A 56438-nucleotide genomic window follows, 5' to 3' on the forward strand; every position below is an offset into this window, starting at 1 on the left:
CGCGTCGTCGAGGAGAAGGAGGGGCCGTTCACCGACCTCACGCGCACCGGCCCGGACAGTACGCTCGACTTCGAACGGATGTTCAAGGAAGGCCTCAAGCGTAAACTCGCGATGGACTTCGACGAGGACTTCCTTCGCGAACTCTGCAAGGTCGAGGGCATTACGCCGCGAGAGGTCTTCGAGTGGGCTCGCGGCGAGAATCTGTCGGTGTCGATGGCCTGGATCGAAGAGGCCTACGCCGACATTCCCGAGGACGAACGGGGTACGTGGCGGTCGATCGCCGAAGTCGAGGCCAACGTCGAACGCGAGAGCGTCCAGCAGCAGATCCGCCGCGAAGGGGTCAAGCACGTCCCCTTCCGCCGCGAGGACGAACGCTACCGCTACCCCGAGATCATCGAGGAGAAAGAGAAGAACGTCGTCGTCGTCAACATCCGCGACGTCTCCGGGTCGATGCGCGAGAAGAAACGCGAACTCGTCGAGCGCACCTTCACGCCGCTGGACTGGTACCTCCAGGGCAAGTACGACAACGCCGAGTTCGTCTACATCGCCCACGACGCCGAGGCCTGGGAGGTCGAGCGCGACGACTTCTTCGGCATCCGCAGCGGCGGCGGCACGAAAATCTCGAGCGCGTACGAACTCGCCGCCGAACTACTGGAGGAATACCCCTGGAGCGACTGGAACCGCTACGTCTTCGCGGCGGGCGACTCCGAGAACTCCTCGAACGACACCGAGGAACGGGTGATACCGATGATGGACCAGATTCCCGCCAACCTCCACGCCTACGTGGAAACTCAGCCGAGCGGGAACGCGATCAACGCCACCCACGCCGAAGAACTCGAGCGCCACTTCGGCACGGACGCCGACGACGTGGCGATCGCATACGTCAACGACGCCAACGACGTGACCGACGCGATTTACGAGATCCTCAGCACGGAGAGTGAGACCGATGAGTAAGCGAAACACCAACGCCGACAGATTCCGCAAACAGGCGATCGCGACCGACCTCGAGGAACCGGTCACGGAGGCCCGGAACCTGGCCGAGAAACTGGGGCTCGAGCCCTACCCAGTCAACTACTGGATCATCGACTACGACGAGATGAACGAACTCATCGCCTACGGCGGCTTCCAGTCGCGCTACCCGCACTGGCGGTGGGGCATGCAGTACGACAAACAGCAAAAGCAGGGCCAGTACGGCGGCGGCAAAGCCTTCGAGATCGTCAACAACGACAACCCGGCCCACGCGTTCCTCCAGGAATCGAACACCGTCGCCGACCAGAAGGCCGTCATCACCCACGTCGAGGCCCACTCCGACTTCTTCGCGAACAACGAGTGGTTCGGCCTCTTCACCAGCGGCCGCGCCGACGAGAAACAGGTCAACGCCGCGGCCATGCTCGAACGGCACGCGCGGGCGATCGACGACTACATGTCCGATCCCGATATCGACCGCGCCGAGGTCGAAAAGTGGATCGACCACTGCCTCAGCCTCGAAGACAACATCGACCAACACCAGGTGTTCGAGCGCCGACTCGACGTCGACGGCCCGGCGGCAACTGCTGAACTCGACGAAGACTTAGCCGAGAAGTTGGACGAACTCGAACTGTCCGAGGAGATCAAAGGCGAGGTGTTCGACGAGGAGTGGCTCGAACGCTTAGAGGGCGAGGACGGCGGCGTCACCTTCCCCGAGGAGCCACAGAAGGACCTCCTCGCGTTCGTCCGCGAGCACGGCAAACGGTACGATTCGGAGGCCGAACGCGCCGTCGAGATGGACGAGTGGCAACGCGACGTCCTCGACATGATGCGCGCCGAGGCGTACTACTTCGCCGCCCAGAAGATGACGAAAGTGATGAACGAGGGCTGGGCCGCCTACTGGGAGTCGACCATGATGACCGACGAAGGCTTCGCCGGCGCAGACGAGTTCATGAACTACGCCGACCACATGGCGAAGGTGCTCGCCTCGGGCGGACTCAACCCCTACAGTCTGGGCATGGAACTGTGGGAGTACGTCGAGAACACGACGAACCGTCGCGAGGTCTTAGAGCATCTGCTTCGGGTCGAGGGCATCACCTGGCGGAATCTCTCGGATGTCGTCGACTTCGACGAGGTGCGCGAGCACCTCGAACCGCCCGCGGCGATCGATACGATCACGCCGGCGACGCTCGACGAACTCGCGAGCGCAGGCGTGCCCGACGAGTGGATCGATCTCGAGGCGATAGAACGGGCCCACAACGGCGAGATCGACGTTGAGCGGTACCCCTGGAAGGTCCTGACCTACGAGGGACTCGCCCGACGACACTACTCGCTCGTCAAGCGCCAGAATCGCGGGTTCCTCTCGCGGGTCACCCAGAACGAACTCGAGCAGATCGGCCGCTACTTGTTCGACGATACCCGCTACGACAGCATCGAGGAGGCGCTCTCGAACGTCGAGTTCACCGCAGGCTGGGATCGGCTCTTTGACGTGCGTGAGAGTCACAACGACGTGACGTTCTTGGACGAGTTCCTCACGCAGGAGTTCATCACGGAGAACAACTACTTCACCTACGAGCACTCGAAGGCGACGGGACAGTTCCACGTCGCAAGCGACGCCGCCGAGGACGTCAAGAAGAAGCTCCTGTTGCAGTTTACCAATTTCGGCAAGCCGACGATCGCGGTCTACGACGGCAACTACAACAACGCGAACGAACTCCTGTTGGGCCATCAGTACAACGGCGTGATGCTCGATCTCGGCAAGGCGAAGGAGACGATCAAGCGGATCTTCGAGCTGTGGGGCCGGCCGGTGAATCTGCTGACCATCGTCAAGGAGATCGACGAGCACGATATCGAGGTGGCAAAGCGCCGGAATCGGGAGCCCGAAGCCGAAGAGCGGGGCAAACTGCTGCGGTACGACGGCGAGGAGGTGACGGTCGAGGATCGCCGCTGGGAGGAGGTCGAGCATCTCGCGGCCGACGATGTTGACTACGATACGAAGCCGGAGGAGTGGCTCGCCTGACTCACTCCAACCCGACACACGGCACGCGAATCGGTCGATCCGCAGACGCACAGTCGACGCCACGGAATCCGAGCAGCGCCGCCGTAAGCCGTCGCTTGATCGGCCACGCGTGTATTTCGAGATCGACCACCTTCGCTCGCGGAACGAGTCGCGTCGTCAGACAGCGCCAGTAGCTCGCACCGAGCACGTCGCAGTCGAGTTCGACCGCGGTCGTCACGGGCGTCTCGAGCCGACGGCTGACGAGGAGTCCGATGGGTTGACTCGGCTCGAGTTCGCGGATCTCTCGCAGTTCCGAGGGGAGAAACGAGGTCAGGAGAACGGGGTTGTCGATGCCGTCGATCGCATCGAGCACATCCGCCGCGAGGCCGCGTTCCTTGAGTTCGAGGTGGAGTTCGAGACCCGGCGGAAGCGCCTCGAGTAGTTCCGCAAGCGTCGGAATCCGCTCGCCGGAATCGAGGACGGTGTGTGTTTTGAGTTCTGAGAGGGGGGTCGTTGCGACGGTGGCGGTGTCGGGAGTCGGTGTCGTCGTATCGACAGCACCACCGATAATCCGCTCGACTGTCGCATCGTGGATGACGACGAGTTCACCCGATTGACAGCGGCGGACATCGACCTCGACGGCGTCCGCGTGGTCGGCAGCGGATTGGACGGCGGCGATGGTGTTCTCGGGAGCCGTCGACGCGAAGCCGCGGTGGGCGATCAGTCGCATTCGACCCACGTGATGTGACTGGTGGACTTTAGCGTTCTGTTCTCCGCGCTATCGGTGCCCTGCGAGCTACCGGTTCCGGTGACGGGGGTCCAATGGCACGGCGGATACGTATACTGTGTGAACACTCTTCTGTTCGTGCCAGTTATTCGACCAAATCAATTAGCATCCACGTTTAAACAGATGCCATGAGAACAGGGCGGTACGTGTCCCCTGCATGTATCGTTGTGGAGTTTCAACGTTGCACCTTCCGTGGTGGCTGAACGATGAGTGATCGACGATCGGAACCGTTCGAAATCCTCCTCGTCGGAGACGATCTGAGCGACAATCAACCCATCCGCGATGCCTTCGAAAACCTTCCAATCGATAGTTGCGTCACCGTTACCGACGATGCAATGGCCGGCCTCGCCGAACTCGAGCGCCGCCAAACGGACGAGACGGCCCCGTTTCCGGCACTCGTCCTGCTCGATATCGACCAGCCGTCCGTCGACGGCTACGAATTCCTCAAAGCGGTCAAAGCGGACCCGGTACTCGTCCGGCTCCCCGTGATCGTACTCACGGCGGCAGACGATCCGGCGACCGTTCGCGAGAGCTACGAACTCGCGGCGAACGCCTCGCTCTCGAAGCCGTCGAGCCCCGACGAGTTCGACTCGCTGGCCGAGACAGTGGCGTCCTTCTGGTTCGAGCAGGTGCTCTTGCCGCCCATCGACACGTCCTGAGCGGCCCGTCGCGTGCAGCTTGCAGGCACCCGGATGTCACGCGCTTCGGACGGTCACCCCCGGTATTGATCGTTACCGACGTTGGAGGGACAGCCATGGCACCACAATCAGCCTTCGAGGTCGATTTCACGGATACCGTCGCCGTCGTCACCGGTGCAAGCGGCGCACTCGGCAGTGCCGCGGTCGACCGGTTCCGTGCGGCAGGTGCGACCGTCTGTGCCGTCGATGTCGTCGCCCCCGACGACGAGGACAGCCTGCTCGACCGTGATCCCGCCGACGAGGACGCCCTCGCGTTTTACGAGGCCGACCTGACCGACGAAGCCGACGTCACTGAACTCGTCTCCCGGATCGTCGACGACCACGGCCGAATCGACCACCTGCTGAACATCGCCGGGACCTGGCGTGGCGGTGACCACATCGAGGAGACATCCCTCGACGAAGTCGAACTCTTGCTCGATGTCAACCTGAAGACGGCGTTTCTCGCGTCGAAACACGCCCTGCCACACCTTCAGGAGACCGAGGGATCGATCGTCAGCATCAGCGCACGCTCGTCACTCGAGGGCGGCGAGGGCGACGGTCCGTACCGCATCACGAAGGCCGGAATCCGCCTGCTCACGGAGACGCTGGCCGAGGAGAACCGCGGCACTGTCCGGGCCAACTGCGTGATGCCGAGCGTGATCGACACGCCGATGAACCGCGAGATGATGTCGGATGCGGATCACGACTCGTGGGTCGATCCGAGCGACATCGCGGACGTGATGGCCTTTCTCTGTAGCGACGGCGCGACGGTCACGAGCGGCGCTGCGGTACCGGTCTACGGCGAGGCTTAAGCCGCTCACTCGGCCGGGAGCCGCTCGGTCTCGGACCTGATCTCGTCGTCCTCCCGCCACTGGTAGTACCGGTAGGTCTCGCCGGCGATCTCGACCAGCGAGACGTTCGCACGCGCTGGAACGCCGGCGGGGAACTCGTCGGAATCGAGCGCTGCATCAGTACGCTGGTCGGCGGCATCCGCGTGCGCATCTCCCTCCGTAGCTGACTCCGAGTTCACCGCAACATCGTGGCCACCCGCCGCATCGTCGTCTTCTTTGGTCGGGGTCCGCGGTTCGGCAGTCGAGTCTTTCCAGTCGGCGAGTGCGATTGCATGCTCCGCGACGGCGCGGAGCGTCTCACCGTCTCTGTCCTCGAGTGCCCCAGCCAGTTCGGCGTCGAGTTCGTCCGGTGGTCGTGGGCGGTCGCGTTCGCGCATTGCACGCGGTTGTGCGTCCGTCCCGAAATCTCATCCGGTCTCCGCTCACTCGCCGGTTCGGCGCGCGCTAACCGCCGGCGAGCATCGATATGGTGGGACCTTGCGGTCGCGACGAGAGTCGAAGCCCGATACCGAGTCGAAAATCGAAAGACGAGACGCGAGGTGACAGATGATCCGTGGGCCGAAAACCGCAAGTGAACTCGCGGGGTGAACACCAGCGAGTGGCGGTTAGAACGTTTCGAGGTACCGATCGAGTTCCCACTGCGAGACATCGATCAGGTACTCCTCGAACTCCTGGTTCTTGGCCTCAACGAACTTCGGAGCGACGTGGTCGCCGAGCGCGTCGTAGATGACGTCGTCCGCTTCCAAGGCGTCGACGGCTCCGCCGAGGTTCGACGGCAGCGTTTCGATACCGTACTCTTCGCGTTTCTGTTCGTCGAACTCGTAGATGTTCTCGCGAACCGGGTCCGGACAGTCGAGATCGTTCTCGATGCCGTCGAGACCGGCGTGGATGAGCGCGGCGAACGCGAGGTACGGGTTACAGGACGGGTCGGGGAAGCGGGCTTCGACTCGCGAGGCCACGGACGTACGGGCTGCAGGCTTGCGGATCAGCGCCGAGCGGTTACGGTCGGACCAGGCGACGTAGACCGGAGCCTCGTAGCCCGGCACCAGCCGCTTGTAGCTGTTGACCGTCGGATTCGAGACCGCCGTGATCGCCGGCGCGTGCTCGAGGATCCCAGCCAGGAACGAGTGAGCCGTCTCCGACAGATCGAACTCGTCGTCCGCATCGTGGAAGGCGTTCTCGCCGTCCTCGGTAAAGAGCGAGAGGTGGGTGTGCATCCCCGAGCCGTTGATCTTCGGGATCGGCTTGGGCATGAACGTCGCGTGGTAGTCGTGCTGGGCGGCGATCGCCCGGACGACAGTGCGGAAGGTGGCGACGTTATCCGCCGTCGTCAGCGCGTCGTCGTACTCGAAGTTGATCTCGTGTTGCCCTTCGGCGACTTCGTGGTGACTGGCCTCGACCTCGAAGCCCATACTCTCAAGGCCGTAAATGATGTCCCGGCGCACGTCGCTCGCGAGGTCCTTCGGCGCGAGGTCGAAGTAGCCGCCCGCGTCGTTGGTCGTCGTCGTNAGGCCGTAAATGATGTCCCGGCGCACGTCGCTCGCGAGGTCCTTCGGCGCGAGGTCGAAGTAGCCGCCCGCGTCGTTGGTCGTCGTCGTCGCGTATCCGTCTTCGTCCTCCTCGAACAGGAAGAACTCCGGTTCCGGCGCGGCGTTGACCGTATATCCCATCTCCTTGGCACGGTCGAGGGCGCGCTTGAGCACGTAGCGCGGATCGCCCTCGAACGGCTCGCCCGTCGAGGTGTCGTAGACGTCGCAGATCATCCGGGCCGCCGCGCTGTTCTCGTCGTTGCGCCACGGCAAGATTGCGAACGTCTCCGGATCCGGCTTCAGCCGCATGTCCGATTCCTGGATCCGGACGAAACCCTCGATCGAGGAGCCGTCGAAGTAGATGCCCTCGGTAAACGCCTTCTCGGCCTGACGTGCCGGCACAGAGACGTTCTTGACGGTTCCGAGGATATCCGTAAACTGCAATCGGAGGAAATCGACGTCCTCCGTCTCGATTTTGTCTAACACGTTCTGTTCTGCCGTAGTCAGGTTCCCGTCTGTCATCTTTTGTTCGGCTCAACCCACGGTACCCACTACTAAAACTCTACTGTTGTGGGCGAATATCCTTCTTCACATGGATTCGTGGATGTTTGTCCACAACAATTCGAGTTCAGCCGAGAGAGGCACATCCCATGGCAAACGTTGCGCCACAGGTTGACGAATGGTTGTGATACCGCGTCCGGCACGGATTTCCCTGCGGAGCCCCGTCACCGACTATGAACGAGTTCACAACCACACCGGTTCAACTCGACACTGAAGCCGAACTCGATGCGTTCATCGAGCGCCACGAGTGCAGTCTCGTGGAGTTTTACACGGAGGGCTGTCCGCTGTGTCAGGCGATGGAACCAGTGCTCGGCAACGTTGCGCGGTCGACAGCCGTCGCCATTGGGCTGGTGAATCCGCGGGACGATCTCGAACTCGTCGATCGGTTCGAGATTCAGTCGGTACCGACGCTGGTGTTTTTTCGAGCGGGCGAACCGATCGCAACGCGCGCTGATGGATTTCTCGGCGGTGACGAGGTGGTCGCGTTTCTCGAAGCGAACGCCCCTGCGGCTGTGGCGGCTGGCGATTGATCGGGGCGAGGTCTGGCTATTTTGCTGTCGTCTCGTCGGTGTCGTCGGTGTCGTCGGTGTCGTTGGTCTCGTCGTTTTCCCCTTCGTCGGTGCCGTCGTCTCCCGTCTCCGATTCCCCCTCTTCGGGTTCCGATATCTCGGTCGGGTCCACCTCACCCGCGAGCACCTGTTCACCGAGTTCAGTGATGTCGTACATTCCCGGTGCGTGTTTCGTCAGTAGATCCCGCTTCGTGAGTTCTCGACACCGGTAGGCGGCGTGCGGGCTCCGACAGATCTTTTCGGATTCGATCTGGTCCGGCATGAAGAACTCGTCTTGGCTCAGGAGTTCGAGAATCGGCTCGTCGGCGGGGTCCATCCAGTCGGCGGGCACTTCGGTATCCGGTTCGGTATCTGGTTCGGCGTCCGATTCGGTGTCGGAGTCGGCGTCCGCTGTCATAGCGCGTTGTACGCACTCTGTGGGCAAGAAAGAACTGATCGGGAACGAGTTCGGTCGAGGCGAGCGCCTCTGGACTTGACTCCGAGACGATTTATGTGGGGTGTTGGTGCTGGATGCGCTCGGCGATCGTACTGGGGACGCGCGTGCCACAGTCGGCGCAGTTCCAGTTTCGGGAGACGGTTCCGGACTCTTTCTCGAGGTCGTGATTGTACTGGATGACGGCACCGCAGTGACAGGTGTAGGTCGTACGGGACATGCGTATGGGGGTTGTAGTCACGCGGTGCAGAAGTCTCTGTCACGTACCGGACGGTGTGAGATGATCGCATTGGTTTCGGTTGCAAGGTGGGTGCGCAACGATGAGTCGCTGTGGATCGGAACCGAACGGTTCTCGAGTGCGACCTCGATGCTCACTCCGTTTCGTCGAGCAAGCCGAGTTCAGTCGCGACCAGATCGGCGATTCGGTCCGCGATGTCCGGATCAACCTCTGCGACGGCCTCGCCGTCGTGGAGTTGGGTGTTATGTCGCTCGACCGCGTCGGCGACAGCCGAGAGCGGGACGCGAGAAGTCGTCTCGCAGGCGTCACAGACGATCGGGACGCGCGGGGAATCGGCATCCGTATCCGTGTCGTCGCTCGTCATTGGCGGGTCTCTCGTGGCAATCAGCAAAGAAACATCGATTTTACGGGTTCGCTTCTATCCGCGTCGACGGACCGCGACAGCGGCGAGCAGCGCACCCAGCGCAGCGAGAACGCCGAAGCCGGGAACCGTGTCAGTGTCGTTCGTATCGGTGCTGCTATCGCCGTCGTTGTCGCCAGTATCGGTGTCGGAATCGGAGCCGGTTCCAGTTCCATCGTCGGCATCACCGTCCGTCTCGTTGACGGGGATGTCCGCGTCGCCATCGAGTTGCAACACGGCGACTAGGTCGCCGTGCGAGCCGTCGGGCGTGTACGTCCAGCTACCGCCGGCTTCTTCGTAGGGTTCGGCTGCTTCGAGCGGATCGATGTTCGACTTCCAGTCCTGGTTGGCTTGCTGAATGTAGCCGACGAGTTCGATCTGGTCCGCGTGGGGGCCCCCAATTTCGACTTCGCCGTATTCGACGGTCTCGTTCTCCGGCAGACCGTGCCATTCGACACAGTGAGAGTCGAGGTACCCGTCACCCTGTGGGAGTTCGCTCGTGCCGAACTGATCCCCGTCCATCGGGCGGTTATAGTTGTCCGTCAGCGGGTACTCGACGGTGAACGGATCGGCTCCCTGGTGCCAGGAGAGCGACTCGCCGGTGGGAATCGTCACGGTCGTGTCCGGCACCGATTCGCCGGAGACGGGTTGACCCGCCTCGTTGACCAACGTGACGCACATCTTCCCGGAACCCTCGCCGAGGTAGGGCATGCGGTAGTCGTCGCGCGGGTTCGTGTAACTGATCCAGCTTCCGTCATCGGCCGCCGCCTCGAAGTACGGGTCACCTTGCTCCGGAACGGCCTCGACGTACTCCTCTTCGGAGACGTACTGCTGGGTTACCGCGGACACCGGGTCGGAACCGGTTCCGGCCGCGGCGGCACCGGCAGGGCCGAGAGCGGCGACCGTTCCGAGAAGGGCACAGATACCGACGACGAGAACCGCACGGCGTCCGGACGGGGAATCGCGCGCCCCGCTCATAGTGATCGCCCCCGCGGCGAGTGCGGTATCGTGGGCGTCGGCGACGCGTTCGCTCGCCCGGATGAGTTCGCCGATTCGGGACCTGCTTCCGTCAACGGGTGTCGATTAGTACGGGTCTGTGACAGTCGTCTGCGTGGAGCTGTCATCTCGTCGGCATACCGAATAGACCGTTGTAGGTATGTGCCGATTACCGACGTCTAGGCACTCCATACCGTCACCTGAGCGTGAATCGCAGTCGAGAACGTGGCTCTTATGCATCGCTCGCTCGTATACCGGTTCGATGACCGAGGGGGACGTTGCGGCTTTCTCACGTCTCGGCGCGACAGTCCGCGGAGCGCTCTCCGAACGCGGGTTCTCGACGCCGACGGCACCACAGCGACTCGCGATTCCGCCGCTTGCCGCCGGCCAGAACACGCTCGTGATCGCACCCACCGGGAGTGGCAAGACCGAGACGGCCATGCTCCCCGTCTTCGACGATCTCGTCGACGCCCAACCGGAGGGGTTCGGCGTGCTCTACGTGACGCCGCTACGGGCGCTCAACCGCGACATGTTAGACCGTCTCGAGTGGTGGGGCGAGTTCCTCGACCTCGAAGTCGACGTTCGCCACGGCGACACGACCGACTACCAGCGCAGCAAGCAAGCCGAGGACCCGCCAGACGTACTGATTACGACGCCCGAAACCGTCCAGGCGATGCTCACCGGCGACCGCCTTCGGGACGCGCTCGCGGACCTCTCCCACGTCGTAATCGACGAAGTCCACGAACTCGCGGCCTCCAAACGCGGCGCACAGCTGGCGATCGGGCTCGAGCGCCTCCGCGACATCGCCGGCCAGTTCCAGCGGATCGGCCTCTCGGCGACCGTCGGCGACCCCGAAGAGGTCGGCCAGTTCCTCACCGGCGGCCGGCCCTGCGAGATCCGCGAAATCGATGTCGGCAGCAACGTCGGCGTGACTGTCCGCGAACCCGAGATCACCGACGAGGACGAGCAACTCGCCGGGCAACTGATGACCGAACCCGACACGGCGAGTCACGTTCGCCTGATCCGCAACCTCGTCGACGAACACGAGTCCACGCTCGTCTTCGTCAACACACGCCAGACTGCCGAGGCACTGGGCTCGCGCTTCAAAGAACTCGATCTGCCGATCGGTGTCCACCACGGCTCGCTCTCGAAGGAGGCCCGGATCGACGTCGAAGATCGATTCAAAGCGGGCGACCTCGACGGCCTGCTCTGTACCTCCTCGATGGAACTCGGAATCGACGTGGGCCGCGTCGATCACGTGATCCAGTACAAGAGCCCCCGGCAGGTCGCCCGCCTGCTCCAGCGGGTCGGCCGCGCCGGGCACCGACGCGACGAGGTCTCGAGCGGCACGATCGTCACCACCCGACCCGACGACACCTTCGAAGCACTCGCTATCGCCCGCCGCGCCCGCGACGGCGAGGTCGAACCGGCGCGGATCCACGAGGGCAGCCTCGACGTGGTCGCGAACCAGATTCCGGGATTCGTCCAGAGCCGCGGCTCGGTGCACATCCGCGACGCCTACGAGACGGTCAGCCGAGCGTATCCGTTTCGCGACCTCGCGCCGGAGACGTTCCGCGAAATCCTCGGCGAACTCCACCGCAACCGGATCGTCTGGTTCGACGAGGGCGAGGACCGCCTCGAGACGACGGGCGGCACCTGGCAGTACGTCTACGCCAACCTCTCGATGATCCCCGACGAGGAGACCTACGAGGTCCACGACATCGCCTCGAGTTCACAGATCGGGACCTTGGACGAGCGGTTCGTCGTCAATTTCGCCCAGCCGGGCGAGGTGTTCGTCCAGCGAGGCGAGATGTGGCGCATCGCCGAGATCGACGACGACGAGGCGCGGGTGAAGGTGAGCCCGATCGAGGACCCTGCCGGCGAGGTGCCCTCTTGGATCGGGCAGGAGATTCCGGTCCCCGCGGCGGTCGCACAGGAGGTCGGCGAGATTCGCGGCGTCGCCGAACCGCAGTTCGAAGCGGGCGCAGACGCCCGCGCCGTCGGTCGCGAACTCGCCGGCCGGTATCCCGCGGACGAGTTCACGTTGACCGAGGCCTGTACGCAACTCGAGCGGCAGGTCGACGCTGGTTCGGGATCCGGTTTGCGGTCGGGAACTGAGTCGGAATCGGACGGGGCCGCACCAATTCCCACCGCGGATCGGATCGTCCTCGAACGCCAGGGTCGGACCATCGTCATCAACGCCTGTTACGGCCACACGGCGAACGAAACGCTCGGACGGCTCCTCTCGTCGCTGCTCGGTCAGCAGGCCGGTTCCTCGGTCGGCCTCGAAACCGATCCGTACCGGATCGAACTCGAGGTGCCCACGTCGGTCGCGACGAGCGATATTGTCGCGGTGTTAGAAGAGACCGACCCCGAGCACGTCGCGACCATCGTCGAACTCGGGCTCAAGAACTCGGACGCGCTCGCGTTCCGGCTGGCGCAGGTCTCCGCCAAGTTCGGCGCGCTCAAGCGCTGGCAGGGACAGGGCTCGGGCCGACTTTCGAACGACCGCCTGCTCGCTGCACTCGAGGACACTCCGATGTACGACGAGTCGATCCGCGAGGTATTCCACGAGGATCTGGACATCGAGCGGGCGGCGGCGGTTCTCGACGGCGTTCAGTCCGGTGCTATTGAACTCGTCACCCACCGCGGGCGGACGCCGGTCGGGCAGGGCGGCCGTTCCTCCGGCGGGAAGGAACTTCTCGCGCCCGAGAACGCCGACGCGGGGGTCATCGACACCGTCAAGGAGCGCCTGCAGGACGACCGGGTTATCCTGTTGTGTACGCACTGTACCGACTGGAAGGTTACAACGAAGGTCAAACGCGTTCGCGACCAGCCAAAATGTCCCGAATGCGGGTCGACCCGGATCGCCTCGCTGAACCCGTGGGCCGACGAGGTCGTGCAGGCGGTACGCGCCGAAGAGAAAGACGAAGAGCAGGAGGAGATGACCGAGCGCGCGTTTCGGGCTGCGAGCCTCGTTCAGAGCCACGGCAAACGAGCCGTCGTCGCAATGGCGGCCCGCGGCGTCGGCCCGCACAACGCCGCCCAGATCATCAACAAACTGCGGGAGAACGAGGACGAGTTCTATCGTGACATCCTCTCGAAGGAACGCGAGTACGCGCGGACGCAGTCGTTCTGGGACTGACCGGGGCCGTTCGTTTCAGTTCACTCGTCTCCCGGCGGAACGATCCGAATCTGCAAGAAGAACTATTAGATAAACCTGTGTCACTGCCACCATACATGCCATCTCACAGCGTTCTTCTCGTCGAAGACAGCGAGTTCCTCACGGAACACGTCAGCAAGACGTTACGAGAGGAACACAGCTTCGAGGTCGACGCGGTGGCGACGGCGGCCGCAACGCGGACGGCGCTCGCGGAGGGGACGTTCGACTGCGTCGTCTCGAGTTACGAACTGCCCGACGAGACCGGCATCGAACTCGCAGGCTCGCTCTCCGAGGAGGGGGTTCCGTTCGTGCTCTTTACCGGGAATTCGCTCGAACCGCTCGTCGACGAGGCGCTCGCGGCCGGCGTTTCCGCGTTCATCAGCAAGAGCACCCACGCGACGGGCGAGATGAACGTCTTTGCGAACCGGATCCGACTCGCGATTCGGGCGGGCACGTAGCGTGATCCACACCTGTATCACGACACGAGCACCCCATCCGTAACGACCATACAACTCGCTCACCTTCTCTCGCTATGGACCTCGCACCGGGTGCCTGGAAGTACGCGCTCGTGCCGCTGCTCGCCGCGCCCTTCGCGTTCGTCTTCAGCGTGACGGCGAGCGCCGTCGCGCTCGCGCTCGGCGTCGGAACGCTCGCCTTCTTCCGCGATCCGGAGCGCACGCCGCCGCCGACCGGCGTCGTCGCCCCCGCCGACGGCAGCGTGTCCGTCCTGCGCGAGGAGGGCGACCGCGTCCGTCTCGGTACCTTCATGAACGTCTGGCACGTCCACGTCGTCCGCGCTCCCTTCGCCGGAACGGTCACCAACGTCGAACACATCCCCGGCGCGAACAAACCCGCCTTCTCCAAGGACTCCGACCGAAACGAGCGCGTCCACGTGCGGTTCGAAACTGACCCAGACTCCGCCACGAACCGGCTGCCGACCGACAGCGAGGCGACTGTCACCTTCATCGCCGGCGCGTTCGCTCGTCGAATCCACCCCTATCGCGAGGCCGACGATGAACTCGAGCGCGGCGACCGCCTCGGCCACATCGCCTTCGGGAGCCGCGTCGACGTGCTCTTCCCACCCGCGGTCGACATCGACGACATCGCCGTCGATCCCGGCGACTCGATGACCGCCGGGGAGACCGTGATCCTCGACGATGGCCCGCTTGAGGAATTCGACGTCCCCGGTGCGTAATCCGCGCCGCCTCCGTATCCCCACTCCCGGCGCTCAACTCGCAGTTCAACTTCGGAGACGCGCAACTTGCAACTCCCAGAGGCGCTCCACTCGCGGATCACGGTGCGAACCACGACCGGTCGACAGGCACTCGACAGCACGCCACAGAAACCGACCCACTACGACGCATCGACGTTCTCCCGCGCCGCCTCGAGATGCCGACGCTCAACGACAACCTCGTCGGCCCGCTCGTTCGCTTCGCCCGGACTGAACTCGTCTGCAACCTCGCGGATCGCCTTCATCGAGGCGTCCCTGACGAGCGCTTCGAGGTCCGCGCCGGTGTAGCCCTCGAGTTCAGCGGCCAGTTCGTCGAGGGCCACGTCGTCGCCGAGGGGCTTGCCGCGGGTGTGGACTGTGAGGATCTTCTCGCGGGCCTTGCGGTCGGGGTCGCCGACGTAGACGTGGGTGTCGAGGCGGCCGGGGCGGAGGAGGGCGGGGTCGATCTGGTCCTTGCGGTTGGTTGCCGCGAGGACGACCAGGTTCGGGTTCTCGCGCATCCCGTCGAGTTCGGTCAGCAGTTGCGAGACGACGCGTTCCGTGACTTCGTGGCCTTCGCCGCGAGCGGCGGTGATGGCGTCGATTTCGTCGAAGAAGACGATGGAAGGTGCGGCCTGGCGGGCGCGTTCGAACACCTTGCGGATGGCCTTCTCGCTCTCACCGACGTAGCGGTCGACGATTTCTGGACCGTCGACGCGGACGAAGTTCACGTCGGTTTCGCCGGCCAGCGCGCGGGCGAGCAGCGTCTTGCCGGTGCCCGGTGGGCCGTAGAGCAGGACGCCTGAGGGTGGTTGGGTGTTCGTCGCCTCGAAGAGGCGGTCGTAGGTCAGCGGCCACTCGACAGATTCCCGAAGCGTCTGCTTTGCGTCCTCGAGCCCGCCGACGTTGGTGAAATTCGTGTCGGGCGACTCGGCGACGTACTCGCGCATCGCCGAGGGCTCGACGGAGGCGAGCGCCTCGTCGAAGTGGCGCTTTTGTACCGTCGGATTCCGATTCCACGCCTCGCGGTCGTCCGTCTCGGCCGGCCGATCCCGGATCGCCGCCATCGCGGCCTCGCTTGCGACGCCGTCCAGGTCCGCGCCGACGAAGCCGTGCGTCCGACGGGCGAGGGCATCCACGTCGACATCGTCCGCGAGCGGCATCCCGCGAGTGTGGACCTCGAGAATCTCCCGGCGTCCCGTCTCGTCGGGAACGCCGATCTGGATTTCGCGGTCGAACCGGCCGCCGCGACGGAGTGCGGGATCGATGCTGTCGACGCGGTTCGTCGCACCGATGACAATCACTTCGCCGCGTGCGTCGAGGCCGTCCATCAGCGTCAGCAACTGACCGACGATCCGATTTTCGGCGTCGCCGTCGTCGTCTCTCGTCCCCGCAATCGAGTCGATTTCGTCGAAGAAGATGATCGTCGGAGCGTCCTCACGCGCCTGCTCGAATGTCTGGCGCAGCTGCTCTTCGGATTCACCCTTGTACTTCGACATGATCTCCGGCCCCGAAATCGTCACGAAATGGGCGTCGACCTCGTTTGCGACCGCCCGGGCGATCAGCGTCTTCCCGGTCCCGGGCGGGCCGTAGAGCAACACGCCGGAGGGCGGTTCGACCCCGAGCCGCTGGAACAGCTCCGGCTCCGACAGCGGGAGTTCGATCATCTCCCGCACGAGTTCGAGTTCGTCGTCCAAGCCGCCGATATCCTCGTAGGTGACGCCGGAACTGGCTGTGCCGTCTGCCGGCTGCTCGCCAGTGGCTGACGGCGACGAGCCGCCACCAGCCGTGGCTGTGCCAGTGCTCTCGCCGTCACTCTCGGGGGTGGTGGCTGTACTCGAGCCGGTACTGCTACTGGTACCGGAGCCCGCCCCACCACCCGCCGAGCCCGTGACGCGGACCGTCGTTGAACTCGTGATTCGAACGTCACCGCCGGGGGTCGTGTCAACGACGGAAAACGGTTCCTGGCCGACGCCTTCGATTCTGATCTGTTCTCCGGCACGCACCGGTCGGTTTCGCAGCGTCTTGGCCGCCTCGTGTTCTGCGACTTGCTGCTGGCTGGAAGACAGCGTCGGCGGCGGCGTTAGTGTCACGCGCTCAGCGTCGCGGATCGAGGACGTGTCCTTCGTCCGGATGGTAACCGTATCGCCGACGTGAACGCCGGCATTGGCACGGGTGTCGCCATCGATCTGAATCGCGTGCTCCGGAATCGACGCGTCCGCGGGCCACATCTTTGCGACGGTCGTCTTCCCCCCGTCGCCCTCGCCTTCGATGACGATCGTATCGCCACTGAGAACGCCCAACTGCCGGCGAGCAAGCTCAGGTATTCGGGCGACACCTCGGCCCGCGTCGCGCTTCTCGGCTGCTTGGACCGACAGCGAGATGCCATCGGAATCCGACCCACTCATACCCGGTTCTTTCGGCCACGTCGCCTTGAGAATTACCCACGTCACTCCCACCTTGCGAGACGTCCCCGCTGGGAGGAGATCGTCTTCCCTGACCTACCCGACGACACGTCTCAGTGTGCCGGAGCAATGCCTTTGGGTATTCGTGGCCAACTCTCGATATGGTGGTCCAGACCGAGCGGGACGACGCCACCTGGTACGAGTGTGAAACCTGCGGGCTGCTCTTCGATGAGGAGTCCGATGCAACAGCGCACGAAAAACGGTGTGACGGAGCTGATCCGAGCTACATTCAATAACGTCCTGCACTCGCGACGGTCTCGATGAGTCAGCAGCCGATCAACCCGCAGGTGGCCTACTCGAGCCGTTCACGATGAGACGCAGCGAGTTCACCTGCGCGATCGAGCGTGTGTGTCTCGGTCCAGCGGATGCGGTCGCCGTCGCCGTAGGCAAGCGCCGTCTTCAGTTCGTCGCGCAAGACACCGTGGCCGACCGACAGCACCGTGCCGGACTCGTCGCCGAGTTCGTAGACGCCGGGTCGATCCGGTGCACTTGCGACTGCCTCCCGGTCGAGCGTCGTCCAGGCTTTTTGCAGCGGCATGTTACGCGGTGGAGTCCTCACGATGCTGTTCAGGAGTGTCGTCCGACTCGCCGCTCGTGAACTCGTCGGTAGCGGACTCGTCAGTAGCGGGGACGAGTTCGTAGGCGTGTTCGCTCAGTTCGTCCTCGGCGAAGACGAATACCCGCCCGTCGACCAGTGAGAGGTCGGCCTCGACGCGGATCGAGTAGGCGTCTGTCGAGACGGTCACGCCGGGATACAGCACTTCTTCGTCGTCACCGCTGAGTATCACGCGACCGACGCCAGTCGTCTCCAGAATATCGTCGTGGGTGTCCCGGTCGTTGACGTAGGTCATGACGCCCTCGACGCCGTCGGGGTCGGTGACGAGGACGTGGACGTCCTTCCCCGGCGAGGTCTTGATCGACTCCGTGACGGGTTCGGGTGGTCCGTGGTAGAAGACCTCCCGGCCGTCGAGGTACTGGACGACAACCCCGCCCTCGACGAGGTTGACGGTGATCGTACTCGGAGCGACGTTATTGCGTGCGCTCATTGTTCGCCCGTTCGGGCGGAGTTGGGAAAAGCGGTGCGTTCTCGCCGATTGTACGCCGGTCGCGATACCGAAACGCCCGGCGGGAAGCCCCGAACGGCACCGCGAGCAGCGAGTATCGGCTTCACTCCGAGCGCGGATCGAACGGAACGAACCAGCTTGCAAAGCCGCTCGGATCTGGGTCGTTCTCCGCCCGGAATCGAGACCACTCGACAACGAGCTTTCCTAGAACGACTCCCGTGGCAAAGAAGAATTCGAGCGTCCCGCGCGTCGGAACGACGCCGAATACTTCTCTGACGGTTCCCATGATCAGGAAGAGTGAGAACCCGCCGACAAGCGTGGCGAGCGCAAGAAAAACGATCGCGAAGAAGATGACTCGACAGGGAATCTCGAGGACCATGTGTGCAGACAGGTCCTCGTACCGTTTCGTCGCAAAGAACTCGCGACGCAACTCGACGAGATGGGAACCGATCGTGGCGAGCACCGCCGCGATGAGAGAGGGAGACACGATCGATTCGACAACCGGGTATAGGCCGAAGCTACCGAGCGGGAGTAGCAGGAATCCAAGCCCCCAGACAACGGACATAACGATAATTCTGATGTTTCGTGGGTAAATCGGCGGAATCGATCCTCCGAGATTGATGGTGGTTGGATTATCGCCCCATTTCGACTCGGACAACTCTTTTCCCCGGTTCACTCCCGGCAAGAAGAGATTCCGCCCCTCGAGCACGATCCGTCGTTCGGCGAAAAGCGCCGCCCCGCTGTACGCCAAAAGCATGACCGCGACTTCGATCCAATAAATCGCCAGCACCTCGCCGATGCGCCAGTCGAACCAGAGAACGCCTCCGAGGGGGAGCAGATTCGAGAGCAGAGTCGGAGCAAACGCAGTGACAGTGGGGCGGTTTCGCGTTCGCCGATCGAACTCCATCGAGCTGACAAATTGCGTAGCAGTCACTAAGTACTGTCTCTTCTCGAGGCGAGTTCCTGCCGCGCCGGCCGGAAAGTACGGAGTCGCATATGACGACCAGACTGTGGGTACTCAGCGACCGGTTTCGATCCCGTGCTCTCCTTGCCACCGGGAGAAGACTTGTCAGAACCGCCAGCCGTAAGTACGCACTCTGTGAGTCTTCTCGTATGGACGGCCGCGCCGTCGCACCCGCAGCCGGAACGGTCCTCAACGCCCTTGCAACAGGAACCGGTTCGGCCTTCGCGATCGACCTCGAGACGACCGCGACGGTCGAACTCACCGACAGTGGCGAAACCGTCGGCCGGGTCGACGGCCACCCGGACGCGGACACGACGCTCATCGAACGCTGCGTCGACCTGACCCTCGACGAGTTCGCCGCGTCGGCCGGCCTCGATCGGTCCACCGTCGGCGCTCGCGTTCGCACCGAAAGCGAGGTTCCGATGGCCGGCGGGTTGAAGAGTTCGAGCGCGGCGGCCAACGCCACCGTTCTCGCGACGCTCGATGCACTGGCAGTCAGCGACGCCGTCGATCGCATCGACGCCTGTCGACTCGGCGTCCGCGCCGCTCGCGAGGCCGGTGTCACCGCGACCGGCGCGTTCGACGACGCCAGCGCGAGCATGCTCGGCGGCGTGACGATCACCGACAACACGAGCGACGAGCTGCTCGCCCGCGACGAACCCGACTGGCACGCGGCGGTCTACACGCCGCCGACGCAAGCCTACAGCGCTGACGCCGACACCGCCGCCTGTGAGCGCATCGCGCCGATGGCTGAACTCGTCGAAGAACTCGCACTCGATGGGCGCTACGGCGAGGCGATGACGGTTAATGGCTTCGCGTTCTGTGGCGCGCTCGAGTTCTCGACGGGGCCGATGCTCGACGCACTGCCGGACGTAACCGGGGTGTCGCTGTCTGGGACGGGACCCAGCTACGTCGCCGTCGGCGACCGCGACACGCTGGCCGGCGTTCGAGAGCGGTGGGACGAGCGCGAGGGAACGACACGATTACTGCAGACCCGAACAGACGGGACACGTATTCAAACACCATGACGCCAGATTCAGCTTCGAACGGAGACGAGATCGCAAGCGAGAACCGAACACCGGACGAGATGGATCTCAAAGAACTCCGCGAGGAGATTGAGACGATCGACCAGGAGATCGTCGAACTGATCGCCCAGCGAACCTACGTCGCGGATACGATCGCAGCGGTCAAAGACGAGAATGACCTGCCGACGACCGACGAGAAGCAAGAGGAACAGGTAATGGTGCGAGCGGGGCAGAACGCAGAGCAGTTCGATGTCGACGCGAATCTGGTGAAGGCAATCTTTCGGTTGTTGATCGAACTGAACAAGGTCGAGCAAAGAAGCAATAGATGATTAAAAATTGAGCGAATGATTGGACAAACATCCAGTATTTAATGTCCGGGTTGCCATATATGGTTCACTATTTCAGCGGCTGCTTGTATACGTAGCTGGCCCGCTCCATTCCGGCCCGCTCTTCATAGAAGCGATGTGCATCCTCGCGCTGGAGTCCAGAAGAGAGTGCGACGAGTTCACAGTTGTTCACCTCGGCCCAGTCTTCGACGAACGAGAGGAGTTTCGATCCGTGTCCCGCCGATCGGTGGTCGGCATCCGTTACTAATTCGTAGACCCACACGTGCCGACCATAGTACATGTTCACCTGAACTCCGACGCCAGCGAGCGAAACGATTTCGTCGTCTACCGAGACGGCGAAGAACCGGTATCCCTCGGCGGTCATCTCGCGGAGGTAGTCGAGATAAGATTCCTCGTCTAGATGAGTTCGCAATTGGTTCAACACCGGAAACGCAGCCACCCATTCTTCTTCCGTCTCCAATTCGTGAACTCGTGTCTCAGTCATCTCTTGGAGAGATGAGCGAGTACGTGTTAGTAGTCCATCAAATTTAACGTCTACTGAACTGGACTGGGAGGTTGTCGGTGCGATCGAGTGAGTATGGACAAAACCGTGTCATCCAGATGGCCTTGAGCCGTCACTCGACAATCTCGTCGAGCCGTTCCAGGTGAAACTCTATTGCACCCAACTGAACAAAATCCTAAAACACCTACCGAAGGCAAGTTGTTCGTTGTACATATCCTTTTCTGCCCATGCGGGAAGCTCTAGTATTCGTAGGCTGGCTCCAATATGTTACAAAAGAGCGACACCAGGTGTAGTCGATCCACTCAGACGACTCGAGTATTGTGCCCATGAGCTTACAGATACCGTTCTCTCAACCGACGAAGCGTCCGTGCGATCGGTGGAGCCACTGTATTCGATTGCGCCGTCACCTACCTCCCCAAGTTCGAGCATCCAGTGACATTGCTCCAAGCCCGTTCGGTGCTGCTTACCATATCATATGTGAGTTCAGAACACAACCAGCTAATCAGATGAGAAATGCTGGAGAATGATAGCAGTGAGGGTGATTAACACGCCTCCCCAAACCAGGAGGTATACTGGCCCCTCAGGAGTGGAGCCAATTTCCCGGAGAATCAGATCGATTGCAGCAACTACCGAAATTTGAAAGCCGAGTATCGCAAGTAAGTTCTCATCCATAGCTGAGTTGATATAATTCTACCATTAAAACCGTTGCTGTTATATTCGGCTAGTCACCTGCATAGAATGCTATGAGTCCACTTGTTGAGGTTTTCGCCCCTGTCGTTCATGGATAACTCAGATTGATGTGGGAAGGTATCATAGAAGAATTGGATCTCATAACACGGATGTTGTGAGTATGTTATACGTGCTGTTTTCGGCAGGTAGAGCAGTAATAGCGTATTCTCAAGTAGCGTAGCCCGATACGAAATTGGCTTCATAACACGGCTGCATCCGTCTTTAGTTAGGAGACGAATCGCGTGACAGCGGCGGCTTATCGAGGTATGTTTGCGGAAGGAACGAGGAGGCGACAAGTGTGCAAAAGACGTCTCCTCATTTCGAATTATGCCTCGGCTCACTACACTGTTTCCCTCCGAGTTCCTCGAAGAGCACGCCAAGGAACTCGGCGTGGTCGAACGCGACCGCAAGCTCCGGATTCCTGCCTTCGTCTGGGCATTCGTGTTCGGCTTCGCCGCAGGCGAGAGCCGAACACTCACTGGGTTCAGACGGAGCTACAACGCTACAGCGGATGAAACGATCTCTCCTGGCGGATTCTATCAGCGTCTGACTCCCTCGCTCGCGGAGTATCTCCGCGACCTCGTTGAGCGAAACCTCGACGAGGTCGCTGTCCCGGATACAGTTGATACAGATTTCGACCGGTTCCATGACGTGATGGTCGCTGACGGGACAATCCTGCGGTTACATCGATTCCTCGCTGATGCGTACGAACCATGGAAAGGGGAGCAGGGTGGAGCGCGGCTCCACCTGCTCCACAACGTCACTGATCAGACGATAGACCGGTTCAGCGTCACTGACGAAAAAGCACACGATAGCACAGAGTTTGACACAGGTCCGTGGCTCAAAGACCGGTTAGTACTGTTCGATCAAGCGTACTTCAAGTACCGCCGTTTCGCACTAATCGACGAGAATGACGGCTACTTCGTGAGTCGGCTCAAATCAAACGTGAACCCGGAGATAACCGGAGAATCGCGGGAATGGCGTGGCGACGCCATTCCCTTGGAGGGTGAGAAGATCCACGACGTGGTTGATGACCTCTATCGGTAGTATATCGATGTTGAGATCGAAGCAGAATTCCAGCGGAGAGAGTATGCAGGGACGCAGTCGTGGGACACGAAGACGTTCCGCGTCGTCGGCGTCCTCGTTGCGGACGCCGACGACTATCATCTATATATTACGAATCTCCTGCGAGAAGAGTTCTTACCGGCAGATCTAGCGACGATCTACCGCTGCAGATGGGAGGTTGAGTTGTTATTCCGCGAATTCAAGACGCAATACTCGTTGGACGAGTTTTCCACAAGCAGAGGGTGTCATAGAACGCTTCTTCCACCGTGATGATCGTGCTTCCCGGATTGTCTCCGCGTTCGTAGTTGGTGATAGCGACGACGAGACGAAGGCACAGGGCAATGAAACACCTGCGCTCTTGCGTGGACGCGGCCTCGGGCGTGCGTTCGCCCGAGGCCGCAGTCCTTCACTGATTCGTTGGTTCGTTCGACTCCAGTAGGTCGGTTGTACGTCTCATCTACCGTTGATTGCTTCAGCTGGACGTCCTCGCTGTGTTTTTCGATGCGGTCTTCGACCCTGTACTCGATGTCTTTCGGGTCATCAGCGTTCCGTGCGTTGTACGAGCAACTGGCACGACCACCTGCTGGCCGCAGGGGTCATGCCAGTCAAGCGTGTCATAGGTACTGTCACCAACCATCCAGATTGGTTGCTTGACGGCGAACGCGTCACGTATGACGCGCATCGCCGTCTCTTCTGGCGCTTGTTTGCTCTCGGTGAACTCGACAGCTATTGGGATCTTTTGGCCGGTCGAGACGATCGTACAGCCGTAGCCGTAGTAGTATTCATCATCGGTTGGATCGTAGCATTTTGATGCGTCTTGATCGGCAGGCATCGTCCTCACATTTGACGAATCGATGCAGTAGGTCAAGTCGAGCAGGCCGCGGCAGGCGGCCTGCTTGACGAGGTGGTCGAACACCTCGTCAACGATGTGTTCGAGATCGGTGAGGAAGCGATCGACCGCGTCTCTCGACGGCGGTCGATCGAACCCACAGCTCAGCCAGACAACCGTGTTCTGAAGCTCCCGCTCAACGGGGCGAATGCCGTAGATGTCCTTGTAGTAGCAATGGAGAAAGCCGCGCATCAGCTCAGGTGGTTCATGCTCTCGTGTTCGCCCCGTCTCCGCCGGGGCGAACACGTCGAACTCTTCAAGAAACTCGAAGGAGAGGTGCTCAAACAACGCTAACGTCTCTGTCTCCGCGACATTGAAGAACGAGTCTACCGAAGGATGATCTTGCAGGGTCGCTGGGCTCATACCACCTCAGCGTTCACCCTGCTCTTTGGTGTGCTAATCGTTCTATGATACCCTCTATCACACGCTACCTGTAGCGCCGTTATTGTTTCTTCGTCGGAGTGTTCGATGGCCATAGTGCAGTCCCCGCGAGAGGCTACGCCGTGAACTCGCATGTAGGCACCGAGTGGGCGGCATGCACCCCCTGACTCGCGTGCAGTTGCTGCAACCGTCTATCGCTACGAGCCGTCACACGTCACTCGCTTACCGATCCGAGCGTGAGCGGTCGCGACTCGCGTCGGTAGCGCTCGAACGCCGATTCCGCCCATTCGCACGTCGTCGGCACATCGGTATCGAGTAGCAGTTGCACCGCGCCGCTCCGTCGGTCGGCGCAGCTAACGGCGACGCGGTCGTCGAAGAGACTGATGCCGTAGGGCGGCAGGTCGTCGTGCGCGCGGACCGTGAGATTCCCGCTTTCGAGCGGCCCGGCGCAGTGCTCCCCGTAGGTCGCGAGAATGGAGCGGGCGACGCTCGGCGGGTCGATGATCTCCGTCCGCATCCCGTCGAGAACTCGCTCTCGAAGCTCGTCCTTACAGGGTTCGAGCAGGGCGATATCGAACCCGACGAACCGAAATCGGTCGGTCTCTTCGAACAAGGATGCGAACCGGTTTACCGGACGGTACGGCGCATCGACCTCCGCAACTGTCACGACCGCGTCGGTCGCCATTTCGATGGTGAACCCGCTCCCCTCACTCGGGAGCCACTGCCAGGTGTCACGAAGCTTTCGCTCGGTTTCGAGCCGGTCGATCAACTCCCGCAGCCCCGCCGCGACGAACGCGCCCAACTGCGTCGTTTCGTACCGCTTGCCGGTCCGCCTGATCCAGTTGCGCTCTTCGAACGCCCGCAGCGTCCGCCCGACCGTGGACGACGACGCCCCCGTCTCCCTCCGAAGCGCAACTCGACTCCGAGGCCGGTCGGCCAGCGCATCGAGCACGGCCACGCGATGTTCCGACCGCGCGAGGAACTCGATGTCGTCGAGCGGCGTGCTCGTGGCTCTCGACATCATGGTACTAATACGCACACGCTCGACATAGCTGTTCGGATCGCCAAGCGCACTTCGAACACGCCGTCTCGCTGCCGGCGACTCAGGCTGCTCATCGTCTCCCGTCATCGACGAGCGACTGAACTCGTGTGAAAACGAACGATAGTCCCGTCCGGCAGGTTAGAGATACCCTTCCTCGGCGAGCCGTTCGATACCCTCCTCGAGTCGCTCTTCGCTCGCCGCGTAGGAGATGCGGGCGTAGCCGGGCGTCCCGAACGCGCTGCCGGGAACCGTTGCGACGTGGGCGTCCTCGAGCGCTCCCTCGCACCAGGCCTGATCGTCGTCGGCGACGGGAAGCATCATGTAGAACGCGCCGTCCGGAACCGCAACGTCGACATCGTGTTCGTCGAGCAAGTCGATGACGAGTTCACGTCGCTGGCCGAAGGCGTCGACCATCTGGGTGACGGCGTCGTCGGTGTGTTCGAGGGCTTCGACGCCGGCGTGTTGGACGAAGTTGACGGCCGACGACACGGAGTGGCTGTGGAGTTTGCCGGCCTGATCGATCAGGTCCTCGGGGCCGGCGAAGTAGCCGAGCCGCCAGCCGGTCATGGAGTAGGCCTTCGAGAAGCCGTTGACGGTGATGGTGCGATCGGCCATGCCGTCGAACGTTCCCAGACTGGTGGGTTCGACGCCGTAGGTAATCTCCTTGTAGATTTCGTCGGAGATGACGGTGATGTCGTGCTCGACGGCGAGGTCGCGGACGCCCTCGAGTGCGGCGTCCGTGTAGACGGCACCGGTCGGGTTCGACGGCGAGTTCACGATGAGCAGCTCGGTTTCGTCGGAGACGGCGGCCGCCAGGTCGTCGAGGGCGGGTTCGAGCTGGAAGTCGGAGTCGGAGAGGTCGACGCGGGTGAGGTCGCCGCCGGCCATCTTGACCATGGCCTCGTAGGAGACCCAGGCGGGGTCAAGCAGTGCGACCTCGTCGCCGTCCTGAATCAGGGCCTGGACGATCTCGTAGAGCGCCTGCTTCGCGCCGGGGGTGACGATGATCTCATCGGGGCCGTGGTCGAGGCCGTCAGCGGCGAGTTTGTCCGCGATGGCCTCGCGGAGTTCGAGGATGCCGGCGGAGGTCGTGTAGCCGGTGTGGCCGGCGTCCATTGCGTCCTGGCCGGCGTCGACGATGTTCTGTGGCGTCGGGAAGTCGGGTTCGCCGACGGACAGATCGACGACGTCTGCGCCCTCTTGCTCGAGTTCGGTGGCGAGCGCGGAGATGGCGAGGGTTGCGGACGGTTCGACTCGGGTCAGGCGGTCGGTGAATTCCATGGTCATTGCTGGAACTGAGTTCGATTTCGGGATGCGTCGTGGTCGTTTTAGTCGGTGGTACGCGACGGTGACTCGGGATCGGGTAGTTCGTCGACGAGATCGAGCGCGCTGTCGACTGCTTTCGCAGCGTTTTCGATGCGCTCGCGGGACTCGGCCGCGGACATGCCGGGGCCGGTGACGCCGAGTGTGACGGGAGTATCACGCTCGAGGCTCACGTCTGCGAGCCGCTGGGCGGTCGCGTCGGAGATAACCTGATCGTGGTCGGTGTCGCCGGTGATGACGGTCCCGATGACGGCCACGGCGTCGACGGCCTCGAGTCGCGCGAGGCGGTCGGCGGCCAGCGGGGCGTCGTACACCCCGGGGACGTGGACGATGTCGTGTACCTCGGCTCCCGCAGCCTGGGCTGCCTCCGCGGCTTCGTGCTCCATCTGCTCGGTGATCGGTCGATTGAACTCCGCGACCACCAGTCCGAGCGTGGTCATACGCGAGCCGAGGTGAGCGGGCGTAAAAGAGGTACCGTTCTCGCCGAATGTATCCTCAAGTCGGAACCCGACGGTGTCGGCTGGCTTGCCGGGAAAGCGGACCGGCTCCATTATCGCCGGTAACGGACTCATATCTAGTGTTTCTGTACTGTTCAGTAAATGCCGCACAAGGGTTTAGGAGTACATATCGAGTAGATCCTGCTAGCGGTACTACCCACTACCATGAGTGCAAGTCCACACCAGAATCTGGCCATTATCGGCCACGTCGACCACGGAAAGAGTACGCTCGTCGGGCGACTCCTCTACGAGACGGGGAGCATCCCTGAGCACGTCATCGAACAGCACCGCGAGGAGGCCGAAGAGAAGGGCAAGGGCGGCTTCGAGTTCGCCTACGTGATGGACAATCTCGCCGAGGAGCGCGAACGCGGCGTCACCATCGACATCGCCCACCAGGAGTTCTCGACGGACGAGTACGACTTTACCATCGTCGACACGCCGGGCCACCGCGACTTCGTCAAGAACATGATCACGGGCGCGTCCCAGGCGGACCACGCCGTTCTCGTCGTCGCCGCCGACGACGGCGTCGCGCCCCAGACCCAGGAACACGTTTTCCTTGCACGAACGCTCGGCATCGACGAACTCATCGTCGCCGTCAACAAGATGGACGTCGTCGACTACGAGGAATCCACCTACGACGAGGTCGTCGAGGAGGTTACCCAACTGCTCAATCAGGTGCAGTTCAACACCGAAGACGCCTCGTTCATTCCCGTCTCGGCGTTCGAAGGTGACAACGTCGCGGACGTCTCCGATAACACGCCGTGGTACGAGGGTGAAACCATTCTCGAGGCCCTCAACACGCTGCCGGAGCCGGAGCCGCCGACGGATGCACCGCTTCGCCTGCCGATCCAGGACGTGTACACGATCTCGGGTATCGGTACCGTCCCGGTCGGCCGCATCGAAACCGGCGTCATGAACACCGGCGACACCGTTTCCTTCCAGCCCAGCGACGTGGGCGGCGAAGTAAAGACGATCGAGATGCACCACGAGGAAGTGCCGAAGGCCGAACCCGGCGATAACGTCGGGTTCAACGTCCGCGGCATCGGCAAGGACGACATCCGCCGCGGCGATGTCTGCGGTCCGGCCGACGATCCGCCGAGCGTCGCCGAGACCTTCCAGGCCCAGATCGTCGTCATGCAGCACCCGTCCGTGATCACGGCCGGCTACACGCCGGTCTTCCACGCCCACACGGCACAGGTCGCCTGCACGATCGAATCCATCGATCAGAAGATCGACTCCTCGAGCGGCGAAGTTGCCGAGGAAGACCCCGACTTCATCCAGTCGGGCGACGCTGCTGTGGTCACCATCCGACCCCAGAAGCCCCTCAGCATCGAACCGTCTAGCGAAATCCCCGAACTCGGGAGCTTCGCCATCCGCGACATGGGCCAGACCATCGCGGCCGGCAAGGTCCTCGACGTCAACGAGAAATAACGAGCATCGGAAATCCGATTTCGTTGTTCGGAATCGAGTTCGAAACTGAAACGACCACTCTGGTACTACAGCTTCGAACTGAACACCCCCTATAATTCCGCATCGCAGTACTTGCATATTATTTGCTCCGGGTCGTTCGGCGCTCCATACGCAGGGCAATTTTTCACTGGCGGAGCAGAACTCTGCGTGTGATTCTTCCGTCTCTGCTCCCGATCCACTTGAAGGATCCGATGGCGAGTAACACCCCAAAAAATAGCCATCCAATGGGCCCCATACCAACGAACCCTTGGAAAAGCAACCAGATGACGAAGAGAAGGCCGATAACTTGGAGGGCGTCTCGGAGCGACATACAAACGGCTTCTTTCAGTGCGGGAAACGCCTTCTTATCAGACACACATCACTCGTCCCCGGAATTAAACTAGACGAGCCATGCTACCGTGATACCTGTGTCACCTGTACTGAACGCGAGTTCACGGAAGCGTCTACAGGCGGCGCAGGCCGAGTGCTTCGGAGTCGTTCGGAAATCGAAGATTTTCGTGATGACGAGACACAACGGTCTCGAATCACTTGACCCTGAGACGGTTCACAGACCGAGATTGCGCGCCGAGCCGCTGATACTCACGGGAAACCGCGTTCGATCCGCTGCCTCGAGAACTCGTAACGTCGTAACTGCCCGAACTCGATCGTTCGGAATCGCTCAGTAGTGGCCCATCACGCCGCGGTCGCGAGTTCGCTCGACCAGGGACAGAAAGACGAGGTAGCCGCCGACGAGGTAGACGGTGCTGTTGACGAGCAGTGCTGCGAGTTCGGATATAGGGAACTGCCAGAGACTCGTTCCCGCGGTCATCGAACGGATGATGAGGGAACTGCCGGGGCTGATCGGGAGCAACGCGAGGGTGGGGCCCCGGAGCGCGCCGGGTGCGGCGATCAGGCCGGCAAAGCCAAAGCGAAGCAGTTGCTGGACGTTTTCGAGCCGTTTGTAGAGCAGGGAGAGACCGGCCACAACGTAGCCGATGCCGATCGCCGGGAGGATCGTCACGACGAGCAGCGGGACGATAGTGAGGAGTTCGATCGAGAGCGTCCGCCCGGTCGTGACGATCATCGCGGCAAGGAGGGAAAGCGCGAGACCGCTACTGAGGACGACGTTGAACACTGCTTCGACGGACAGGATGCGACCGATGCCGGCGGGCGAGAGATACAACTGTTCGAGCGTCCCCCATTGAGCCTCTCGCATGACGCTCCCGGCGACATCGAAGTAGGCTGCGCTGGTGGCGAGAAAGAGGAAGAACCCAACGACGGTGATATCGAGCGCACCGTCGGTGTTCGCCCCGCCGATCGAGCGGCCGCCGAGAAAAACCAGTGCGAACGTCGCATACATGGTGAACACCCGGAGTGCCGTGTTCATCCAGTATCGCCTGAGAAGGACGAGTCGTTTTTCCACGACGGCGGCGACGAGTCTAGACGGATTAGTCATCACTGGCCACCCGCTCGGTTTCGATAATGCGCAGGAACACCGATTCGAGGTCCGGTTCGAGTGATTCGACCGAGACGAACGTCGTCCCGGAGGTTCGAAGGACGGCCATCAACTCGTAGAACTCGTTTCCCTGTACGTGGGTCGCATCGAACTGGTGCGTAACGGTCTCCCCGTCGCCGCGGGTCGTCCACGCTGTCGCGCCAAACCGTTCCTCGAGTTCAGTCCGAACGCCGTTCGATAACTGGCCGTCGACGGTCACGCGAACGACGCGCGTCTGAAACAGGTCGAGGAGGGTATCGACCGATTCATCAGCCAGAACCGTCCCCTCGTTCAGGATGATAACCCGGTCGCACAGGGCCTCGATCACCTGCATGTCGTGACTCGAAACGAGGACTGTCCGCCCCTCCTGTGTTGCCAGTCGTCGGAGTTCCCGGCGGAGTTCGAACGAACTCTCGACATCGAGGCCAAGCGTGGGCTCATCGAGAACGACGATGGGGGTCTCTCGAACGAGGGTGCACGCCAGCGAGGCTTTCTGCTTCTGTCCGCGAGAGAGTTCGTTGACCGGGTCGTCGGCCCGGTCAGCGAGACCGACCTGTTCGAGCAGGCGATCGATTCGGTTGGGATCGGCGGGCTGGCCGCCGATTCGGGCGAAAAACCGGATGTTTTCGCGAACGGTAAGCCGCCAGTAGATGTTCCGGGCCCCTTCGAGCATCGCGGCGACGGACTGGGAGGCACCAGTCGGCGATTCAGTGGCGGAGACACCGTTAATGCGTGCTGTCCCGCTGGTCGGACGGATTAGTCCAAGGAGCAACTTGATCGTCGTCGTCTTGCCGGCCCCGTTCGGTCCGAGCAGTCCGACGACGGATCCCGTTTCGACAGTGAATGAGATGTCGTCGACTGCAGTGGTCGTCCCCGCGTCGGTCTCGTAGGTCTTCCGCAGCGAATCGACCGTCAGTATCGGCTCTGACCGATCGCTGGCGACCGCCTCCGTTCCATCGGACCGTTGTCCCAGCACACGACCATCCGAAATCATGTATTACTATACCAACACCACCCAGGATATACCTTCGGATTCTTCGATGAATAATACTCGCTTGAACGCCGTCTGACGCACTCGCTCACCGATTGCCAATTCTTAAGCGGGGCCCCCGTCAATGCCCGCCTAATGACGACGTTACAGACCCCAGGACCAACGATCGGCGTCGTCGGCGGCGGCCAACTCGGGCGCATGCTCGCGGAGGCAGCGGCACCGCTCGGCGTCGAGGTCGTCGTCCTCGATCCGACAGCCGACTGCCCGGCCGCACCGGTCGCTCGCGACCAGATCGTCGCCGACTTCGGCGACGAAGCCGGCATCCGCGAACTCGCCGCTCGCGCCGACGTGCTCACCTTCGAAATCGAACTCGCCGACCAGGACGTTTTAGAGCGCGTCAGCGAGGACTCCGGCACACCGGTCCACCCCAAGCCAGCAACGCTCGAGACGATCCACGACAAACTCGTCCAGAAACGTGAACTCGAGGACGCGGGCGTTCCCGTCCCGCCGTTTCGCAAGGTTATGGACGCCGCCGACATCTGCGCTGCGATCGACGACTACGGCGCGCCGGTCATGCTCAAGGCTCGAACCGGCGGCTACGACGGCCGCGGGAACGTTCCAGTCGAGTCCAAAGCGGACGCCGAGGCCGCACTCGACTCCGTCGCCGGCCCCGCCATGGTCGAGGCCTTCGTCGAGTTCGAGCGCGAAATTTCGATCATCGCGGTCAAAAGCAAGAACGAAATCGCGACGTTCCCGATCGGCGAGAACGTCCACGAGGACGAGATTCTGCGGGAGACGATCGTGCCGGCAGGCTCCTCCGACGCGGTTGCAGAACGCGCTCGCGAAGTCGCTTCGGATGTCCTCGACGTGATGGAGGGCCGCGGCGTCTACGGCATCGAATTGTTCGAAACGAGCGACGGCGAGATCCTGCTCAACGAAATCGCCCCGCGCCCGCACAACTCCGGCCACTGGACCATCGAGGGCGCACAGAGTTCGCAGTTCGAACAGCACGCGCGGGCGGTTCTGGGGTGGCCCCTCGCCGCGACCGATCTCCGCTCGCCGACGGTGTCGATGAACCTGCTCGGTGACGTCGAGGAGTCCCAGTCTGCGACGTTGCACCACGCAGATCGGATTCTCGAGATGCCGGGTGCGGCCCTCCACTGGTACGGCAAGCGAGAGGCGCGGCCCCTGCGAAAACTGGGTCACGTGACGCTGTCCGGACGCGACGGCGAGACAACCGATGAATTACTCGAGACCGCGCGCGAACTCAAGCGGTCCGTTACGTTCACGTCGGAGTGACCGCCACTACCTACTATGAGTGACAGCGTTTCCGACCTGATCGACCGACTCCACGAGGAAGCCACACAGGACCGCCCAGCGGCCGAGACGCCGGACGTTGGCATCGTGATGGGCAGCGACTCCGACCTCGAGACGATGCTGACCGGCGGCGAGCGCCGCGGAGCCTACGACGCGTTCGTTGATGAACTTGGCTTTGCCGAGCAGACCGACTACGAAAACGCCCCCGACGAGCGGTTTACGTTCGAAACGTACGTCACCTCGGCCCATCGGACGCCGGACCTGATGGCAGCCTACGCCGAGACGGCAGAAGAGCGCGGACTCGACGTCATCATTGCCGGTGCGGGCGGGAAATCTGCTGATCTGCCGAATATGACCGCCTCGATCGCGTATCCGCTGCCGGTCATCGGCGTCCCCGTCCAGGAGAAGTCCGTCGACAGCGTGATCGGGATGCCGACCGGCGCGCCGCTCGTCGCCGTCGACGCCGGCAAGTCCTTCAATGCCGCCCTCTCTGCCGCACAGATCCTTGCTCGTCAGTACGACGACGTGCGCGACCGCCTCGTCACCTACCACGATGGACTGCGCGACGGCGTCGGTACCGTTTCGCGCGAACTCCACGACGAGGGAACACCTGCCTTCCGAGAGCGCGAGCAGTAATCACGCACCACCTGCCACTTCCCCGGCGTGGTCGTCCAACGTTCATCGTTCTTCATCGCCGCTCCTATCGTCTGTAATCAGCCAATTCCCGATTCGCTCGCGTGGAAACGACTACGGCAAGTATACGCCAAGTATTCGGACAGGCCGTTTATCCCTGATCTCTCGGCTTGGCCCGTGTTGACCCGGAAAACGAACAATCAACCCTTATGTGCGTGCGGTTTAAACTCCCGAACGTTACGGAGATGAACGATTGGATAGCGATCGGGGCACTCGCGCTCGTCGGAGTCCTGATACCGCTCAGTATGATGGCGGTATCGGCGCTGCTACGTCCGAGTGTGCCCGAAACGAGCAAACGTGCCACCTACGAGAGCGGTGAGGTTCCGACCGGCGGCACACGCGTCCGGTTTAACATCCAGTACTACATGGTTGCGCTTCTGTTCCTCGTCTTCGATATCGAAACCGTCCTCCTGTTTCCCTGGGCGGTCGTGTACCTGGATGCCATCGAATCGGATGCCGTGTCGCTGCTCGATATCCTCGGCCCGATGGTGCTTTTCGTCGCGATCCTGCTCGCGGGACTTGCATGGGCATGGCGAAACGGTGCCGTCCAGTGGGCACAGACACCTCGTCAGGTAGACACGGAGCGGAATCGACCATGAGCACGAGCACGAGCCAGACACCATGAGTAGCGACGAACCACAACAAACGATTCACGACAGCACAGCGCCGTCGACGGACACCCGTGAGGCCCGGATCGGCGAGGGTGTCGACGATCGCTTCAACTCCAGACTTCGCGAGGCGTTCGGCGCATCCCCGTTCATCCTCACGAAGTTCGACGAGTTCATGAACTGGGTGCGCGGGAACTCGATGTTCATGCTCCAGTTCGGGATCGCCTGCTGCAGCATCGAGATGATGCACACGTACGCGATCAAACACGACCTCGACCGATTCGGGGCCGGCGTTCCGCGTGCGTCGCCGCGACAGGCCGACGTGATGATCGTTCCGGGAACAATCGTCTCGAAGTTCGGGCCACGTATGAAGCGCGTCTACGATCAGATGCCCGAACCAAAATTCGTCGTCGGGATGGGGTCCTGTACGATTTCGGGCGGCCCGTTCCAGGAAGGGTACAACGTCGTCAAGGGTGCCGAGGAGATCATCCCGATCGACATCCACGTCCCCGGCTGTCCGCCGCGACCTGAAGCCCTGATCTACGGTGTCCTCAAACTCCAAGAGCGGATCAAAAACGGTGAGTCCTCGGCCGTCGTCGTCAAACCGTACGAACTCGAGGAGTTCGGCGATCTGCCGAAGGACGAACTGGTTCAGAAACTCGCAGACCAGATCGACGAGGACGACCTCGTCATGCGGTATAACTGGGCTGATTCACCATGAGCACGGGCACGGAATCCGAGGTCGAGTCGGAGCTGACACAGCCAGCGTCCGGCGCCGACGAAGCCGAACTCGAGGCGCTGCTCGGTGACCGCGCGATCGCACGCGAGGAACATCTGAACGCACCGGGATTCGTCATCAATCCCAACGACGTGCAGGCGGTTCTTTCGGACCTTCGGGACGAGGCCGGCTACGACCACCTCTCGTGTGTCACTGCACAGCAGTACGAAGACCGGTACGAGTCGATCTACCACCTGAAGAAGTTCGCCGATCCGACCGATGAACTCAGCATCGTCGTTCCGACGACGACCGAGAATCCGGTCAGCCAGAGTGCTGAACCGGTGTTCCGGACGGCCGACTGGCACGAGCGAGAGGCCTACGACCTCATCGGCGTCGAATACGAGGGGCACCCGGACCTCCGACGGATTCTCCTGCCCGAGACCTGGCAGGGACATCCGCTCTCGGGGGATTACGATCAAGAAAAACCGCAACTCGTCACGCTGACGGAGCATCAGAACCCGATCCAGCCCGACCACCGAGAGGCCGATTCGGACACGATGTTCCTGAACATCGGGCCGCACCATCCGGCAACTCACGGTGTCCTTCACGTCGAAACGGTACTCGACGGCGAGACCGTCGCCGATGTCGAGCCGGATATCGGCTATCTCCACCGGTGTGAAGAGCAGATGTGTCAGTCGGGAACCTACCGCCACCAGATCATGCCCTACCCCGACCGCTGGGACTACGTCTCGGCGGGCCTGTTGAACGAGTGGGCCTACGCGCGGGCGATCGAAGATCTGGCCGACGTCGAGGTCCCCGAGTACGCGCAGGTCATCCGGACGATGGGCGCTGAACTCTGCCGGATCGCCTCGCACATGCTCGCACTCGGAACGTTCGCACTCGACGTTTACGGCGAGTTCACCGCGACGTTCATGTACACGTTCCGCGACCGGGAGGTCATCCAGGATCTGCTGGAGGATCTGACGGGCCAGCGGATGATGTTCAACTACTTCCGGGTCGGGGGCGTCGCTTGGGATCTGCCCGAACCGCGCGAGGAGTTCTTCGCGCAGGCGCGGGACTTCCTCGACGAACTCCCGGCGAAGGTCGCGGAGTACCACGACCTGATCACTGGGAACGAAATCTTCCAGACCCGGTGTATCGACACGGGCGTCTTAGAGCCGGACGTCGCGAAAAGCTACGGCTGTACGGGCCCGGTCGTTCGCGGCTCCGGTGTCGACTACGATCTCCGTCGAGACGATCCCTACGGGTACTACGACCAACTCGATTGGGACGTTATCACTCGCGACGGCTGTGACAACTACGCCCGCGTCCTCTGTCGGATGGAAGAAGTCGAGGAGTCCGCAAAGATCATCGAGCAGTGTCTCGACCTGCTCGAAGAATGGCCCGAAGACGAACGTGACGTCCAGGCCAACGTCCCCCGGACGCTGAAGCCGGACGCCGACACCGAGATCTACCGGGCCGTCGAGGGTGCCAAAGGTGAACTCGGCATCTACATTCGCTCCGACGGCACGGACAAGCCCGGTCGGTTCAAGATCCGAAGTCCGTGCTTCTCGAACCTGCAGGCGCTCGCCGAGATGTCCGAAGGGGAGTACATCCCCGACCTGATCGCGTCGCTCGGCAGCCTCGATATCGTCTTAGGTGAGGTGGATCGATGAACGCGGCGACGGCCACACCGCTCCAGTCGGACGTGCTGTTACCCGAGCGTCTCGGCGATCTCACCGGCCTGAACGAGTTCGGTCTCGCCGGCGAGTTGCTCTCGACGCTCATCGGTGCGGTCATCGTCGGGAGCCTGATCCTTGCGATGACCGCCGTCGCCGGTCCTTGGGCGAAGCGAAAGATAACGGCCTCCTTTACGGACCGAATCTCGATCAACCAGATCGGGCCGGCCGGCATCGGCATCATCATCGCGGACGCGGTTCGGATGCTCTCGAAGGAGAACATCATTCCGGAGAACGCGGACCGACCGGCCTACGACCTCGCGCCGATCGTCATCGTGGGATCGGCGCTCCTCGGGTTCGCCGTGATCCCGATGGGAAGCGGCATCCAACTTGCGGATCCCGAAGTCGGCCTGGCGTTCGCCTTCGCCGTCGCCGGGATCGCCTCGATCGGGCTCGTGATGGCCGGCTACGCTTCGGGCAACAAGTACTCGCTGCTCGGCGGCTTGCGCGCGGTCGCACAGAACGTCGCCTACGAGATCCCGCTCGTCGTGACCGGAATGTCCGTCGTGCTGTTTGCGGGCTCGCTGCAGATGAGTACGATCGTCGATGCGCAGGCCGAGCCGCTCGTCGACCTAGGAATCACGGCGATCCCACAGTGGTACGCGCTCGTCAACCCGTTCGCGTTCGTCCTCTTTCTGATCGCGAACTTCGCCGAGGTCGGGCGCAACCCGTTCGACATGCCGGAAGCGCCGGCTGAACTCGTCGCCGGCTACCAGACCGAGTACTCCTCGGTCTACTTCGTGCTGGTCTACCTCGGCGAGTTCCTCCACATCTTCCTCGGCGGGGCGATCATCTCGACGATCTTCCTCGGTGGCCCCGACGGGCCGGGTCCAGAGGCACTCGGCATCGTCTGGTTCACCCTCAAAATCTGGGGCGTGTTCTTCCTGACGCAGTGGCTGCGCTCGGCGGTACCGCGCGTACGAATCGACCAGCTTATCGAAATCGGCTGGAAGGGACTGCTCGTCCTGTCCTTTGCGAATCTCGGACTGACTGCGGCAATCGTAGGGGTGATAGCATGATCGGGGTACTCAAATCGATGGCAACGACGATGAAACACGCACTGGACGGCTCCACCTTCACGGTGGAGTATCCGAGCACGGCACCGGACGTGTCGCCACGATTCCGCGGCGTCCACAAGTTCAGCCAGGAACGGTGCATCTGGTGTCGCCAGTGCGAGAACGTCTGTCCGAATGACACGATCCAGATCGTCATGGACGACAAGCGAAACGGCGAACAGTACAACCTCCACATCGGCCAGTGTATCTACTGCCGCCTCTGCGAGGAGGTCTGTCCCGTCGACGCCATCCTGCTCACGCAGAACTTCGAGTTCACCGGCGATACCAAACACGACCTCGTTTACAACAAAGAGGAGCTGAAGTCGGTACCGTGGTACAAGGATATCGACCCGCTCGAGTCGCGCGAACCGGATCGGGGCGCGTGGATCGGCGAGGGAGACGGGGAGGTCGATTACCAGTAACTGGGTCGCCCGTCCCCGAAACGGGCAGTTGAACACAACAATGATATACGAGCAGATCGCGTTCGCGCTGTTTGCGTTCATCACGCTCGCCAGCGCGCTGGGTGTGGTTCTCTTGCGAGAGCCGTGGCACTCAGCGCTCATGCTCGGCGTTGCGCTGTTGAGCATCGCGGTCCACTTCGTGATGCAGGCGGCCGAGTTCGTCGCGATGATGCAGGTTCTCGTCTACGTCGGCGGGGGGCTCATCCTCATCACGTTCGCCGTGATGCTGACGGAGCGTGAGGACGCGACAGACGATACGGAGACGAACGCCGACGAGGTGGTACAGACATGACGACCAAGCCGCGACTCCGGGTCGGACGGGTGCTCCTTCCGGGCGTCCTCGCGGTCGGCCTCTTCGGGCTGATGGCGCTGATCGTCCTGAATACGAGCTTTGGCGGGAGCCAGGGATTCCCCGAGAGTATTGCGATCACATCTGAACTCGGGTACGCGATGTTCCAACTCGATGAACTCCAGTCCACCGCGGGATCGATTCCGAACACGGAGTCGTTCCTCGCGGCGTTCTTCCTGATCGCCGTCGTCCTCGATGCGGCCCTTGACGGGGCGATCGTCCTCGCAAAGCGCGAGGAGGGAGGGAAACCGGTCGTCGCACTGCCGAGCCAGCGTGACGATGCCGAACCGGCTCGGTCCGCGACGGGACGTGAGACGGTTGCAGATGGCGGTTCAGATTCGACCGAGAGTGTGACAACTACCGGATCCGACGCTGATTCTGCTACTGATTCGACGGCCGCCGGCAATGGCAACGACGATAACGATGGCGACGGCAACACAGGAGGTGACGCCTGATGGCGGTCGAGGTTCAGTACTACGTCCTCCTGTCGATGGCCCTGTTCTCGATCGGGCTCTTTGGCATTCTGACGCGTCGCAACGCACTGCTGTTTCTGATGTCCGTCGAACTCATGCTGAACGCGGCCAACATCAATCTGATCGCGTTCGCATTTTATCACGGCAACCTCACTGGGCAGGTGTTCGCTCTGTTCACCATGGCGCTTGCCGCCGCAGAGGTTGCAATCGGACTCGGAATCTTGCTGGTGTTGTACCGTAATTTCCGTGACGTCGATGTCACGGTTCCAACGACGATGAGGTGGTAAGATGGCAGGTACAGGTGCATTCGGCTACGCTCCGGCAATCGCACTGTTCCCGCTCGTGGCGTTCGTCGTCGCGCTAACCTTCGGCAAGTACATGCCGAAACGGGGCGCGATCGCGGGCATCCTCGCGACGGCAGGCTCGTTCCTGCTCTCGCTGTGGCTGCTCGTCACCGTCGCGGGCGGCGAAGTATATCACGAAACGCTCTACGAGTGGGCCGCCGGCGACGTGCTGACCGAGGCCGGATCCAACGGGATCGAGTTCACCTTCGGACTCCTGATCGATCCGCTGTCGGCGTTGATGCTCGTCATCGTCTCGCTGGTCGCGTTCCTCGTGCACGTCTTCAGCCTCGGGTACATGAACGCCGAGGGCGAGACCGGGCTCCCGCGGTACTACGCCGGGCTCGGGCTCTTTACGTTCAGCATGCTCGCCTTCGTCTACGCGGACAACCTGCTGATGGCGTTCATGTTCTTCGAACTCGTCGGCCTGTGTTCGTACCTGCTGATCGGCTTCTGGTTTCGCACCCGCTCGGCACCCTCGGCCGCGAAGAAGGCGTTCCTGGTCACCCGTTTCGGTGACTACTTCTTCCTGCTGGGCGTCGTCGCCATCGCGTCGACGTTCGGTACGGTCGCGTTCGCCGGCGAGAACTCCTTCGTCGTCGCCGCTGAGACAGCGATCGAAAACGGCCAGACGCTGTTCGGCTTCGATGCGCGGACCTGGGTGACGATCACCGCCTTGCTCGTCCTCGGGGGCGTCATGGGCAAGTCCGCGCAGTTCCCGCTGCACACCTGGCTGCCGGACGCCATGGAAGGTCCGACCACCGTCTCCGCACTCATTCACGCGGCGACGATGGTCGCGGCCGGCGTCTATCTGGTCGCCCGGATGTTCGGCTACTACGCGCTCTCGCCGACCGCGCTGACGGTCATCTCGTTCGTCGGCGGCTTTACCGCGCTGTTTGCCGCGACGATGGGTGTCGTCAAAGACGACATCAAGCAGGTGCTGGCGTACTCGACGATCAGCCAGTACGGCTACATGATGCTCGGACTCGGCGTCGGCGGCTACGTCGCCGGCGTCTTCCACCTCATGAACCACGCCTTCTTCAAGGCGCTGCTGTTCCTGGGTGCCGGCGCGGTCATCGTCATCATGCACCACGAACAGGACATGTGGAAGATGGGCGGTCTGAAGGACAAAGCACCCATCACGTACTACACCTTCCTCGCCGGCGCGCTCGCGCTCGCGGGGATCATCCCGTTCTCGGGCTTCTGGTCCAAGGACGAAGTGCTCTACGACGCCCTGATCGTCGGCCTCGAACAGCCGGTGATCCTCGTCGCCTACGCGATGGCGCTGATCGCGGTCTTTTTCACCGGCTTCTACACCTTCCGGATGGTCTTTCTCACCTTCCACGGTGAGCCCCGCTCGGAGACCGCCGAGGACCCGCACCCGGTCGGCTGGTCGATCAAGGCCCCGCTGATCGTGCTGGGGATCCTTGCGGTCGTCGCCGGCCTCGTCAACCTCGCACCGCTCGCGCAGGTGCTGGGTGTTGACATCACGTTCTTAGAGCACTGGCTCGACGGCGAGTTCGGCTCGGTCGAAGGGCTGACCTACCACGCCTACCACGAGACCGTCGCCTTCGACGAGGGCGCGATCGGGTCCGAGACGGTGACGATGCTGCTCGGTGCCGGCCTCTCGCTCGGACTGGCACTCGCCGGTGCACTCACCGCACACACCCTCTACAACGTTCCCGAACCGGTGCGCCACAAGGAGCGACTCGGCGGCGTTCGTCGGACGCTCGAGGCGAACTACTACCAGGACGAGTATCAGGTCTGGATCGCCGAACGATTCACGTTGCCGGTCGCTCGCATGGCGGACCGGTTCGACCAGTCCGTCATCGACGGCCTCGTCAATAGCGTCTCGACTGCAAGTCTGTTCGGCGGTAGCCGGCTGAAACGAGTCCAGACCGGCCTCGTGACGAACTACGCGGCGCTGTTGGTGGCCGGGTTCATCGGCCTCCTGCTTCTCCTCGGCACGCTCGGGGGGTGGTTCCTATGATGATCGAAGCACTGATCGCGGTCGCACTGCTCGGCGCGCTCGTCACGTTTGTCGCGCCGAACCGTATCGCCGGCAAACTGGCGTTCGCCATCAGCCTGATTCCGACCGCACTCGCGCTGTGGCTGTTCTCGGCGTTCGACGGCAGCGGCAACGCCCTGCTCGACGGTGAACTCGCGTTCTCCTCGAACGTCGAGTGGATTCAGTTCGGCGACTACACGATCTCGTGGTTCGTCGGCCTCGACGGCATCAGCCTGCCGCTCGTGGTCATGACGACGATTCTCGTCACCCTCGCGATCGTGAGTTCGTGGACGCCGATCGACGAGCGCGAGTCCCAGTTCTACGGCCTCCTGCTCTTTATCGAGGCGAACCTGATCGGCGTCTTCGCCGCGCTCGATTTCTTCGTCTGGTTCATCTTCTGGGAGGCCGTCCTCATCCCGATGTACTTGCTGATCGGGATCTGGGGCGGTCCGCGCCGGAAGTACGCGGCGATCAAGTTCTTCGTCTACACGAACGTCGCCTCGCTCGTGATGTTCGGCGCGTTCATCGCGCTCGTCCTCGGCCTCGGTGACGAGGTCACGAGCTTTGCACTGCCCGAAATCGCGGACGCGATGGTTAACGGCGGCGGCGTCCAGACGGCGCTGTTCGGCGTCGATCCGGGCACGCTCACCGCAATCGTGTTCGTCGCGATGTTCCTCGGCTTCGCGGTCAAGGTGCCGGTCGTCCCGTTCCACACGTGGCTGCCGGACGCCCACGTCGAGGCCCCGACGCCGGCTTCCGTCCTGCTTGCCGGCGTGCTGCTGAAGATGGGGACCTACGCACTGTTGCGGTTCAACTTCACCATGTTCCCCGAGCAGGTCGAGGCCTACGCGGTGCCGATCGCCGCGATCGCGGTCATCAGCGTCATCTACGGCGCACTGTTGGCGCTGGCGCAGACGGACCTGAAACGGATCGTCGCCTACTCCTCGGTCTCCTCGATGGGCTACGTCATCCTCGGCCTGATCGCGTACACCGAGTTCGGCGTCAGCGGCGCGACCTTCCAGATGGTCAGTCACGGACTGATCTCCGGGCTGATGTTCATGGCCGTCGGCGTCATCTACAACGTGACCCACACGCGGATGGTCACCGACATGTCCGGACTGGCGGATCGGATGCCAGTCGCGGCCGGCGTTCTCGTCGCCGGCGCGTTCGGCTACATGGGACTGCCGCTGATGAGCGGCTTCTACGGCGAGTTCACGATCTTCTTCGGAGCCTTCGGCTCCGAGTTGCTCGCGTACTCGCAGGTGTTTACGGCGCTTGCGATGTTCGGCATCGTCATCGTCGCCGGCTACCTGCTGTTTGCGCTCCAGCGGACGGTCTTCGGGCCGTACCACCTGGAAACTGACTACGAGATCGGCCGCGCCGCGTTGCACGACATCGCACCGATGTTCGTGTTGCTCGGACTGATTATCTTACTCGGCGTGGCCCCCGAGTTGATCTTCGAGATGATGAAAGACGCAGTTACTCCGATTCTGGAGACCGGAGGTGGACTGTAATGGCGATCTTCGAACTCCCCGGCTGGACGGCACTCGCCCCGGCAGTACTGCTCGCGGCGACGGCGCTGGCCCTGTTCGTCATCGATAGTATCTCGCCGACGACGACGAACCGCGGTCTGCTCGCCGGCACCGCGACGGCGGGCTCGCTCGCCGCACTCGGCGTCGCGGTCTGGTTCGTCCTGGCCGGCGTCGGCACGCCGACTATCGACGGCGGCCGCGGCGTCATCGACGTGCTGGACAACCAGTTCGTCGTCGATCAGCTCGCGCTGTTCTTCATGATCGTCATCACCGTCGTCACGGCGCTCGTGACCGTCGCGAGCTACGATTACATGGAAGACCACGCCTACCAGGCCGAGTACTACTCGCTGGTCTTGCTCGCCGCGACCGGGATGGCCACGATGGCCGCCGCCAATAGTCTGGTAACGATCTTCATCGCGCTCGAACTCTCGAGTCTGCCGTCCTACGCGCTCGTCGCGATCCTCAAGGACAACCGCGGCAGCGTCGAGGGCGGTCTGAAGTACTTCCTGATCGGCGCGCTATCCTCGGCCATCTTCCTCTACGGTATCTCGCTGGTCTACGGTGCGACAGGGCATCTGCAACTCGAAACCATCGCGGATGTCATCGGGAACGGCGACGCGAACGACTACGGCGGACTGCTCGGTCTCGGCATCCTCATGCTGATCGGCGGCTTCGCGTACAAGACCGCGAGCGTCCCGTTCCACTTCTGGGCCCCGGAGGCCTACGAGGGCGCGCCCGCACCGATTTCGGCGTTCCTCTCGTCGGCCTCGAAGGCCGCCGGTTTCGTCATCGCGTTCCGCGTGTTCACTGAGGCGTTCCCCGTCGCCCAGACGGCGAGCGTCATCGGCGTCGACTGGACGGTCGCGTTCATCGTCCTCGCGGTCGTCACGATGACGCTCGGGAACTTCGCCGCCGCAACCCAGGAGAACGTCAAACGCATGCTCGCGTACTCCTCAATCGGCCACGCGGGCTACGCGCTGATCGGTCTCGCCGGCATCTCGGCCGACGGCGGTGCACTCGTCATGGGCGCGGCGATGATGCACCTGCTGGTCTACGGCTTCATGAACACTGGCGCGTTCCTGTTCGTCGCCCTCGCCGAGTACTGGGGCGTCGGCCGTACCTTCGAAGACTACAACGGCCTCGCCCGACAGGCACCCGTCGCCTGCTTCGCTCTCGGCATCTGTCTGTTCAGTCTCGCCGGCATTCCGCCGCTGGGCGGCTTCTGGAGCAAGTACTTCCTGTATACCAGCGCACTCGACGCCGGCTTGCTCGTCGTCGCCGTCGCGCTCGTGGTCAACAGCGCGCTCTCGCTGTACTACTACTCCCGGCTGATCAAGGCCGTCTGGATCGAAGACCCGATCGCCGAACGCGACTCCCTCTCCCAGCCGATCGGACTGTACGCTGCGCTCGTCGTCGCAGCCGTCATGACGGTTGCACTCCTGCCGATGTTCGGCCCCGTCGCCGATACAGCCGTCAACGCAGCAACTGCCGTGCTCACCTAATACCGACCACCGACCACTGACCACTGACCACCTAACTCCTGGCCTCTCTATCCCGTCTCTTCTGCACTCGAAAATCCCTCGTTTGGCGTCGGTTCGAGTTCACGATAGCGCACGTGGGTGCAGTCGTGCGGTCTCGCCCGAACTCGGTACCGGTAGGTTTTACCTCTCTGGGTCGCAAGCCGCGATACATGGTTTTCCGGCTCGTCCTCGGGTGCGGAACCGTCGGCCGCACCGTTGCCGAAGCGTTCTCTACCCGCGGCCAGAGCCATCTTCCGGGCCACACGCACGGTTCCGACGCTATCAATTCATCTCACTCTTCCACTTTCACTTCCACACCAACTGCTACTGCCACCAGTCCGAGCACGGCACCAACTGCTGCGTACACTACTGCCAGACAGTCTGCACTCTCTCTTGCCGCCAGGACTGCAACAGCAACCAGTCCGGCCGACCGCCTCCTCGTCATCACCGCCGACCAGAACGTCGCCGAAACGCTCCGTGATGAGAGCATCCCCGCCCGCCGCGGCGACCCGACCGATCCCGACATCCTCGCGACCATCGACCACCCCGATGTCATCTTCATCGGCGGTGACCGAACCGATACCAACCGCCACGCCCTCGAAACAGCGAGAGATCAGTTCCCCGCCGCTTCGATCACCGCCTACATGGGCGGGAATCCGACACCCGACGACCGAGCCAGGTTTACCGAACTCGCGGATCACACCGTCGATGCCACGAGTTCACTCGTCGAACGGGTGTTGGAGGAGACGACGACATCGGAGGCCGAGGCGGCGCTCGGGCTGCAACGGAAGTTAGTGACGATCGATGGGCCGCTCGCGGTCGTGATGCACGACAATCCCGATCCGGACGCGATTGCGAGCGCGGTTGCGCTTGCTGATATTGCCGAGTCGGTTGGCGTTCCCGCCGATGCCTGTTATTTCGGGGATATCTCTCACCAGGAGAATCGGGCGATGGTGAACCTGCTGGGGCTGTCCCTGCGGAACCTTTCGCCGGGTGAGACGCTGGATACGTACGAAGCAGTTGCGCTGGTGGATCACTCCCGACCGGGGGTCAACGACCAACTTCCCGAGGAGCGCCCGATCGATATCGTCATCGACCACCATCCGCCGCGGGGGCCGATCCCGAGCGAGTTCGTCGAGTTGCGCGAGTCGGTCGGGGCGACCAGTACGATACTGACGGAGTATATCGACCGGTTCAGTGGGACGTTCGACTCGGCGACGGCGACGGCGTTGCTGTACGGCATTCGGATCGACACGAACGACTTTACGCGGGAGGTCTCGCCGGCGGACTTTCGGGCAGCGTCGGTTCTCCGGCCGCACGTCGAGACGTCGATTCTTCGTCGGATCGAACAACCGACGCTCGAAGGCGAGACGCTCGAGACGATTGCGCTGGCGATCAAAAACCGAGTCCAGCGCGGATCGGTCGTCGTGGCGAGTGCCGGCCGGATCGGGAACCGGGACGCGCTTCCCCAGGCGGCGGATCAGTTGCTCGCGATGGACGGTGTCGAAACGACGCTCGTGTTCGGGTTCAGGGGCGAAATGGCGTTTCTCTCGGCCCGGTCCCGGTCCAGCGATGTTGATCTCGGGGAAACGCTCCGGGACGGGTTCGACCAGATCGGGAGTGCCGGCGGTCACGCGGACATGGCCGGTGCCCAACTCGAGGTCGGTATTCTCGGCCAACTCGATGACGAAGCGGAGGTCGAATCGATCGTCAACGTTGCAGAGGAAGTGATCACCGACCGGTTTTTCGAGGCGATGGAGACGCGCCCGGGCGTCCCGGTCAGCACGGACCACCGGGCGAGCGAGTGGCTGTTCGAGGCGGATGCCGACTGGGTGGAGTCGCCGGAGTCGGTTCGCTCGCCCGTCGAAGCAGACGACGACGAGGAGTGACCGTCATCTGCGGACAGTAACAGTACTTTTGCGCACGGACCCGTTACCACCGGTATGGAGATCGTGTCGGACAGGACAAAGCCCCAGGTCGAGGAGTACATGACCCGCGACGTGGCGACCGTCTCGCCCGACGCTACCGTGGGTGACGTTGCAGCGCGGATCGCAGAGAGCGACGAGCACAGCGGCTTTCCCGTCTGTGAACGCCGCCGCGTCGAGGGCTTTATCAGCGCTCGCGATTTGCTGCTGGCCGACGACGACGACCCCATCTTCAAAGTCATGACGACCGACCTGCTCGTCGCCCACCCCGAAATGAAAGTCACCGACGCCGCCCGCGTCATCCTCCGCTCCGGCATCCAGAAACTCCCCGTCGTCGATGATGCGGGCAACCTCGTCGGCATCATCTCGAACGCCGACGTCATCCGCAGTCAGATCGAACGCGCAACCCCGGAAAAGGTCGGGAAGCTCGTCCGAACGCTCGAACAGATCCACAATATCGAGCTCGAACAGGAACGCCGTACCGTCGCGATCGATCAACTCACCCCCACCCAGGGCCGCGTCTACGCCGACGAACTCGAGGGACGCCAGTACGAACTCGAACGTGGCCTGGCCGAACCCCTCGTCGTCATCGACAACGGCGGGACGCTCTTGCTCGCCGACGGCCACCACCGCGTCCTCGCCTCCGACCGACTCGGCATCGACGCCATGGATGCCTACGTCATCGTCATCGACCACGAAATCGAACTCGGAATGGCCAAGACCGCCGCCAACGAGGGACTCGAAGAACTCGACGATATCGAGGTCGTCGACTACGCGCGCCACCCGCTGGTCCAGACGACGAAGCGATTACAATCGGCGGCGAACGACTGATCGCGATCGATCATCTCCGCTCCTCGGAGCCTTCACATCGCGTTGGACGATTATCCGCCGTTTCCGTTGCCGACTCGTGATGCCACCATTACGACTGCGACCAGTGCCATCAGTATACACCCGATCGTCACAGCCCCGTAAACCGAACCCGTTATCGGCGACACGACGACCGTTGCTCCGTTCACGGTTACCGACTCGAGTGCAGCGTGCCGGGGAAGCAGGAAGCCCAGAACGGCCCCGAAGACAGCAGTGACGAGGACAATCGTCCCAACCGTAGCGAGAACGAGTGTGCGTCCGGTGACGGTTCTCCCTGTCGCCGCGACCGGCTCGGTCGTCGTCTCGCTTCGGTCGTCAGTCACGGTCGTCCACCCTCGACATCGGATACAAACTTTTGTTCGTGTCCGGTGTTCGTACGGCTGTGACCGAGAAGGAACTCTTCGCACTCTTGCTGGTTGGGATTGCACTCTTGATGGGAACGGCGGGATTCATGTTGATCATCAATTGAACTCGCGCCGGCGTTCGAGTCGCCACACACCGGGTCTCATAGCGACCCGGAAGAGAGCGTCATTTGGTTGCTGTCTATACCCGGTCGTTCGAGGCCTGCGAGCCGATTCGTTTCGAGAGTGTCTCGGGAGTCTCGGAAGCGGGGGTTTCGAATCGTGACCAAATCCGGTCACCGCCACAACAAAGCGAGCCATTCCTCTCCGATTACGGCGTTTCCCCGCGCGTGTGGTCGTCACTCTCGATTACGCGTGCGGCAATGGCCGTAACGACCGCGAGTGAAACGGCTATCGAGATCAAAATCGCGAACTGAATCGTCGACCGTAGCGGGTCGAACCCCCACGGATTGAACACGGCGAATAAGCCGATGAAGAACACGATAATTACGAACGGAATGAAGTTGACCGCGAGGTCCAATGCGAGTTCAGTGTCGAATGCACGGCGGCTCATGTGTCTGTGGGTGTGTTGGGTGTGGGCTTTGGTCTCGAGTGGCGATTGCGTCCGGTAGTTTCGATGTTTCAACGTTTCGGTAGTTCCGATGATTTTGAGAGTTCCGAGAGTTCGATGGTGACCGATGTGGTTTCAGCGGCATCCGGGTGCGGTCTCTTTCCGGTCTCTCACCCGTGTTGGCCACCTCGTTCGCTTCCGCGTTCGCGTTCGCGGTTCCGGCGCGAGCGAACACGGAGGGCGACTGCGCCGACAGCGGTGATGACACCCGCGGCAGCGATTGCGATTCCACGTCTCGCGAGGCCGGTCAGTTCGTCGGCAGGAGCGACCGAGAGCGTTCCGGTCCCGAGTGCGTACAGGAGCCCGCCGAGAACGACGAAGGCGATACCGAATCCGATTGCGAGTGGCCACGGCCGAGCGACGCGAGCGGACTCCGTGAGGAAGCCGGTGACGCTCGCGGCGAACAGGACGAGGCCGGCGACGGCAACCGGGAGCAGGGCGACAACGATCCCGACCTCCGAGAAGACGAGGCCGAGAGCGACGAGCAGCGGCCAGGGACTCGTGGTCGCCGATCCGGTACCGTGTGCAGAGTGGTCGCCCATAGGGAACGGTATGACGCCCTCGCCGTAGTATCTACCCCTACCAATCACGGAACGGAACACTCTGTATTGCTAACCGGTACGTAATCGGTGCCGGAATCGAGAGAATAACAGTGCGGTTTCGGAGTCACTTCCGCGGTCGAGTCGAACTCGGCGCTGGAACATCACACACCACACACCACACACCACTCACAGCACTCACAGCACCTAGATGTCGCGATCGACGACGAACTCCGTGAACGTGTACAGCCGGTCGGTCGTCTCCGTGTCGAGAGCGAGTTCATCGACGGCGGCACGAGCATCGGCGGCGAGTTCGAGTGCGTGCTCGCGGGCGTACTCGATGCTGCCGGCGTCCTCGATGATCGACAGCGCCTCGGCGAGTTCGTCGTCGGTGTTCGTCTCGGCTTCTAGAATCTCCTGCAGGCGCGTCGCCGTTTCCGGCGGACTCTCCTCGATGGCGTGGATGACCAGCAGCGTCTTCTTGCCCTCACGAACGTCATTGCCGAACTCCTTGCCGAACTCGCCGGCGCGACCCAGAGAGTTTTCAACGTCAAGGATGTCGTCGCCGATCTGGAAGGCGACGGCGGTCAGTTCGGCGTAGGTGGCGGCGGCCTGTTCGACGCGCTCAGGTTGGTCGGTGATGATCGCGGCGAGGCGGGCGACGATGCGGCCGAGACAGCCGGTCTTGCACGCGCACATCTCGAGGTACTCCGCGGGTGTGATCCGAACCTCGCGCTCGTTGTGCCAGCAGATGTCCATGCCCTGCCCGAGGTGGGTGCGGTTGAGTTCGTCCATCAGCATCTCGTAGGCGGCGAGTCGCTGTTCGGCCGGCAGGTTCCCGGGGTCCTCGGTCAGGATCTTCAGCGGCAGGAAGTAGAGCGCGTTGCCGGCGTTCAGCGCGACATCGCGCCCGTAGATGTGGTGCAGCGCGGGTTCGCCGCGGCGTTTCGTCGCGCCGTCCTCGACATCGTCGACGATGATCGTCCCGTTGTGCAGGATTTCCGGAATGCACGCGTAGGGCAAGTACGCCATCGGGTCCTCGCCGAAGCCTTCGACGAAGACGAGAAAGAGGACGGCACGCCAGCGTTTGCCGCCGCGGTCGAGCAAGTCCCAGAGCGGGTCGGACAGCGCCCGCTGGAGACCGTCCGGGTCGTAGGCGTAGGTCGGCTCGCCGAAGAACGATTCGAGGTACTCGGTGTCGATCTCGCGCGGCACGAGATCGGCGATCGCCTCGTCTACGACCGGCCGCCACTCGGCAAGCGTCTCCCGCATACACGCCCCGAGAGCGAGCGAGGTAAAAAAGATTCTCAGTTCGTCCTGAACGTGCGGTGAGACCACACGTGGCGGGACTCCAAAGCCGAATCGCGGTACCGTATCCGACAAACGGTACAGTTACCCGCCCCGCCGAGATACCCGTCACTATGACCGCCTGGATCGGCGACGTGTTCACCAGTGACGCTGGCTGGACCCATCTGGAACGACTGGTCGACATCGGTAATCGAATGGCAGGCAGCGACGGCGAGCGAGCGGCCGCCGAACTGACCCGCGACGCGCTCGCCGACGCCGGCGCGCGAAACGCCCGCCTCGATCCCTTCGACATTCAGGGCTGGACGCGCGGCGAGAGTTCGATCGTCGCTGGCCACGGAGAGGGCGAAGCCGAGACCGAACTCGACTGCATCGCGCTCCCGCGAAGCCCGGCCGACGGCGCGACGGCCGAACTCGTCGACCTTGGGTACGGACTGCCGGAAGACTTCGAGGACGCCGATCTCGAGGGGACGGTTGCAATGGTCCGCAGCGACATTCCGGACTACTACGAGCGCTACATCCACCGCCGGGAGAAGTATTACCACGCCGTCGACCAGGGTGCCGTCGGCTTCATCTACCGCAACCACGTTCCCGGCTGCCTCCCGCCGACCGGCAGCGTCGGGACCGAGGACGATCCGATCGGCGACATCCCCGCCGTCGGCGTCTCGAAGGAGGTCGGGGCGCGCCTGGCCCGCCGGTACGACGGCGAGGAACTCGCGGTCAGCGTCGACGCGGACATTGAGGCGGCCGCGAGCCAGAACGTCCACGCCGAACTCGGCCCCGAAACCGAGGAACGCGTCCTCGTCACGAGCCACGTCGACGCCCACGACATCGCCGAGGGCGCGCTCGACAACGGTGCCGGCACCGCGATGGTCGTCGAACTCGCCCGCGCACTTGCCGCCCGCGAGGACGAACTCGAGACGCGCGTCGAGTTCGTCGCCTACGGTGCCGAGGAGGTCGGCCTGGTCGGCTCCGGCTACCACGCCGAACGAGCCGACCACGACGAAATCAAAGCGATCGTCAACAACGACGGCGTCGTCCGCGACCGGACGCTCTCGCTCACGACCCACGGGTTCCCCGAACTGGCAGACGCCGCGAACGCGGTCGCCGAGCACCACGACCACCCGATCGAGACGGTCCCCGAACTCGGTCCCCACAGCGACCACTGGCCGTTCGTCCAGTGGGGCGTCCCCGGCTACCACGCGAAATCGACCGCCGACGAGGTCGGCCGCGGCTGGGGCCACACCTTCGCCGACACGCTGGAGAAACTCGAGGTTCGAACCCTGCGCGAACAGGCGATCTTGCTCACCGACCTCGTCGTCGAACTCGCAGACGACGAGCGGACCGTCGAACACCGACCGGCCGAGGAAATCGCCGCCGAACTCGAAGCGCAGGGACTCGCCGAAGGCAGCAAACTCACGGGCGACTGGCCGTACGACGACTGATCGAACCCCGCGACCGGCCGCTCGATAGTAACCCGCAGCCACCCGAGGAGAGATGCACCGCAGAGATCTGGGACCCCACGCTTTTGAGCACGCCACGCGAACTGCTCCGCATGGACGCTGGCACGTGGTCTCCCGATGAGTCGCCGGTTATCGGCCTCCTCGAGTTCAGTTCGAACGAGTCGCTTCCAGCGACCGACGCGTTCGAGTCGGCGCTCGCCGCGGCCGACGCGACGATTCATCGGGGTGAACTCGAGGCCGTCCTCGATGCGGAACCGGCTCCGACGCTGCTGGTCGCAGCCGGCGAGTCGGCGCTTTCGGCGCTCGCTCGCGCAACCGCCACCGCCTCGCTCTCCGCTCCAGTGCTTCCGGTCGGGTTGATTCCGGGCGTTCGAGCCGCGTCTCGCCATCGCGCTCCCGACGCCCTCGCCGCGGCACTCGACGGCGATGCGACGGTTCACCGCCGGGACGTGTTGGAAGCCGACGCGTTGCTCGAGGGCGACGCGAGCCACCCCCCCGTTCGGGCGCTGTTCGATCTCACCCTCGTCACCGACGAACCCGCCTCCATCTCCGAGTTCTCGATTCGAAGCCGGGACGAGCCAGTCGACTCGGTTCGGGCGGACGGCATCGTCGTCGCTACCGCGGCCGGCACACACGGCTACGCGAGCGCCGTCGACGCCCCGGAACTCTCTCGGGCGGTCGACGGCGTCGCCGTCGCTCCGATCGGACCGTTCGTGACGAAGACCCGCCAGTGGGTTCTCCCGGATCATGAACTCGCGCTGACGATCGACCGCGACGAACAGCCGGTGACGCTGGTCGCCGACGACCGAGCGATCGGCCGCGTTGCCGTGGCCGAACCGGTTACCGTCTCGGTCACCGAGACACTCCCGGTGCTTGCGGTGCCCGATACTGTACTCGACGGGTGAACTCGGTCCGACCGCAAGCGCCTCGAAAACGAGTGAAAAACAACGAGAAACCGCAACTACGTGTTCGACCCGCCGGAATCGCGCTGGCCCTGCGTTCGTGATCGCTGTCGCAGTTCGGGACGTGGGATCGCCCGCCAGCTGAACTCGCCCCAGTTCAGCCTGCCCACGCCCGATCGCCCGTCGTTTAACTGTTGTACGGCTCTTCGTCCCGGTGGTGGTCCGGATTCGCGTTGTCGACCGCGTCCGCCTCGCGCTCGTCGGATTTGTGCTCGATATCCTGTCGGCGCTGTTCTTCGTCCTCTCGCTCTCTGGCTTCCTTCTCCTCCTCGGTGAGCTCGTCGTCGTCCTCCTCGTCGTCGATTTCTTCGTGGGTTAGTTCGACGTCCCGTCCGTGTTCGTCTTTCCCGGTCCTGTCGGTCTGGCCGGTTTCGCTTGGGTCGTCAACCATGGTGATCCCATCCGGGGCTATCGTCGCTCGCCGAAAAGGCGTTCGGCTTGCGTGAGTCGACCCGCAGCCAGCGCCGCGGCGCTACCAGGGCTCGCCGGAAGCGAGATCGATCTCGCTGTCGCCCTTCTCCGAAGGACAGATGTCCGCGAGGACGCAGTCGTCGCAGTCGGGGTTCCGGGCCGTACAGGTCGCACGACCGTGATCGATACAGAGGTGGGTGAACTGCTGCCAGTAGCCCTCGGGGACGAGTTCCATCAGCTCCTGTTCGATCGGTTCGGGGTACTCTTCCTCGGTCAGCCCGAGCCGGCGAGAGAGGCGCTGGACGTGCGTGTCGACGACGATGCCCTCGACGACATCGTGGCCGTGCTGGAGGACGACGTTCGCCGTCTTGCGCCCCACACCGGAAAGATCGGTGAGTTCGTCCATCGTATCGGGGACCTCGCCGTCGTGTTCCTCGACGATCGTCTGGCAGGCGCTGCGAATGTACTTCGCCTTGTTGTTGTAGTAGGTGATCGAGTTCAGTTCCTCGGCGAGTTCATTCTGGGGCGCGTTGGCGTAGTCTTCGGGCCCGTCGTACGTCTCGAAGAGGTGTTCGGTTTCGGTGTTGACGCGCTCGTCGGTGCACTGTGCCGAGAGGATGACGGCGATCAGCAGTTCGAGGCGGTTCGAGTACCGGAGTGAAATCGTCGAGTCCGGATACGCCTCCTCGAGTCGATCGACGACCTCCGCAGCCTGATTCGTGCGGCTCTCACGCGGCGTTCCCATGCAGCGTTCGTTGCGAGAGCGTCCATTTGAGGTGTTCGGTTCGAGCCCGGCAATCCGGCAGGCGTGCCACGGCGGGTCGGATTGCAGGAGAGTGCGTTACTGTGGCATACCGTGGCTGTCGCGGACGGACGAACGCGTGAGCGGTGGTTCGTTCCGGCCGACTAGTTGCACCGCTTTCAACGAACAGGTGGTATTATTAGCCACGTTGTGTGACTAGTTCAACGAACGAGCGATCGCACATCGCCGGCTCGCTCCTGACGGAGTGACCGAGACGAGCGGGTGACGTATACGCCTCCGTCTTGCCCACGCTGTACCCGTGATACCGATGCCATCACGAAACGATACGACGCCGTCGGCCGATTCATCGGACGAGACTGACGTTCTCGAGACGCTGGTCGCTGCACTCCGCGACGAGCGAAACGAGCCACAGCGACGGGCGCTCCAGCGCGCGCTCGGTCTTCCCGACACTGCACCCGCGGGCGAGACCGCCGGTACACCCGGTACTGCCCCCGGTGTGGCCGACACCGCTGACAGTGCTGTCGGCGCTACCGACGAGACCAGCGCTGACGCAGCGTCCACTGACACCGCACTCGAAGACGTCCAGACCGAACTCGAAGCGGCCACAACCGAAATCGAGCAGCTCCAGGCTGACATCGCGGATCTCAACGCGGCCGATAACGTCCTTCGGCGTCGTCTCGAGGGAACGCTCCAGCCCCAACTCGATTCGGTCACCAACCGGCTCGAAGCACTCGACTCCCAGCTGGAACACCGCCGATCCGAGACGACCAGTAGCCTCGCCGACTTCGAGGCCACCTGTACCGCTCTCGAGGACTCCATTGCCGAACTCGAGGCCGATGTCGACACCTACGGCGACCGCCTCACCGAACTCGAGACCCGTATCGACACCGTCGAACGCACCCTCGAATCCAGAACGGACGAGTTGGCCGCCCAAACCGACGAGGCCGAAGTGCGTCTCAAACGCGAACTCCTCTTACTCCGATCGGCCTTTTCGGGGGAAATCGAACGCGTCGACGACACTCTCGACGCGCTCGAGGCGACAGTCGGGACAGATCACGATACTCTCAACGATTTCGATACTACACTGAGCGAACTCGAAACTCGCCTGGCTGAACTCGAAGCCGAAGCTGACGCCGCCAGCGACTGGCGTCACTCACTTCGGGACGCGATCCAGTCGTCGTCCGATTCGGTAGCGAGCGACGAGCAGTAGCAATTCGCGATTCGACGCCCGCGTGAAGCCACCAATCGAATGCCGTGAACTTTAAGCGGCCATCATCCGCCTATCCGGGTATGAAAGCGACCGCGATGGCCCACCCGATTCAGGGGTTGGTCAAGTACCACGGGATGCGCGATGACATCAAGCGACTCCCGTACCACGACAGCATCAGCGTCTGTACGGCCCCGAGCCACACCCGTACGACCGTCGAGTTCTCGATGGACTACGACGAGGACACCTACGTCGTCGACGGCGAGGAATTAGAGGGCCGCGCCGCAGAGCGCGTCGACGCCGTCGTCGAGAAGGCCCGCGACCTCTCGGACGCCGCGCACACGGTCTACCCCGTTCGTCTGGAGAGCGAGAACAGTTTCCCGACGAACGTCGGGCTCGGCTCCTCCTCCTCCGGCTTTGCCGCCGCCGCGATGGCGTTGGCCGACGCGGCCGAAATCGACGCCGACAGGCCCACGATTTCGACCATCGCTCGCGTCGGCTCGGCCTCGGCCGCGCGCGCCGTCACCGGCGCGTTCTCCCACCTGCACACCGGGCTGAACGACGAAGATTGCCGGTCCGAACGCCTGCCGAGCAATCTCCACGAGAATTTAAAGATCATCGTCGGGCTCGTCCCCTACCACAAGGAAACCGAGGACGCCCACGACGAGGCCGCCGACAGTCACATGTTCCAGGCCCGCAACGCCCACATCCACGGCCAGATCGCCGAGATGCGCGACGCACTTCGCAACGACGACTTCGAGGGCGTCTTCGAACTCGCCGAACACGACTCGCTCTCGCTCGCGGCGACGACGATGACCGGCCCCAAGGGCTGGGTCTACTGGCAACCGGCGACGCTCGCGGTCTTCAACCGCGTTCGCGAACTGCGAGAGGAAGAGGACATCCCCGTCTACTTCTCCACCGATACGGGCGCAACCGTCTACGTCAACACGACCGACGAATACGCCGAGGAGGTCGAAGAGGCAATCTCGGACTGCGGCGTCTCGACGACGGTCTGGGACGTCGGTGGCCCCGCCCGACTCCTGGACGAGGACGACCACCTGTTCTGACGGCTGCGTTTTGGGTTCGCGGCCCCGCGAGTTCACGACTCCACGGATTCGGCCGCCGCCGGCTACGCTCGAAACGCCCGCACCGACTCGTTCGTCCCGACGTACAGCGTCTCGCCCGCGATCGCGAGTTCGGGTGAACTCGCCACGTCGCGCCGCCAGAGTTCGTCGCCGGTCGCGGCGTCGAACGCGACCAGCGGAACTCGGTCGTTGGCGAACGGGCCGACGTAGACGGTCCCGTCGGCGCTGACCGGCGGCCGCAGACTCGCCTCGGGCTCGTAACGCCAGTGTTCCTCGCCGTCGACTGAGAACGCGGCGAGTCGTCCCGCCGATCCGATGGTTCCCCCTCGAACGTCGGACGTACTCACGTACACCCGCTGTCCGTCGACTGACGGCGATCGAGTCGTTCGCTCCGTGGTGAGTGCCGTTCGTCTCGTTCCGTCAGTCACATCGTAGACCGAGAGCCGACCCCTATCCTCGCCGTCGCCGTCGTAATTATGGCGCTCCGATCGAACTACCAGCCCGTTCGCTACCGCTGCCGATCCGTAGGCTTCGTAGGGCGATCCGTCGTCGGCCGTCCAGCGCCGGCTGAACTCGGCGTCGACGATATCGTACGCCGTCAGCGAGTAGCGCCCGGCGTAGACCGACCCACCCGCAGTTATCGGGCTCGCTGCGTCCCGATCCGCCGTGGCGATGATGTCGCCGGTGTCGGCGTGGAGTCGGGCGACGGTATCTCGACCCGTGACGTAGACCCACCCGTCGCGTTCGAGGGGCGTGTAATAGTAATTGTCGTCGTCGAATTCAGTTTCCCAGATCGATTCTCCGCCCGGGGTGAGCGCGCGGAGTTGATCCTCCCTGAACTCGTACAGTCGGCCGGCAACGAACGCGAGAAATGCCCTGCTCGCGCGCGAGCGAGTCCACTCCGTTTGCCCGGTCGCCGCGTCCAGCGCCACGAGTTCACCGTCGGTTCTGACGTACACGGTGTCGTCGGCGACGATCAGCGTCCGAAGCGAGTTCTGTTCCTGCCCGTTCTCGTGGTCGTACGTCCACGCGGTTTCGGGATCGTCCCGAGGCGGTGTCGCGTACGGGTTGTGGCTCGTCTGGGCGAAGTTATAGCCGTCAATCGGCCACTGACCCGGATCGGGATGCCAGTCGGGTGAGAGTCGTCGGTCGGGTTCTCCGAGCCGCCGTTCTCGGAATTCGGTTCGGACCGTCGAGCAGCCGGCGAGCGCACTGAGCGAGAGGGACGCAGTCGCGATGAACTCGCGTCGACGCCGGGCCGGCGGTGTTGCGTTGGAGGGCACTACTGGTTAGTGTGAAGTACATTCAGTTATACTTTTCATACGCAAAAGGGGTGGTGTGTCTCGGTTCGATCGTCCGATTTCGTGGTCGATGTGGGCCGCTGCGCGTCGTTGCGGGTGTGGCTGTGTCGCGTTACCACCGCGGGCGCGTGTATCGCATCGCTCGGAGTGCCATGCTAATCACGAGCAGCGCGATGAACGCGACGGCGAGCCACTGGCCAGTGTGGGTCGTCAACGC

56 protein-coding genes and 2 pseudogenes are annotated in these 56438 nt (G+C 62.9%); 32 read left to right on the plus strand and 26 right to left on the minus strand.

All coding sequences use genetic code 11. The annotated features are described in order from the left end of the window. Together C484_RS20015 and C484_RS20020 are read left to right on the plus strand one after the other, a co-directional pair. On the plus strand, positions 1–954 hold a 954-nt coding region (locus C484_RS20015; RefSeq protein ID WP_006827693.1), incomplete at its 5' end, for a DUF444 family protein. Then, positions 947–2986 carry a SpoVR family protein gene (locus C484_RS20020; RefSeq protein ID WP_006827694.1) on the plus strand — a complete coding sequence of 680 codons (2040 nt, stop codon included), beginning with the start codon at positions 947–949 and terminating at the stop codon, positions 2984–2986. The genes C484_RS20015 and C484_RS20020, both read left to right, overlap by 8 nt. A gap of 1 nt (position 2987) precedes the next feature. On the opposite strand, the gene C484_RS20025 is transcribed toward C484_RS20020, so the two are convergent. Beyond that, positions 2988–3695 (minus strand): glycerophosphodiester phosphodiesterase, encoded by a 708-nt coding sequence (locus tag C484_RS20025; protein ID WP_006827695.1) that lies wholly within the window; start codon positions 3693–3695, stop codon positions 2988–2990. Positions 3696–3958: 263 nt separating this feature from the next. Here C484_RS20025 and C484_RS20030 point away from each other — a divergent pair, with 263 nt between their 5' ends. Continuing rightward, the gene (locus C484_RS20030) at positions 3959–4411 is read left to right on the plus strand and encodes a response regulator (RefSeq protein WP_006827696.1); all 453 of its coding nucleotides are present in this window, start codon (positions 3959–3961) and stop codon (positions 4409–4411) included. A 95-nt stretch (positions 4412–4506) separates the two neighbouring features. Then, a complete protein-coding gene (locus C484_RS20035; protein WP_006827697.1) occupies positions 4507–5241 on the plus strand; it encodes an SDR family oxidoreductase in 735 nt (244 codons plus the stop codon). A 5-nt stretch (positions 5242–5246) separates the two neighbouring features. Here the strand turns inward: C484_RS20035 and C484_RS20040 are convergent, their stop codons facing one another. Both C484_RS20040 and glnA read right to left on the minus strand, forming a co-directional pair. After that, the gene (locus C484_RS20040) at positions 5247–5657 is read right to left on the minus strand and encodes a hypothetical protein (RefSeq protein ID WP_006827698.1); all 411 of its coding nucleotides are present in this window, start codon (positions 5655–5657) and stop codon (positions 5247–5249) included. Between the two features lie 228 nt (positions 5658–5885). Next, positions 5886–7331: a type I glutamate--ammonia ligase gene (glnA, locus tag C484_RS20045; RefSeq protein ID WP_006827699.1), complete on the minus strand. Its 1446-nt coding sequence runs from the start codon at positions 7329–7331 to the stop codon at positions 5886–5888. Between the two features lie 212 nt (positions 7332–7543). Here glnA and C484_RS20050 point away from each other — a divergent pair, with 212 nt between their 5' ends. Next, positions 7544–7900, plus strand: coding sequence for a thioredoxin family protein (locus tag C484_RS20050; RefSeq protein ID WP_006827700.1), 357 nt, complete (start codon positions 7544–7546; stop codon positions 7898–7900). Between the two features lie 16 nt (positions 7901–7916). Here C484_RS20050 and C484_RS20055 read toward each other — a convergent pair whose 3' ends face one another. The 4 genes from C484_RS20055 to C484_RS20065 form a co-directional block, all read right to left on the minus strand. Continuing rightward, a complete protein-coding gene (locus tag C484_RS20055) occupies positions 7917–8336 on the minus strand; it encodes a hypothetical protein (RefSeq protein ID WP_006827701.1) in 420 nt (139 codons plus the stop codon). Between the two features lie 91 nt (positions 8337–8427). Then, complete coding sequence (locus C484_RS23800) at positions 8428–8592, minus strand: hypothetical protein (RefSeq protein ID WP_006827702.1); 165 nt, start codon at positions 8590–8592, stop codon at positions 8428–8430. Between the two features lie 151 nt (positions 8593–8743). Beyond that, positions 8744–8974, minus strand: a complete 231-nt coding sequence (locus C484_RS20060) for a hypothetical protein (RefSeq protein WP_006109441.1) — start codon at positions 8972–8974, stop codon at positions 8744–8746. Between the two features lie 54 nt (positions 8975–9028). Further along, positions 9029–9988, minus strand: coding sequence for a hypothetical protein (locus C484_RS20065; protein ID WP_006827703.1), 960 nt, complete (start codon positions 9986–9988; stop codon positions 9029–9031). A gap of 280 nt (positions 9989–10268) precedes the next feature. On the opposite strand from C484_RS20065, the gene C484_RS20070 reads away from it, so the two are divergent. From C484_RS20070 to C484_RS20080, 3 genes are all read left to right on the plus strand, one after another. Then, the gene (locus C484_RS20070; protein WP_006827704.1) at positions 10269–13151 is read left to right on the plus strand and encodes a DEAD/DEAH box helicase; all 2883 of its coding nucleotides are present in this window, start codon (positions 10269–10271) and stop codon (positions 13149–13151) included. 95 nt (positions 13152–13246) lie between these two features. Further along, complete coding sequence (locus C484_RS20075; RefSeq protein WP_006827705.1) at positions 13247–13627, plus strand: response regulator; 381 nt, start codon at positions 13247–13249, stop codon at positions 13625–13627. 74 nt (positions 13628–13701) lie between these two features. After that, the gene (locus C484_RS20080; RefSeq protein WP_006827706.1) at positions 13702–14364 is read left to right on the plus strand and encodes a protein sorting system archaetidylserine decarboxylase; all 663 of its coding nucleotides are present in this window, start codon (positions 13702–13704) and stop codon (positions 14362–14364) included. Between the two features lie 158 nt (positions 14365–14522). Here the strand turns inward: C484_RS20080 and C484_RS20085 are convergent, their stop codons facing one another. Continuing rightward, positions 14523–16787: an AAA family ATPase gene (locus C484_RS20085; protein WP_006827707.1), complete on the minus strand. Its 2265-nt coding sequence runs from the start codon at positions 16785–16787 to the stop codon at positions 14523–14525. 158 nt (positions 16788–16945) lie between these two features. On the opposite strand from C484_RS20085, the gene C484_RS24705 reads away from it, so the two are divergent. Then, on the plus strand, positions 16946–17080 hold the full coding sequence (locus tag C484_RS24705) for a DUF7128 family protein (protein WP_006109449.1): 135 nt from the start codon (positions 16946–16948) through the stop codon (positions 17078–17080). 56 nt (positions 17081–17136) lie between these two features. Here the strand turns inward: C484_RS24705 and C484_RS20095 are convergent, their stop codons facing one another. The 3 genes from C484_RS20095 to C484_RS20105 all read right to left on the minus strand — a co-directional run bounded on the left by C484_RS20095 (position 17137) and on the right by C484_RS20105 (position 18815). Continuing rightward, complete coding sequence (locus tag C484_RS20095; RefSeq protein ID WP_006827708.1) at positions 17137–17382, minus strand: DUF7508 domain-containing protein; 246 nt, start codon at positions 17380–17382, stop codon at positions 17137–17139. Position 17383: 1 nt separating this feature from the next. Then, complete coding sequence (locus C484_RS20100) at positions 17384–17890, minus strand: DUF5796 family protein (RefSeq protein WP_006827709.1); 507 nt, start codon at positions 17888–17890, stop codon at positions 17384–17386. Positions 17891–18011: 121 nt separating this feature from the next. Then, positions 18012–18815, minus strand: a complete 804-nt coding sequence (locus C484_RS20105) for a DUF6498-containing protein (protein WP_006827710.1) — start codon at positions 18813–18815, stop codon at positions 18012–18014. A 206-nt stretch (positions 18816–19021) separates the two neighbouring features. On the opposite strand from C484_RS20105, the gene C484_RS20110 reads away from it, so the two are divergent. Together C484_RS20110 and C484_RS20115 are read left to right on the plus strand one after the other, a co-directional pair. Beyond that, entirely contained in the window at positions 19022–19900 is an 879-nt protein-coding gene (locus tag C484_RS20110; RefSeq protein ID WP_006827711.1) for a shikimate kinase, read from the plus strand. Continuing rightward, positions 19897–20226, plus strand: a complete 330-nt coding sequence (locus tag C484_RS20115) for a chorismate mutase (RefSeq protein ID WP_006827712.1) — start codon at positions 19897–19899, stop codon at positions 20224–20226. The genes C484_RS20110 and C484_RS20115 overlap by 4 nt, the downstream gene beginning before the upstream one ends. Positions 20227–20293: 67 nt before the next feature. On the opposite strand, the gene C484_RS20120 is transcribed toward C484_RS20115, so the two are convergent. Next, positions 20294–20728 carry a GNAT family N-acetyltransferase gene (locus C484_RS20120; RefSeq protein WP_006827713.1) on the minus strand — a complete coding sequence of 145 codons (435 nt, stop codon included), beginning with the start codon at positions 20726–20728 and terminating at the stop codon, positions 20294–20296. 516 nt (positions 20729–21244) lie between these two features. Further along, complete coding sequence (locus tag C484_RS23805; RefSeq protein WP_169332886.1) at positions 21245–21418, minus strand: hypothetical protein; 174 nt, start codon at positions 21416–21418, stop codon at positions 21245–21247. 384 nt (positions 21419–21802) lie between these two features. Here C484_RS23805 and C484_RS20125 point away from each other — a divergent pair. After that, positions 21803–22777 (plus strand): annotated as a pseudogene (locus C484_RS20125) (IS4 family transposase); the annotation flags it as partial. A gap of 25 nt (positions 22778–22802) precedes the next feature. Here C484_RS20125 and C484_RS20130 read toward each other — a convergent pair. The 4 genes and pseudogenes from C484_RS20130 to ribH form a co-directional block, all read right to left on the minus strand. Further along, positions 22803–23792 (minus strand): annotated as a pseudogene (locus C484_RS20130) (transposase); the annotation flags it as partial. A gap of 232 nt (positions 23793–24024) precedes the next feature. Then, positions 24025–24834: a helix-turn-helix transcriptional regulator gene (locus C484_RS20135; protein WP_006827716.1), complete on the minus strand. Its 810-nt coding sequence runs from the start codon at positions 24832–24834 to the stop codon at positions 24025–24027. Positions 24835–24990: 156 nt separating this feature from the next. Further along, positions 24991–26139, minus strand: coding sequence for a pyridoxal phosphate-dependent aminotransferase (locus tag C484_RS20140; protein ID WP_006827717.1), 1149 nt, complete (start codon positions 26137–26139; stop codon positions 24991–24993). Between the two features lie 41 nt (positions 26140–26180). Further along, entirely contained in the window at positions 26181–26615 is a 435-nt protein-coding gene (gene ribH, locus C484_RS20145; RefSeq protein ID WP_049915805.1) for a 6,7-dimethyl-8-ribityllumazine synthase, read from the minus strand. Positions 26616–26837: 222 nt separating this feature from the next. Here ribH and tuf point away from each other — a divergent pair, with 222 nt between their 5' ends. Further along, entirely contained in the window at positions 26838–28103 is a 1266-nt protein-coding gene (gene tuf, locus C484_RS20150; protein ID WP_006827719.1) for a translation elongation factor EF-1 subunit alpha, read from the plus strand. A gap of 697 nt (positions 28104–28800) precedes the next feature. On the opposite strand, the gene C484_RS20160 is transcribed toward tuf, so the two are convergent. Beyond that, on the minus strand, positions 28801–29577 hold the full coding sequence (locus C484_RS20160) for a hypothetical protein (protein ID WP_006827721.1): 777 nt from the start codon (positions 29575–29577) through the stop codon (positions 28801–28803). Next, the gene (locus C484_RS20165) at positions 29570–30610 is read right to left on the minus strand and encodes an ABC transporter ATP-binding protein (RefSeq protein ID WP_152422763.1); all 1041 of its coding nucleotides are present in this window, start codon (positions 30608–30610) and stop codon (positions 29570–29572) included. The genes C484_RS20160 and C484_RS20165 overlap by 8 nt, the downstream gene beginning before the upstream one ends. Before the next feature lie 132 nt (positions 30611–30742). On the opposite strand from C484_RS20165, the gene C484_RS20170 reads away from it, so the two are divergent. From C484_RS20170 to C484_RS20240, 15 genes are all read left to right on the plus strand, one after another. Beyond that, the gene (locus tag C484_RS20170; protein WP_006827723.1) at positions 30743–31906 is read left to right on the plus strand and encodes a 5-(carboxyamino)imidazole ribonucleotide synthase; all 1164 of its coding nucleotides are present in this window, start codon (positions 30743–30745) and stop codon (positions 31904–31906) included. Positions 31907–31921: 15 nt separating this feature from the next. Further along, positions 31922–32560 (plus strand): AIR carboxylase family protein, encoded by a 639-nt coding sequence (locus C484_RS20175; RefSeq protein WP_006827724.1) that lies wholly within the window; start codon positions 31922–31924, stop codon positions 32558–32560. A 242-nt stretch (positions 32561–32802) separates the two neighbouring features. Then, complete coding sequence (locus tag C484_RS20180) at positions 32803–33216, plus strand: NADH-quinone oxidoreductase subunit A (protein ID WP_006664003.1); 414 nt, start codon at positions 32803–32805, stop codon at positions 33214–33216. A gap of 22 nt (positions 33217–33238) precedes the next feature. After that, complete coding sequence (locus tag C484_RS20185) at positions 33239–33946, plus strand: NADH-quinone oxidoreductase subunit B (protein ID WP_006109471.1); 708 nt, start codon at positions 33239–33241, stop codon at positions 33944–33946. Further along, positions 33943–35619, plus strand: a complete 1677-nt coding sequence (locus tag C484_RS20190; protein ID WP_006827725.1) for an NADH-quinone oxidoreductase subunit D — start codon at positions 33943–33945, stop codon at positions 35617–35619. Before C484_RS20185 ends, C484_RS20190 begins: the two co-directional genes overlap by 4 nt. Further along, positions 35616–36701 (plus strand): complex I subunit 1/NuoH family protein, encoded by a 1086-nt coding sequence (locus C484_RS20195; protein ID WP_006827726.1) that lies wholly within the window; start codon positions 35616–35618, stop codon positions 36699–36701. Before C484_RS20190 ends, C484_RS20195 begins: the two co-directional genes overlap by 4 nt. Then, a complete protein-coding gene (locus C484_RS20200) occupies positions 36698–37159 on the plus strand; it encodes a NuoI/complex I 23 kDa subunit family protein (protein WP_006109474.1) in 462 nt (153 codons plus the stop codon). The genes C484_RS20195 and C484_RS20200 overlap by 4 nt, the downstream gene beginning before the upstream one ends. A 40-nt stretch (positions 37160–37199) precedes the next feature. Further along, on the plus strand, positions 37200–37490 hold the full coding sequence (locus C484_RS20205; RefSeq protein ID WP_006827727.1) for an NADH-quinone oxidoreductase subunit J: 291 nt from the start codon (positions 37200–37202) through the stop codon (positions 37488–37490). After that, a complete protein-coding gene (locus C484_RS20210; RefSeq protein WP_006827728.1) occupies positions 37487–38002 on the plus strand; it encodes a hypothetical protein in 516 nt (171 codons plus the stop codon). Before C484_RS20205 ends, C484_RS20210 begins: the two co-directional genes overlap by 4 nt. Beyond that, entirely contained in the window at positions 38002–38307 is a 306-nt protein-coding gene (gene nuoK, locus C484_RS20215) for an NADH-quinone oxidoreductase subunit NuoK (RefSeq protein WP_006109477.1), read from the plus strand. The genes C484_RS20210 and nuoK overlap by 1 nt, the downstream gene beginning before the upstream one ends. A gap of 1 nt (position 38308) precedes the next feature. Beyond that, positions 38309–40351 carry an NADH-quinone oxidoreductase subunit L gene (gene nuoL, locus C484_RS20220; protein ID WP_006827729.1) on the plus strand — a complete coding sequence of 681 codons (2043 nt, stop codon included), beginning with the start codon at positions 38309–38311 and terminating at the stop codon, positions 40349–40351. After that, positions 40348–41883 carry a complex I subunit 4 family protein gene (locus tag C484_RS20225; RefSeq protein ID WP_006827730.1) on the plus strand — a complete coding sequence of 512 codons (1536 nt, stop codon included), beginning with the start codon at positions 40348–40350 and terminating at the stop codon, positions 41881–41883. The genes nuoL and C484_RS20225 overlap by 4 nt, the downstream gene beginning before the upstream one ends. Continuing rightward, positions 41883–43403: an NADH-quinone oxidoreductase subunit N gene (locus tag C484_RS20230; RefSeq protein WP_006827731.1), complete on the plus strand. Its 1521-nt coding sequence runs from the start codon at positions 41883–41885 to the stop codon at positions 43401–43403. The genes C484_RS20225 and C484_RS20230 overlap by 1 nt, the downstream gene beginning before the upstream one ends. Positions 43404–43591: 188 nt before the next feature. Continuing rightward, positions 43592–45310 carry a DHH family phosphoesterase gene (locus C484_RS20235; protein ID WP_006827732.1) on the plus strand — a complete coding sequence of 573 codons (1719 nt, stop codon included), beginning with the start codon at positions 43592–43594 and terminating at the stop codon, positions 45308–45310. 54 nt (positions 45311–45364) lie between these two features. After that, positions 45365–46177 carry a CBS domain-containing protein gene (locus tag C484_RS20240; RefSeq protein ID WP_006827733.1) on the plus strand — a complete coding sequence of 271 codons (813 nt, stop codon included), beginning with the start codon at positions 45365–45367 and terminating at the stop codon, positions 46175–46177. A gap of 50 nt (positions 46178–46227) precedes the next feature. On the opposite strand, the gene C484_RS20245 is transcribed toward C484_RS20240, so the two are convergent. From C484_RS20245 to C484_RS20260, 4 genes are all read right to left on the minus strand, one after another. Further along, positions 46228–46536, minus strand: a complete 309-nt coding sequence (locus tag C484_RS20245; RefSeq protein WP_006827734.1) for a hypothetical protein — start codon at positions 46534–46536, stop codon at positions 46228–46230. A 349-nt stretch (positions 46537–46885) separates the two neighbouring features. Next, a complete protein-coding gene (locus tag C484_RS20250; protein WP_006827735.1) occupies positions 46886–47128 on the minus strand; it encodes a DUF6684 family protein in 243 nt (80 codons plus the stop codon). A 167-nt stretch (positions 47129–47295) separates the two neighbouring features. After that, on the minus strand, positions 47296–47727 hold the full coding sequence (locus C484_RS20255) for a DUF7541 family protein (RefSeq protein ID WP_006827736.1): 432 nt from the start codon (positions 47725–47727) through the stop codon (positions 47296–47298). A gap of 204 nt (positions 47728–47931) precedes the next feature. Then, on the minus strand, positions 47932–48996 hold the full coding sequence (locus tag C484_RS20260) for a polyprenyl synthetase family protein (protein WP_006827737.1): 1065 nt from the start codon (positions 48994–48996) through the stop codon (positions 47932–47934). Positions 48997–49145: 149 nt separating this feature from the next. Here C484_RS20260 and C484_RS20265 point away from each other — a divergent pair, with 149 nt between their 5' ends. Both C484_RS20265 and C484_RS20270 read left to right on the plus strand, forming a co-directional pair. After that, positions 49146–50474 carry a M28 family peptidase gene (locus C484_RS20265; RefSeq protein WP_006827738.1) on the plus strand — a complete coding sequence of 443 codons (1329 nt, stop codon included), beginning with the start codon at positions 49146–49148 and terminating at the stop codon, positions 50472–50474. Between the two features lie 110 nt (positions 50475–50584). Beyond that, entirely contained in the window at positions 50585–51397 is an 813-nt protein-coding gene (locus C484_RS20270; protein ID WP_006827739.1) for an NAD(+)/NADH kinase, read from the plus strand. 184 nt (positions 51398–51581) lie between these two features. Here C484_RS20270 and C484_RS20275 read toward each other — a convergent pair whose 3' ends face one another. Together C484_RS20275 and nth are read right to left on the minus strand one after the other, a co-directional pair. After that, the gene (locus tag C484_RS20275) at positions 51582–51845 is read right to left on the minus strand and encodes a hypothetical protein (protein ID WP_006827740.1); all 264 of its coding nucleotides are present in this window, start codon (positions 51843–51845) and stop codon (positions 51582–51584) included. An 81-nt stretch (positions 51846–51926) separates the two neighbouring features. Then, positions 51927–52610 (minus strand): endonuclease III, encoded by a 684-nt coding sequence (nth, locus tag C484_RS20280; protein ID WP_006827741.1) that lies wholly within the window; start codon positions 52608–52610, stop codon positions 51927–51929. A gap of 325 nt (positions 52611–52935) precedes the next feature. Between nth and C484_RS20285 the strand changes: the two genes are divergently transcribed. Continuing rightward, a complete protein-coding gene (locus C484_RS20285) occupies positions 52936–53838 on the plus strand; it encodes a coiled-coil domain-containing protein 154 (RefSeq protein WP_006827742.1) in 903 nt (300 codons plus the stop codon). A gap of 80 nt (positions 53839–53918) precedes the next feature. Then, positions 53919–54902: a phosphomevalonate decarboxylase MvaD gene (gene mvaD, locus C484_RS20290; protein ID WP_006827743.1), complete on the plus strand. Its 984-nt coding sequence runs from the start codon at positions 53919–53921 to the stop codon at positions 54900–54902. A 62-nt stretch (positions 54903–54964) separates the two neighbouring features. On the opposite strand, the gene C484_RS20295 is transcribed toward mvaD, so the two are convergent. Next, a complete protein-coding gene (locus C484_RS20295; RefSeq protein WP_006827744.1) occupies positions 54965–56203 on the minus strand; it encodes a PQQ-binding-like beta-propeller repeat protein in 1239 nt (412 codons plus the stop codon). Positions 56204–56438 lie beyond the last annotated feature (235 nt).

Origin of the sequence: Natrialba taiwanensis DSM 12281, assembly GCF_000337595.1 — an archaeon.
GTDB lineage: Archaea > Halobacteriota > Halobacteria > Halobacteriales > Natrialbaceae > Natrialba > Natrialba taiwanensis.

What these genes read in the sequence shown, in the direction of transcription:
- C484_RS20260 (WP_006827737.1), bottom strand. Translation starts at nt 48,996, where the DNA reads ATGCGGGAGACGCTTGCCGAGTGGCGGCCGGTCGTAGACGAGGCGATC.
- C484_RS24705 (WP_006109449.1), top strand. Translation starts at nt 16,946, where the DNA reads ATGGTGGTCCAGACCGAGCGGGACGACGCCACCTGGTACGAGTGTGAA.
- C484_RS20190 (WP_006827725.1), top strand. Translation starts at nt 33,943, where the DNA reads ATGAGCACGGGCACGGAATCCGAGGTCGAGTCGGAGCTGACACAGCCA.
- C484_RS20170 (WP_006827723.1), top strand. Translation starts at nt 30,743, where the DNA reads ATGACGACGTTACAGACCCCAGGACCAACGATCGGCGTCGTCGGCGGC.
- C484_RS20205 (WP_006827727.1), top strand. Translation starts at nt 37,200, where the DNA reads ATGATATACGAGCAGATCGCGTTCGCGCTGTTTGCGTTCATCACGCTC.
- C484_RS20195 (WP_006827726.1), top strand. Translation starts at nt 35,616, where the DNA reads ATGAACGCGGCGACGGCCACACCGCTCCAGTCGGACGTGCTGTTACCC.
- C484_RS23805 (WP_169332886.1), bottom strand. Translation starts at nt 21,418, where the DNA reads ATGGATGAGAACTTACTTGCGATACTCGGCTTTCAAATTTCGGTAGTT.
- C484_RS20100 (WP_006827709.1), bottom strand. Translation starts at nt 17,890, where the DNA reads ATGAGCGCACGCAATAACGTCGCTCCGAGTACGATCACCGTCAACCTC.
- C484_RS20140 (WP_006827717.1), bottom strand. Translation starts at nt 26,139, where the DNA reads ATGACCATGGAATTCACCGACCGCCTGACCCGAGTCGAACCGTCCGCA.
- C484_RS20110 (WP_006827711.1), top strand. Translation starts at nt 19,022, where the DNA reads ATGGACGGCCGCGCCGTCGCACCCGCAGCCGGAACGGTCCTCAACGCC.
- C484_RS20035 (WP_006827697.1), top strand. Translation starts at nt 4,507, where the DNA reads ATGGCACCACAATCAGCCTTCGAGGTCGATTTCACGGATACCGTCGCC.
- C484_RS20080 (WP_006827706.1), top strand. Translation starts at nt 13,702, where the DNA reads ATGGACCTCGCACCGGGTGCCTGGAAGTACGCGCTCGTGCCGCTGCTC.
- C484_RS20055 (WP_006827701.1), bottom strand. Translation starts at nt 8,336, where the DNA reads ATGACAGCGGACGCCGACTCCGACACCGAATCGGACGCCGAACCAGAT.
- C484_RS23800 (WP_006827702.1), bottom strand. Translation starts at nt 8,592, where the DNA reads ATGTCCCGTACGACCTACACCTGTCACTGCGGTGCCGTCATCCAGTAC.
- C484_RS20115 (WP_006827712.1), top strand. Translation starts at nt 19,897, where the DNA reads ATGACGCCAGATTCAGCTTCGAACGGAGACGAGATCGCAAGCGAGAAC.
- C484_RS20235 (WP_006827732.1), top strand. Translation starts at nt 43,592, where the DNA reads ATGGTTTTCCGGCTCGTCCTCGGGTGCGGAACCGTCGGCCGCACCGTT.
- C484_RS20175 (WP_006827724.1), top strand. Translation starts at nt 31,922, where the DNA reads ATGAGTGACAGCGTTTCCGACCTGATCGACCGACTCCACGAGGAAGCC.
- C484_RS20050 (WP_006827700.1), top strand. Translation starts at nt 7,544, where the DNA reads ATGAACGAGTTCACAACCACACCGGTTCAACTCGACACTGAAGCCGAA.
- nuoL (WP_006827729.1), top strand. Translation starts at nt 38,309, where the DNA reads ATGGCAGGTACAGGTGCATTCGGCTACGCTCCGGCAATCGCACTGTTC.
- C484_RS20095 (WP_006827708.1), bottom strand. Translation starts at nt 17,382, where the DNA reads ATGCCGCTGCAAAAAGCCTGGACGACGCTCGACCGGGAGGCAGTCGCA.
- C484_RS20135 (WP_006827716.1), bottom strand. Translation starts at nt 24,834, where the DNA reads ATGATGTCGAGAGCCACGAGCACGCCGCTCGACGACATCGAGTTCCTC.
- tuf (WP_006827719.1), top strand. Translation starts at nt 26,838, where the DNA reads ATGAGTGCAAGTCCACACCAGAATCTGGCCATTATCGGCCACGTCGAC.
- C484_RS20285 (WP_006827742.1), top strand. Translation starts at nt 52,936, where the DNA reads ATGCCATCACGAAACGATACGACGCCGTCGGCCGATTCATCGGACGAG.
- C484_RS20160 (WP_006827721.1), bottom strand. Translation starts at nt 29,577, where the DNA reads ATGACTAATCCGTCTAGACTCGTCGCCGCCGTCGTGGAAAAACGACTC.
- C484_RS20020 (WP_006827694.1), top strand. Translation starts at nt 947, where the DNA reads ATGAGTAAGCGAAACACCAACGCCGACAGATTCCGCAAACAGGCGATC.
- C484_RS20225 (WP_006827730.1), top strand. Translation starts at nt 40,348, where the DNA reads ATGATGATCGAAGCACTGATCGCGGTCGCACTGCTCGGCGCGCTCGTC.
- C484_RS20040 (WP_006827698.1), bottom strand. Translation starts at nt 5,657, where the DNA reads ATGCGCGAACGCGACCGCCCACGACCACCGGACGAACTCGACGCCGAA.
- C484_RS20085 (WP_006827707.1), bottom strand. Translation starts at nt 16,787, where the DNA reads ATGAGTGGGTCGGATTCCGATGGCATCTCGCTGTCGGTCCAAGCAGCC.
- C484_RS20060 (WP_006109441.1), bottom strand. Translation starts at nt 8,974, where the DNA reads ATGACGAGCGACGACACGGATACGGATGCCGATTCCCCGCGCGTCCCG.
- C484_RS20250 (WP_006827735.1), bottom strand. Translation starts at nt 47,128, where the DNA reads ATGAGCCGCCGTGCATTCGACACTGAACTCGCATTGGACCTCGCGGTC.
- mvaD (WP_006827743.1), top strand. Translation starts at nt 53,919, where the DNA reads ATGAAAGCGACCGCGATGGCCCACCCGATTCAGGGGTTGGTCAAGTAC.
- C484_RS20120 (WP_006827713.1), bottom strand. Translation starts at nt 20,728, where the DNA reads ATGACTGAGACACGAGTTCACGAATTGGAGACGGAAGAAGAATGGGTG.
- C484_RS20025 (WP_006827695.1), bottom strand. Translation starts at nt 3,695, where the DNA reads ATGCGACTGATCGCCCACCGCGGCTTCGCGTCGACGGCTCCCGAGAAC.
- C484_RS20210 (WP_006827728.1), top strand. Translation starts at nt 37,487, where the DNA reads ATGACGACCAAGCCGCGACTCCGGGTCGGACGGGTGCTCCTTCCGGGC.
- ribH (WP_049915805.1), bottom strand. Translation starts at nt 26,615, where the DNA reads ATGACCACGCTCGGACTGGTGGTCGCGGAGTTCAATCGACCGATCACC.
- C484_RS20075 (WP_006827705.1), top strand. Translation starts at nt 13,247, where the DNA reads ATGCCATCTCACAGCGTTCTTCTCGTCGAAGACAGCGAGTTCCTCACG.
- C484_RS20185 (WP_006109471.1), top strand. Translation starts at nt 33,239, where the DNA reads ATGAGTAGCGACGAACCACAACAAACGATTCACGACAGCACAGCGCCG.
- C484_RS20065 (WP_006827703.1), bottom strand. Translation starts at nt 9,988, where the DNA reads ATGAGCGGGGCGCGCGATTCCCCGTCCGGACGCCGTGCGGTTCTCGTC.
- C484_RS20255 (WP_006827736.1), bottom strand. Translation starts at nt 47,727, where the DNA reads ATGGGCGACCACTCTGCACACGGTACCGGATCGGCGACCACGAGTCCC.
- nuoK (WP_006109477.1), top strand. Translation starts at nt 38,002, where the DNA reads ATGGCGGTCGAGGTTCAGTACTACGTCCTCCTGTCGATGGCCCTGTTC.
- C484_RS20165 (WP_152422763.1), bottom strand. Translation starts at nt 30,610, where the DNA reads ATGATTTCGGATGGTCGTGTGCTGGGACAACGGTCCGATGGAACGGAG.
- nth (WP_006827741.1), bottom strand. Translation starts at nt 52,610, where the DNA reads ATGGGAACGCCGCGTGAGAGCCGCACGAATCAGGCTGCGGAGGTCGTC.
- C484_RS20275 (WP_006827740.1), bottom strand. Translation starts at nt 51,845, where the DNA reads ATGGTTGACGACCCAAGCGAAACCGGCCAGACCGACAGGACCGGGAAA.
- C484_RS20105 (WP_006827710.1), bottom strand. Translation starts at nt 18,815, where the DNA reads ATGGAGTTCGATCGGCGAACGCGAAACCGCCCCACTGTCACTGCGTTT.
- C484_RS20265 (WP_006827738.1), top strand. Translation starts at nt 49,146, where the DNA reads ATGACCGCCTGGATCGGCGACGTGTTCACCAGTGACGCTGGCTGGACC.
- C484_RS20180 (WP_006664003.1), top strand. Translation starts at nt 32,803, where the DNA reads ATGAACGATTGGATAGCGATCGGGGCACTCGCGCTCGTCGGAGTCCTG.
- C484_RS20070 (WP_006827704.1), top strand. Translation starts at nt 10,269, where the DNA reads ATGACCGAGGGGGACGTTGCGGCTTTCTCACGTCTCGGCGCGACAGTC.
- C484_RS20200 (WP_006109474.1), top strand. Translation starts at nt 36,698, where the DNA reads ATGATCGGGGTACTCAAATCGATGGCAACGACGATGAAACACGCACTG.
- C484_RS20240 (WP_006827733.1), top strand. Translation starts at nt 45,365, where the DNA reads ATGGAGATCGTGTCGGACAGGACAAAGCCCCAGGTCGAGGAGTACATG.
- C484_RS20030 (WP_006827696.1), top strand. Translation starts at nt 3,959, where the DNA reads ATGAGTGATCGACGATCGGAACCGTTCGAAATCCTCCTCGTCGGAGAC.
- C484_RS20230 (WP_006827731.1), top strand. Translation starts at nt 41,883, where the DNA reads ATGGCGATCTTCGAACTCCCCGGCTGGACGGCACTCGCCCCGGCAGTA.
- C484_RS20270 (WP_006827739.1), top strand. Translation starts at nt 50,585, where the DNA reads ATGGACGCTGGCACGTGGTCTCCCGATGAGTCGCCGGTTATCGGCCTC.